We start from the raw sequence: 54432 nt of genomic DNA on the forward strand, positions 1-54432 counted from the left end.
GGCGAGGGTTCATCGACCACGACGGTCTGGAAGCGCCGGGTCAGGGCGGGGTCTTTTTCGATGTGCTTCTTGTATTCGGCCCAGGTCGTAGCCCCGATGGTGCGCAAGGTGCCACGCGCCAGCGCCGGTTTCAGCAGGTTCGCCGCATCGCCGGTGCCCGCAGCCCCGCCGGCACCGACCAGCGTATGGGTCTCGTCGATGAACATGATGATCGGTGTGGTGGAGGCCTGAACCTCTTCGATCACCGATTTCAGCCGGTTCTCGAACTCACCCTTCATCGAGGCCCCGGCCTGCAACAGGCCGACGTCCAGCGCCAAAATCCGCGCCTCCTTCAAGGCCGGGGGCACATCGCCGCGCGCGATGCGCAGGGCAAAACCTTCGACGACGGCGGTCTTGCCCACGCCCGCCTCGCCGGTCAGGATCGGGTTGTTCTGGCGGCGGCGCATCAGGATATCCACCACCTGGCGGATTTCTTCGTCGCGGCCGACAATCGGATCCATCTTGCCGTCGCGGGCCTGCTGGGTCAGGTCGGTGCAGAACTTCTTCAGCGCCTCCTCTTTCCCCATCGCCGCCGGCGCCATGGCACCCGACTCCTCGCCCGGAGCACCCGTGCCGACATGGCTGCCATCGGTGGCGGTCTGGCCCTCTTCCGGGCTGCCGTTCACGATGGTGGCGAAATTTTCGGCCAGATCGTCGGCCTTGACCTTCTTGAACTCCGGCGAGATCGCATAAAGGATGTTGCGCAGCGCCGGCGTCTTGACCATGCCGAGGATCAGATAGCCGGTCCGCACCTGGCTGGAATTATAGAGAAGCGAGCCCCAGACCCAGGCGCGTTCGGTCGCATCCTCCAGATGTTCCGACAGGTCGGAAATCGAAGAGGCGCCGCGCGGCAGGGCGTCCAAGGCGCGCTGCATGTCGGCCACCAGTCGGGCGGGATCGACCTTGTAATGTTCGACGATGTGGTGAATGTCGCTGTCCTGATTTTGCAGGATCTGGTGCAGCCAGTGGATCAGCTCGACGTAGGGGTTGCCGCGCAATTTGCAAAAGACGGTGGCGCCTTCCACGGCCTGATAGGCCAGACGGTTCAACTTGCCGAACAGGGCGACGCGGCTGATTTCGCTCATTTAATGGCTCCGGGAATGGGGGCGCTGACGCAGCAGCACATGCGGCGGGGAAAGGTAAAGATCGTCGGCGTCACGCCCGCTGTCGCGGCGCACGCCGACCCAGGTCGTATGGCCGAGGGCGGCATTCGCGCCTCCGAGGGCCATGCGCGGCACGTCCGCCGCGCGCAGGATCACATTGACATCCCAGTCAAGCGCATCGCCGACAAAGTTGCGCACGATGGCCTCAAGCCGCTCGATGGCGCCCTGACCGGGCAGGAAACGCCGGTAATCGGGCAAGGACAGGGGACCGACCAGAATGCGGAACTTGGCCGCCCGCGACCAGACGCGGGTGCCGATCGAAGTGCCCTGCCCCAAGCCTGCCGCCTTGCCCAGTTGCCAGCGGTCGTCCGGCTCCAGATCCAGCCAGGAGCCTATGAATTGCTGCAGATGGACCGGGGCCTCGAAGAAGCTTTGGAGGAGCGAGACCAGCCCCTCCGCCGTCTTGGTGCCCGAGGCGAGGTGGCCGGCGAAATAGCGCTTGGCCATGTCCGGCATCAGGTCGCGCTGCGCCAGTCCCCGGCCGTAAAAGCCTGAAATCGCCGCCACCTTGCGCTCGAACGGGTCCTGTTCGGGGCGGTCGAACGACGGCGCCGGCTGCCCTGCCGCCCAGGCGCGGTAGAACAGGCTCATCAGGCGGTGGGTGAAGGTGTTGGCGAAGGCGATGAAGGTCGTGTCACGATGGTTGCGCCGCCGCTCGCGGGCAAACTCGGTCAGGTGCAGCGGCAAGGGCCCCATCGGACCAAACAGGCCAAAGGCGCGGTTGGTCAGGGTCGCGGGCTTGCCCGCCTCCACCGTGAAATCGGCGATGGTCGAGGTCGGAAAGGCCAGCTCCGCCTCTTGCCCCAGCCGCACCGGGTCTTGCGCAGCCCGGCGCGAGGTGCCGAGGCGCGGCATGTCAACATGCTCCGCCTCGATCACCCGCAGGGCCTGGAAGAGGTGATATTTGGTGGGGTCCGACCGAAGCTGCGCGTAATGCGTCAGATCATCCGGCCGAGCCCGCTTTCCGGTCGCCATCGGGTGATCTCTCCACGTTGTTGGGTGGTCAGCACGGTTTCGGTGAAGGAATTGATCGTCACGTATTTGCGGAAAAAGCGTTCCAGAACCGAGGCCAGCACATAGACGCCGGAGCCGTCAAAGAAGCTTTCGTCGAAGTCGAGCTTGATCTCCAGCCCGCGCACGGCGGTGGAAATCACCTCGTCGGTCATCCGCCGCACGATGGGCCGGGTCGAGACGCCGCGCATCCCCTCCATCTGTTTGGAGATCACGCGGTCGCCAGTGGGGGCGTAAAGACCCACCAGTTCGCGCAAAGCCTCGGCCCCGCCCTGCCCGCCTTCACGGTCGGTGATCGACAGGTAATTGAGGCTGAGGTGGCTGATCAGGCGCCAGGCGGTTTCGCCCTGCGCGATGGTCGGGCGCGGACGGGTCGGCGAGACGATGGAGGCGACCGACAGGACCGGGCCGCCGTCGGGCAGGTGGAAGGCGTCCTTGCCTGCGGTGGACAGAAGCAAGGGCAGATCGCGGTTGGTGCAGAGCCCGGTCACCGAAAGCTGGCTCAAATCCGCCGCATAGGGGGCCTGGGCCGAGTCCACCAAGCTCAGGTAGACCTCCGATCCGAGGTAAGAGGTGCGGACCCCGCGCAAACGTTCCTTCTCGTTCCGCTGCCGCATCCGGCGGTGGATCGTGTAGTAGGCCGGGTGGCTCTCCCCCGCCGAGGTGATGTCGGAGGCGGAGTAGAAGGCGCGGAACTCGGTCTCTTCATTGGTCTTGGCCGAGATCCCCGTCACCTTGGTGATGGCGAAGACCTCGTAATCCAAAGGCGCCGTGCGGTTGGCCGTCACATATTGCTCGGTGTCGGCGGTGGTGATGTGGATGCGGTCGAAGGCGCGTTCGAAGAGGTTGACGGCAGGCACCGCGTTCAGCACGAAATTCTCGCGCCGCACGCAGGCGCCGTTGTCAGACAGCGTGTCGGCCAGCAGAAGGTAAAGATCGACCTCCGTCCCCGTCGACCGGGCCAGGGCCGGACGCATGCCGGAAAGCTCGACGAAGTGAAAGCGCTGCGGCATGGCGAAGTATTCCTGCAGCAGGCGGTAGCCGTCGAAAGAGCGGCGCGGGGTCGGCAGCAGGGCCTCTTCGCGGCTGAAGCCTTTCGGGCGGCTGGCAGCACCCTGCAAGGGCTGGGTCCAGTCCGCACGGCGATCGGTGGAACGGCCGACCATGCCGGTGACCTTGGTGCAGAGCGCCTCGTGCAAGACCCAGGGCTCGCTGGCCTGCCCGGTCAGGTGCAGGGTCAGGGCGTTCATCGGCAGGTCTTTCATCGCCCCGCCATCGCGACGGCGCAGGCGCAGACGGATGCCGGCCCGGGCCGGCGTGTCGCGGCTGACGCCAGCCGCTACAAGGCCACCCCGGCTGTCGATATATTCGGCCTCGGCAATCTCGATCGGCCACAGCGTCAGGTCGGCGGCGGTGCGGAAGATGCAGGCGGTCTGCTCGCCGTCGATCTGGCGCGAGCGCAGCCTCGTGCCGCGCCCCATCACATAGCCGTCCTTGACCCCGGCATTGCCGAGATCAGGCTCGAACCCCACGATCATCATCGAGGGCACAGGGGCCAGAAAATGCGGATAGACGATTTCCAGAAGGTTCGACGTGAAGGCCGGGAACTGCATCTCCAGCGCCAGTTGCACCCGGGCCGACAGAAAGGCCGTGCCCTCCAGCAGACGCTCGACATAGGGGTCAAGCACCTCCATGCCCTCCATGCCCAGCCGGGTGGCGATCTTGGGATAGGCGGCAGCGAACTCCGCCCCCATGTCGCGCAGGAAGGCCAGTTCGCTTTCGTAATGCGCCAGAAGCCTTGTGTCCATCAGCCGGACCTTTCCAAGGAAACCTGCCCGGTCGTCACATCGACCGAGGAGCGCAGGTACAATTCGATCGGTATCGGCTCGGCCCACATGTCGGCGCGGATATCGAAGGAAATCACCGTGTTGCGGGCAATGTTCTCGGTCCGGATCTCGACATGGGTGGAGCCTTTGCGGATGCGCGGCTCGTAATTCTCGATCGCGGCGGCGATGGATTTGCGGATCACGGCCGCCCGGTCCTTGGAGGCGAAATCGCCCGCGACTTCGCGCACGCCGTAGTTCAGCACCGATTTGGCCGCCAAGGGGTGGCGTTCGGCGTCAATCCAGGTCGCCGCGTCATTGGTATTCAACAGCCAGGACAGGTCGCGCTGCACGATATCGCGCAGGCGGCGGATGTCGATCACCCGCGCCTCGCGGCTTTCGCTCAAGGTGGTCGGGTCGTCGTCGGTCAGCCGGTCGAGCAGCGAGGGTTGCAACCGCTCGGACATCATCTTGTCCGCCATGGCGCACCTATTCCGGTCTATCGAACGAGATCAGCCTTGCATCCAGCAAGGCGACATCGCCCTGATCGGTCGACAGCAGACGCTGACCCAGCCCGGTGAAGGTCTCGGCCCCGGCGTCGGTCCAGCTCGTGGCGCGCGACAGCTTTTCAGCCGGCTCGCCCTTCTGGCCGGAGAAGGGATAGCGCGACGGGATCAACGCCACGACCTTGCCCTCGTTGGCAAGCGTCAGATGCGCCGCCGTCCAGACCGCATCGCGCAGGTCGGTCGGCGGGTCGAAGGTGATGGCAGAGATCTGGGCGAAGGGAATCCAGAAATAGCGGCCGTTCACGATGGCCTCCAGCACCGGACCAAAGCGCATGTCGGCATCGGCGATCCATTCGAACCGCGTGCCATCCATGTCGCCCGCCGAAGCCGGGGCCGCGTCAAAAGCCTTGGCGCGCAAATCACTTGCGGCCTGAACCTCACCCTTGGCCAGAAGCTTTTGCGCCTCCATCAGCCAGGCCAGCCATTCCTGCGGCTCGCCAAAGACCAGGGGGGCCTTGGCGCCGGTGAAGACCTTCTCGCGGTAGACCTCGCAGATGATCGCCTCGCGGTAGGCCTGCGCCATCTGCAACGCGCCTGGGTCCAGCTCGCCACAGACTTTCAGCTGGCGGATCGCGCGGTCCCACTGGCCCAGAACGCACAGCAGCTGGAACAGGAAAATCCGCAGTTTGGCATCGGCGGGCTTGGCCTTGACCAAGTTCTGCAGCGCCACAAGGGCGCCGGCCGGATCGCCGGATTTCAAGAGGTCTTCGGGCGTCATGGCCTGCGCGCTCCAGTTTAAGGGTCCTTCCGGCGCCGGGGGACATCCCGGCGCCGGAAAGCATGTCAGACGAAGGATCAGCCCATCTCGCCGGCGCCGACATCCCACTTGAAGTTCTTGTGGGTCTGCAGCTTGCCGCCCTTGGGATATTTGTACTCGATCTCCAGCTTGGCGGCGCGGATCGCCCAGTCTTCCTTCGGAATGTCATCCGAGGAGGCGTTCACGCCATAGGTGTTGATCTGGGCATCTTCGAGGGTCCAGATGATATAGGGCTCGAGCGCCACAGCGGCATCCTCGTCAGCCTTGCACTGGTGAATGATGACTTTCTTCAGGCGCTTGCCGCCAGCGACGTGGAACATCAGGTCGATGGTGTGGCGACCGAATTCCGACGAGAAGGTGACGTCCTTGAAAACGGCCTTGCCGAAACCACGGGTGACAACGCCACCTTCCTGTTCGGAGTGCCGCTCCAGCCCGAACCCGATCGTTTCAACGACGATCCAGTCCTTGTGGTTCTTTTCGATGGCGTCGCCGATGATCTCCGGCTTTTTCACTTCGCCGATGCAAACGAATAATGTAGCAGCCATTTTCCTGTATCCTCTCTACTGATGTCACCTTGCCCTGACGGGCGGTTCGGGGCGACGGGGTTAAATTCTGGTAGGGGCTGATCCCGAAGGATCAGCCTTTCTCGGACGGCAGCTTGGAGACGAGGCGCAGCGAGATGCTGAGGCCTTCCAGCTGGTAGTGCGGCCGAAGGAAGAATTTCGAGGTGTAATAACCCGGGTTCCCCTCGACCTCCTCGACCACGACTTCGGCGGCGGCCAGCGGCTTGCGCGCCTTTTCGGACTCGGACGAGATTTCGGCGTTGAAGTCGACGTATTTGTTGATCCAGTCCTGCAACCAGGACTGCATCGCCGTCCGGCTCTTGAAGGAGCCGACCTTGTCGCGAACCATGCATTTGAGATAATGCGCAAAGCGGCAGGTCGCGAAAAGATAGGGCAGACGGGCGGCCAGGTTGGCGTTGGCCGTCGCATCCGGGTCGTCATATTCGGCCGGTTTGTGCAACGACTGCGCGCCGATGAAGGCGGCCACGTCGGTATTCTTGCGGTGGATCAGGGGCATCATGCCGTTCTTGGCCAGTTCGGCCTCGCGACGGTCAGAGATGGCGATCTCGGTCGGGCATTTCTGGTCAACGCCACCATCATCGGACGGGAAGGTATGCGAGGGCAGGTTCTGCACCGCACCACCCGATTCCACGCCGCGAATGCGCGAGCACCAGCCATATTCCTTGAAGCTGCGGTTGATGTTGACCGCCATGCCGTAGGCCGCGTTCACCCAGCCATAGGCCTCGTGATCGGTGCCGTCGGTTTCTTCTTCAAAGGCAAAGGCCTCGACCGGGTCGGTCTTGGAGCCATAGGGCAGACGGCCGAGGAAGCGCGGCATCGCGAGGCCGATGTATTTGGAATCTTCCGACTCGCGCAGAGAGGTCCAGGCCGCATATTCCGGCGTCTGGAAGATCTTGGTCAGGTCGCGCGGATTGGCGAGTTCCGTCCAGCTGTCCATCTGGAACAGCGTCGGGTTGGCGCCGGTGATCAGCGGCGCATGGGCTGCGGCGGCGATCTTGGCCATCTCGCCCAGAAGCTCCACGTCGGGCGGCGAGTGGTCGAAGTAATAGTCGGCGATCAGCGTGCCATAGGGCTGGCCGCCCAGCTGGCCGAACTCTTCTTCATAGAGCTTCTTGAAGATCGGCGACTGGTCCCAGGCGGTGCCCTTGAACTTGCGCAGCGTCTTGGACATGTCCTTCTTGGAGATGTTCATGACGCGGATCTTCAAGTTCTCGTCCGTCTCGGTGTTGTTGATCAGATAGTGCAAGCCCCGCCAGGCGCTTTCCAGAGCCTGGAAATCCGGGTGATGCAGGATCTGGTTGACCTGTTCGGTCAGCTTCTTGTCGATCTCGGCGATCATGCCCTGGATCGACTTCAGCGCGTCGTCCGAGATCAGCGCGGTATTGGCAAGCGCCTGTTCGGCCAGCGTCTTGACGGCGCTTTCGACGGCGGATTTCGCCTGGTCCGACTTCGGGCGAAACTCCTTGTTCAGGAGCGAGGAGAAATCGGACAGTTCGGTGGTCTGTACGCCGGCTGCGGCGCCGGTTTGCGAGGTCTCAGCCATGGATCATTCCTCTCCTTCGGCCTTGGGCGTGGCCGCCAGCGATTTGAGCAGGGACGGGTCCTGCATCACCTTGGCGATCAGCTCTTCGGCGCCGGTCTTGCCGTCCATATAGGTCATCAGGTTGGACAGCTGGGTGCGCGCCTCCAAGAGCTTGCGCAGCGGTTCGACTTTCTTGGCGATGGCCGCGGGCGAGAAGTCGTCCATCGATTCAAAGGTGATGTCGACGGCCAGATTGCCCTTGCCGGTCAGCGTGTTGGGCACCGAGAAGGCCGCGCGCGGCTTCATCGACTTCATCCGGTCGTCGAAATTGTCGATGTCGATTTCCAGGAATTTGCGGTCGGCCACGGCCGGCAGCGGTTCCTCGGACTTGCCGGACAGATCGGACATGACGCCCATGACGAAGGGCAGCTGGACCTTCTTTTCCGCGCCATACAGTTCCACGTCATATTCGATCTGGACCCGGGGCGCCCGGTTCCGCGCGATAAACTTCTGCGAACTGGTGCTCATGAAACGCTCCTTGACCTGAGTTTCTGGTTGATCTGGTGTATCTTGGATCGGGACTTATCTAAGGTGGGCCGGCCCATCGCAGGCCGGTTCAGTCATCATCATCGTCGCTGGGTTTGATCCCGCCGATATTCATCACCGACCCCAGACCATCGGGGGCCAGATCCTTCATGATCGTCAGGAAATCCGCCCCGACCAGACGCTTGGCCCGTTCGAGGATGATCGGCACCGGGCTGGAGGGTTCGTTGCGCTTGAAATAGTCGATCACCCGGTCGAGCGCCGCCCGGGCGTCCTGCGCCGTGTCGACCGAGCCGGGTGGGCCGCCGCCCATGCGCCGGGGTGCTGCGGGCGCGCTGGCGGCATAGGTATCCTCGGCCTCCTCGGCGTCGTCGGTGCTGCCCTCGGGCGCCTCTTCGGCCGACACATGTTCGGAGAGGTGGCGGACCAGCTGATGCACGGTCTTGCGCAGGTCATCGAGGCCCGGCCCCTGCCCCGGCGTCTGGTCCGAGAAGATGCCGTCGATCGCCTTCAGGTCGGCCTGGATCTGGCGGGCGGCATCAAGATTGGCGCTGACCACTTCTGCCGCGGTGTCGCTGAAGGCGGCGGCGATGGCGCTGCGGTCCATGGCATCCGTGCCGTCCGGCGCCGGCAGTTCACCGGTCGAAACCAGAATGTCGCGCAGCGAGACGCGCCCGAAGGTCCGGCTTTGCGTCAGGGGAACCCGGCGCAGATAGCGCAGCGTCAGCGCGCTGGCGAGGCCCGCGACCGCATTGATCCGCATCGTCGGGTCGTTGTCGTCATCGGCGTCAAGTTCGGGATGGCAGGTGTCCCAGTGCTGCTCCAGCACGCCGCGCACATAGGCCACGGCATCGGCGAAACCGGACAGGCCCTTGGTGTTCAGCCGCGCGTCGGCGAGGATGACGGCGGCGCGCAGATCATGGGCGCGTTCCAGAATGGCAAGCGCCCGCGCTTCGACATCCTTGAAATCTGGTTCTTCGGCGGCGAGGATCTCATTTCCCGCCTGACGCTCTTCACCGGGCGCAGACAGCCGCTGCAACTCCATGAAATCGAAGTCGTATTCCAGATTTTCTCCGCTCGCGCCATCGCTTTCACGGGCGGCAAGCAGCGCATCCAAATCCATCTAACCCCCCCGACCCGGTTCAGCCCGGGCCTCGTATCATTTTTCCGGCGCCACCACGCGGACCCTACAAAGGGGCGCAGGATCCTTCGCAGGGCAACTGGTATCAAAAGACGTATTCAAAGCCTGGCAGGCAGTCGCAATAACTGCGCCCACTATGACGTCAGGTTATCCCCTTCTGTCAATCGACTCGTGGAGGGTAGAGGCTTTTCCGTTGCGATTGGCAGGCTTAGCCGCGCTATTTAACGGGACCGCAGAAAAATTTTACAGAATTTTCACGCAGAAGGCGTGTCCTGTTCTGCGGCATTGCCCAAAATCCCGGCGCTGCATTCTGCCGTTGACGGAATCGGGGCATCGGGCGTTCACTCGCCGCGCAAGACGGCGTGTTGCCGCACCGCGACCATGGGGGATCAGGAATGCTGAAAAGGATGCTGGGGCAGGCCGTGGCGGCGGTCTTTGCCGGGGCAATGACGCTGCCGGCCGCCCTCTTGCCCGCGCAGGCCGAGACGCCGGTGCCGGGCGGCAAGCTTTCGGTCGAGCTCAACAAGTTCGAGGAAATCTCGGGCGGCGGCTGCCGCGCCTATTTCCTGTTCCGCAACGACACCGGCACCTCCTTCGAGGGCTTCCAGATGTCCCTGGCGATCTTCAACAAGGAGGGCGTGATCGACCGGCTCCTGTCGATCGACGCCGCCCCCCTGCCCGTCGCCCGCACCACGCTGAAACTGTTCGAGATCCCGCAGATCGCTTGCGTCGACATCAGCCAAGTGCTGCTCCATGACATCCCGGTCTGCAAGCCGCAGAATGGCGAGGCGACCGACTGCTTCCCGCTCATCGACCTGAAAAGCCGCACCCCTGCTGCCCTGGTGGAATGATGGGAGCGGTTCTCGCCAATATCCCCGCCGCCAGCTGGCCGGTGATCGTGATCCTGATCTTCCTGTCGCTGCTGAGCCTGATGCTGATCGTGGCCAAGGTGATCCAGCTTCTGCCCGCTACCCGAGGGTCAAAGGCGCGTGACGCCGCGATCGACCGCTTCCTTTCGGGTGACCGCGATGCCGCCATGGCTGAAACCGCCAGAGGAAACGCCGCCGCCGACCGCGTGCTGTTGACCGCGATGCAGGGCCTCTCCGCCGGCCTGCCCCTGCCCGCCGTCGAGGCCGAAACCACCCGGCGCGGCAATGAGGAGGTGGCGGTGATGTCCTCTTGGCTTCGTCTGCTGGACCTCATTTCGATGATCGCGCCGCTGCTCGGGCTTTTGGGCACCGTGCTGGGGATGATCAAAAGCTTTCAGGACCTGTCGGCCGCGCAGGGCTCCGCCAATGCCTCGGTCCTGGCCGGTGGCATATGGGAGGCCCTGATCACCACCGCCGGCGGTCTGATCGTGGCGATCCCCGCCGCCGTGGCCGCCAACCTTCTGGCCGGACGGGTCGAGACGGCGGCACTGAGGATCGAAAGCGCCGTGGGCCGGCTTCTCGCCCTCAGCCACCGCTGAAGGGGGCGAAGATGGCCCTCACCCTGCGCCGCCCTCCGCCCCGTCGCAGCGCGCTGTCGGTCGTCTCGATGATCGACGTCATGATGATCCTTTTGTTCTTCTTCATGATCACCTCAAGCTACCTCAACCTCGACATGGTCCCCGCCCTGCAGAAGTCGGAGGCCGTGCCGGAGGCTGCCACCACCAGCGCCGCCACCCCCGCCACGATCCTGATCCGGATTGACGCCCAGGGTCAGGTGCGGGTGGCCGGTCAGGCGCTGACCCTGCCCGAACTTTCCGGCCATATGCGGCAGATCCTGGCGAAGGAGCCTCTGACCCCGGTCCTCCTTTTCCCCTCCGGTGCGGCCGATCTGCAAAGCCTGATCCGGGTGATGGATCTGGTGACCCAGGCCGGGGCGACGCGGGTGAAAGTCGTCCGGATCGAGGCGCAGAAATGAAGCTCCGCCGCCCTCCGCCCCGGACCGAGCGTGAATCCGTCGTGGCGCTGATCGACGTGACCTTCTTTCTTCTGGTCTTTTTCATGATGGTCGGGCGGCTGGATGCCACCGCCCCCTTCAGCGTGCTGCCCCCCAATGGCCAGACCGGCACCGACCTGCCCGGCGGCGGCATGACGCTGTCGGTCGGGACCGAAGGCGCCCTGGCGCTGGACGGCGCGCCCCTGGAGAATGCCGCCCTTGAGCCCGCCATCAAGGGCCGCCTCGCCACCACCCCCGACGCCCTGCTGCGCATCAACGCCGACCGCGCCACGCCGCTGCGCATCATCCTCGGCCTCGTGAACCGGCTGGAGGATGCCGGGGCCAAGGATGTCGCCATCATCGTCTCGCCGGAGGTGCAATGACGGTGGTGCTCAAAGCGGGGCAGGCAGCGCCCCCCGGCCCGGCGATCGGCGGCTATGGTGCGGGCCTTGCCCTGTCGCTCGCGGCCCATGCCGGGGCCGTGGCGCTGCTGCTCGCGGTGATGCACCCCCATGCCGTGCCCGACCAGCCCTTGCCGAAATCCGCACTTCGCATCGAGACCCAGGCGGTCGAACAATCGCAGGCCAAGGCGCAGGATAGCGCGGGAGAGAAGGCGGCGAGCGCCAAGGCTGAAGGTCAGACCGCCGCGCAAGGCGTGGTGAAAACCAGCACCGCCAGGCCCGCCACCCTGCCGCAAACCACGGCCAAGGCCGAGGCACCGCCTGCCACGGACCTGCCCCAGGTCGCGCCGCCTGCCGTGCCCCTCGCGCAGGCCGCACCCCCCGCCGTGACCAAGGCCAGCACCGCCCCCGCCCAAAGCCTGACCGCCGCAGCCCCGCCCCCGGTGACAGTGGCCAGCGCCCCCGCGGCCCCCCTCACCGAAGCCGCACCGGCCGAAGGGGCGCCCGTGCCAAGCGCCCCCCCTGACGCCGAAACCCTGCCCCCCGCCGCCGCCACCGGGCAGGCCATGACCGCCACCCTCGCCTGGAGCGGGGCGGGCGGCGCCATCGACCCGGTCTCGCTCAAGGCCATCGCCTCCTTCATGCGGCCCGGCGATGCGGCAGCGCAGGCGGATGAGGTGCATGACGGGCTGCAATCCCTGCTGAGTTCCGCCCCCTGCTCGCGCCTGCAGGCCGAGTTCAACCCCGCGACCGGCAGCCTGGAACTGCGCGGCCATGTGCCGGATCCGGCGATGAAGGCGCCGCTGCTGGCCGCCCTGCAGGCCCAGCTCGGACAGGGCATCAAGGTCGAGGATGCGATGATGATCCTGCCGCGCCCGCAATGCGGCGCCTTGTCGGGCATCGCCGATGTCGGCCTGCCGCAAAGCCAGGACCAGCTCACCAACCCCCGCCTGATCGGCGCCGATGCCCAGGCGCGGACCTTTTCCTATACCGAAGGCCAGACCATGGTCCTCGACCTCGCCGCCCCCGATTACGACGCCTATGTCTATGTCGATTTCTTCGATGCTGGCGGCAATGTCATCCACCTGGTGCCGAACCAGACCGTGCCTTTGAAGCTGCGCCCGGCCAAATCGGCGCTGCATGTCGGCGCCCCGGATGCGGGCGAACCCTTCCTCAACATCACCATCGGCCCGCCTTATGGCCAGGAGATTGCCGCCGCCTTCGCAGCCTCCGCCCCGCTTTACGAGGGCGAAAGGCCCCTGTCCGAACCCGCCGAGCCTTACCTGACATGGCTCAAGGCCCGCGTCGCCGAGGCCCGCGCCAAGGACCCCGGCTTCAAGGGGGAATGGGTCTATTTCATGGTGGCGACCAAGGCGAAGTAGGCCCCGGCTGTCCCGGCTCAGGCGCTGCGGGCGATCTCGGCTGCCGCCGCGTTCAGCGCACCGGGCCCATGCGCGATGCCAAGCGCGGTCATCCCGGCCTCCATCGCGGCCAGAACCCCCAAAGTCATATGGGCGTTGACATGGCCCATATGGGCGACACGCAGGGCGCCGGTCGCCTCGGGGTCCTCCGCCGTGGCCATGCCGAGGCCGATGCCGAGCGTGACGCCGGTCTTGGCTTCAGTCCATTGCCGCAGGCGGGTGGCATCGGGGGCGGCAAAGCGGGCCGCGGTGACCGAATGGCCGCGTGCGACGGGGTCGGCGACGTTCAGCCGGATCGCCGGATTGCCCTCGCCCCAGGCATCAAAGGCGGCCCAGACGGTGCGGGCAAGGCTGGCATGGCGGGCCCAGACCCGATCAAGCCCCTCTTCATGCAGGATCATCGTCAGGCTTTCGCGCAGCGCATAAAGATGCGCGGTGGGGGCCGTGCCGAACCAGTATTGCCAAAATTCCTGAGGATTGGCGCGCATGGTCCAGTCCCAATAGGGCGTGCGCGCGTTCGAGGCGAGGCAAGCCGCCCGCGCCTTTTCGTTGAACCAGACAAAGCCCATGCCGGGCGGGCACATCAGCCCCTTCTGGCTGGCGCCGATCATCACATCGACGCCCCAGTCGTCCATCCGGAATTCGTCGCAGCCGAGCGAGGCCACGCAATCCACCGCCAGAAGCGCCTCATGCCCCGCCGCATCCAGCGCGGCGCGCACCGCCCGCACGTCGGATTTCACCGACGAGGCGGTGTCGACATGGGTCATCATCACGACCTTGATCGCGGGATCGGCCCGCAGCGCGGCTTCGACCCTCGCCGGATCAATCGCCACGTTCGAGCCGAAATCCAGCGTCTCCACCTCGGCACCCAGGCCCCGCGCCGCACTGGCCCAGCCATGGCCAAAAACCCCGGTCGACAGAAGCAAGGCCTTGTCGCCGCGCGAGAAAAGGTTGGAGTTGGCCGCCTCCCAGGTGCCATGGCCATTGGCGATATAGGCCGCGACATGGCCCGATGTGCCGGCCAGCGCCTTCAGGTCGGGCCAGATGCCCTGCACCATCTCGACCAGGGCACCGGCATAGATGTTGGGCGAGGGGCGCTGCATCGCGGCCAGGATCCGGTCGGGCAGGACCGAAGGGCCGGGAATGGCAAGATAGGCGCGACCATTGGCAAGGGACATGGGTTTTTCTCCGTTTGTTTAAGGGCTAGCCGCAGCAGGCAGCAGGGTCAACGTCCGCTATGTATCCCGACAATCCGGCCCCGGCATCGCACCTGTGGCCCTTCTGCGCCTCCGGTCTTGCCCCCGTCCCCGCCCCGCTTGATAGACGTGGGCAAAGCGACTAGATGGGCAGCACCTTTGGCAGCATTCAGGATCCCATGGCTGGCGCATTGAAGAAGCGGATGCTGGCCTTGCAGGACCGGCTGACCACGGCCTTTGGCACCGATATCTCCACCCCCGAGGCGCGCCGCGCCGCCTGGTGGCATTTCATGCTGATCGACCACGCCTTCCTGCGCGGCATCTGGACCAATCTGGGCCAGATCGCCCCCGGCGTGTTCCGCGCCAACCAGCCCTCGCCCGAGCGTCTGCGCATCTATGCCCGCGAACTGGGCCTGAAATCGGTCCTGAACCTGCGCGGCAAGGTGCAGCAGGGGTTTTACCTGTTCGAGGAGGAGATCTGCCGCGAGCTGGGCCTGACCCTCGTCGATGTCACCCTCTCCGCCCGCAACGCCCCGCCGCGCGAGGCGCTTCTGGCCATCCTCGACCATTTCCAGACCATCGAGAAGCCCTTCCTGATGCATTGCAAGTCCGGCGCCGACCGCACCGGTCTGGTCGCGGCGATGTATCTGCTGGAGGTCGAAAAGCGCCCCCTGGCCGAGGCCCGCAAACAGCTGAGTTTCCGCTATCTGCATCTGAAATCCACCGCGACCGGGATCCTCGACTATATCCTCGATGTCTACGAGGCAGAGGCCAAGGGCCGCAGCTTCCGCGACTGGCTGGAGCAGGATTACGAGCGGCACCGGATCAAGGCCGCCTATGAGGCGATGCGCAAGGGGGCCAAGGCGTGACGGTGATCCCGGCCCGACGTCTTCTGGCCTGGCTCTGGCGCGACCATCTCAGCCAGCGCAAAGGCTGGATGCTTCTGGCGCTGGGGCTGATGGCGCTGGAGGGGGCGGCGACCGGGGGGCTCTCCTACCTCGTCCGCCCGATGTTTGACGAGGTCCATGCCGGGGCTGCGTTTAGCGTGGTGGCACAGGTTGCGGCCTCGGTCGGCGGGGTCTTTGTGCTTCGCGCCATCGCGGGCTATGCGCAAAAGGTCATCCTCGCCCGCCAGTCGGAACGGATCGGGGCCGAGATGCAGGCCGCGATGCTGGCCCGGGCCTTGCAGCTGGACCTCGGGTTTTACCTGCGCCATTCGCCGGGCATCCTGATGGAACGCCTGCGCGGCGACACCGCATCCTTGCGCAGCCTCTGGACGCCGATCCTGCAGGCGCTCGGGCGGGATGTGATCTCGCTGGTCTCGCTCGCCTCGGTGGCGGTGCTGATCGACTGGCGGTGGGCGCTGATTGCGGTGGCGGGCGTGCCTTTGCTCGCCTGGCCGATCACCCGGCTGCAAGCCCGGGTGCGCGGCACGGCGCGGGCGGCGCGCGGGGCGGCGGGGGTTCTGTCCAACCAGCTGGACGAGGCCTTCCACGGCATCCGCACTTTGCAGCTGTCGGGCGCCGAGCCGCAGGAGGCAAGGCGCTACAGGAAGGCGCTGGACGCCTACCTTGCCGCCCAGTTCCGCTCGGACCGCTCCTCGGCCGCGATCCCGGCGCTGATCGACGTGGTGGCGGCCTTGGGCTTTGCCGGGGTGATGCTCTACGGCGGGATGGAGATCATCGCCGGCACCAAGACCATCGGCGCCTTCATGAGCTTTTTCACCGCGATGGGTCTTGTTTTCGAACCGCTGCGCCGTCTGGGCGCCGTGTCCGGCCAATGGGCCGCCGCCCGCGCCTCGCTGGAGCGGATCCGGAGCCTGCTGGATGAGGTGCCGAAGATCACCACGCCCGCAGTGCCGCAGCCCTTGCCCGCCTCCGGCCCCTTGGTGCTGGAGGTGAAGAACCTCTCCTTCGGCTATGATCAGGTGAAGGTGCTGGACGACATCTCTTTCGTGGCCGAGCCGGGCAAGGTCACGGCGCTGGTCGGGCCCTCGGGCGCGGGCAAGACCACGGTGTTTCACCTGCTGACAAGGCTGGCCGACCCTGACGCGGGACAAGTCATGATCAACGGGATTGATCTGCGCCAGCTTGACCTTGCCGGCCTGCGCAGCCTTTTCGCGGTGGTGAGCCAGGATTCGGCCCTCTTTGACGAGCCCATCGCGACCAACGTCCGCCTCGGCGCGCAAGACCAGTCCGAGGCCGGGCTGGAACGCGCGCTGAGCCTTGCCCATGCCGATTTTGTCGACGCCATGCCGCTGGGCACCGCCTCGCCCGCCGGGCCGCGCGGCACGGCGCTGTCCGGCGGCCAGCGCCAGCGCATCGCCATCGCCCGGGCCGTCCTGCGGGACGCGCCGATCCTTCTGCTGGATGAGGCGACCTCGGCGCTCGACAGCCAGACCGAGCTTCTGGTCACCGATGCCCTCGACCGCCTGCGCGCGGGCCGCACCACGCTGGTCATCGCGCACAGGCTTTCGACCATCCAGACCGCCGACACGATCCTCGTGATGAACCACGGCAAGATCGTCGACCGCGGCAGCCATGCCGAGCTTCTGGCGCGCGGCGGGCTTTATGCCGACCTCTACCGGTTGCAGTTCAAGGAATAGGGCTTTCGCCTGCGGCGCCTTGGCCTATATCTGTGCCACAGGAGACCGCGCATGACCGACACCACCCGCAGGATCGTGACCCTAGGCGGCAAGGAGGCATTGAGCTTCCTGCAAGGCCTTGTCAGCAATGATGTCTTGCCCCTGGCCAAAGGCCCGGGACTGGTCTGGACCGCCCTGTTGACCCCGCAGGGCAAATACCTCGCCGATTTCTTCGTGGGCCGGATCGGGGAGGAGCTGTTCCTCGACCTGCCCGAGGCCTTGGCCGATGCCACGCTGCGCCGCCTGACGCTTTACCGGCTGCGCGCCGATGTCAGCTTTGCGCCCTCGGATCGCGTCATCAGCCGGGGTCTGGGCGCGGCCCCTCCGGGTGCACTGCCCGACCCCCGCCATTCAGCACTGGGGTGGCGCCATTATGGTGCACCGATGGGCGAAGACGCCGTGGATTGGGACGCGATCCGCGTGGCGCATCTGATCCCCGAAACCGGGATCGAGCTTCTCCCCGACGACAGCTATCTGCTGGAGGCGGGCTTTGAGCGCCTGCACGGCGTGGATTTCCGCAAGGGCTGCTATGTGGGCCAGGAAGTCACCGCGCGGATGAAGCACAAGACCGAACTGCGCAAGGGTCTGGCACTGGTCGCAGTTGAGGGCGCGGCCCCGGTCGGCACGCCCATTCTGGCGGAAGGGCGCGAGGTCGGGCGTCTTTTCACCCAAAGCGGCGGACACGCCATCGCCCATCTGCGGCTCGACAAGGCCGAGGGCGAGATGTGGGCGGGTGAGGCGCGCGTGACGCGGCTCTGAACGCGCGGCGACCCGATTTTTCGCCGAAAAATCGTGGCCTGCGGCCGCCGGGAATCGCGATTTTTCTGCGAAAAATCATCTGCTCCTGCGGCCTGGTGTATCGATTTTTCGCCGAAAAATCGTGGGTGGCTGCAGCCGCGCCCCCTGTCTGGACCGCATTCTCGGGCGACCGTCAGGCCAGCGCTGCGAAATCCCGGGCGACTTGCTGCCAGACCGCCTCGCAACTGGCCGCGAGAAGCGTGCCATGGACCCGTGCGGTGTCATAGGCGCCGCCGTCAAGAAAGCGCACCACGCCGCCCGCGCCCTGCACCGCCAGCACACCCGCCGCATGGTCCCAAGGGTGCGGCAAGGGGCTCGACAGCAGGAAATCGACATGGCCCTGCGCCAGGGTGCGGTATTCATGCGCCGTACAGCGCAGGCTGGTCACCCTGGCATAGGCCAGGCCTGCCAGCGCCCCGGCGCGCTTGACCTCTGCCGGGTAAAGGCCCAGCGGCAAGTAGCCGCTCAACGCCTCGGGCGGCTTGGCCGCAGCGGTGCGCAGCGTCACCTCGCCGTGCTGCGAGATCATCCGGGTCGGCTGGCCAGGCGCCGCCTCGATCCAGTCGTCGCAGATCGGGTCGTAGAGCATGCCCCAGACCGGCCGGCCCCGTTCCACCACGGCGAGCAGGACGCCGAAGATCGCGAGGCCCCGGGCGAAGTTCCAGGTGCCGTCGACCGGATCGACGATCACAACCAGGTTATCCTGCCCCATCGCCGCGCGGAGCCTTGCGTCCAGCGCAACCCCCTCTTCGCCCAGAACCCGGGCTTCGGGCCAATCGCGCGCCAGAGCCTGGGTGATATGGGCCTCGGCCTCGGTATCGGCCACGGTGACCAAATCGTTCGGACCGCTCTTTTCTGCGACGTCACCAAGGCTTAACGCCCGAAACCTGGGCAGAATGCAAAGACGGGCGGCACTGCGGACCGCGTCGCGCAGGGCCTGGACGGGGAGGACGGGTTGGATCTGCTGCACTGCTGAAAACCTTGTCTTGTCCCTGTTCAAACCTTGATCGAGGCGCAGGGCCCCCTATATATCGCGGGAAGCCCCCTTGGGCGTCAACAAGATACGGGATGCTTGACAGGAGCCATGCATGAAGCGCATGGCAGACATGTCGTGACGAGGATGACGAATCGTCTTCAAATCGTTACAAGCGCGGAACGTCAGAAAAGACAAGAGCAAGAAGTAGGACGCAAGATGGCCGATTTCATAGACAGCACTGCCTTCAACTTTGAACAAGGACAACGTGCCCGCAAGCTGTTTGCGGCCGTGGTTCTGGCTGCGCTGGACGATGCAATTGCCGACGACAAGAAATACGGCAATGGCCCCGATCAGATCGCCCGCTGGGCGCGGTCGCGTGACGGGCGTGAGGTTTTGTCCTGCGCCGGGATCGACCCGAACGAGCGTGTGGTCAAGGGCCTGATGGATTTCGTTGGCAAAGGGGTTCGCACCTCGGTGGCACTGTCGCGTGAAGAAAGCGAACGTCGCCATGCATTGGAACTGGACCAGGCAGAAGCCGCCTGATCCTTTCCGGGTTCAGCCAAGACAAGTTACGGCAAAACAAAAGCGCGTCCCTCGGGGCGCGCTTTTGTTTTGCGTGGCACTCAGGACCGCCCTCGGGGCCGCATCCAAGCGAAGATGAGGTCAGCTCAGGTCCTGCAGCGCCAGCGAGCGGGCGATCTCGGCCCGGACCATCTTGCGGATGTTGCGGGTGATCCTTTCGCCCAGGCCGCCCTGCAGTTCCTCGCGGATCAGATCGCGCACCAGTTCGCGCAGCACCTGTTCGGAGAAGATATCGTCTTCCTGCTGCGCCACGCCCGGCAGGACCTCGGCCGTAGCGGCCGCCGCTGCGGGCGCGGACTCCGGGGCCGCGGCATCGGTCAGACCCTGGCCACGCAGATCGGCCAGGACCTCGGCCTCGGCAGCATCGGCCCAGTCTGCGGTGACGGCGCTCACCAGACGGTCAAGACCGCGCGCGGCGGGCTGTGATGCGGGCTCTGCTGCGGCCTGCGCAACAGGCGCGGGCTCTGCCGGAGCGGTCGGCGCGGACGCCGTCGGCATGGACTCAGTCAGCGCGGGCGCCTCGGCCTTGGCGCTTTCGCGCGCGGCCCAGAGGTCCTGCATCGAGCGGCGGACGAAAACGAAATTGTCCCAGTTCAGCGCCTCGGTATCGGCACCCGGCTCGCCAGCCTCGGATTCCCAGTCGAGCGCGGCGCGTTGGTCGACCGCCTGGCTCAGCGTGGCGACCAGTTCAGGCGCCGAGGGTTGCGCCGCCGGACGGGGCGCGGGCGGCACGGAGTGCGCCGCCTCCAGATGCAGGCGCGGCAGCGAGGTCGAAGGCGGGGGAGAGGTGGGCTGCTCCGCCACGCCCTGTGGCGCGGCCTTGGCGGCGCTCTCGGCCCCAGGCGGCGTCTGGGCCGGTTTGGCCGGGCGGTTCGAGACGACGCGCAGCGCCGGCGTCAGGATCAGCTTGTCCGAGACGACGATGCGCGAGACGATCTGTGCGGCGGGCGCCGCCTCCCCCGGGTTGCGCTGTGGCGCCGGCCGCAGGTCTTCCGAAACCAGACGCCGGATCGACGTCAGAACATCTTCGATGGTGCCGGAAGTCATTGGCTCTGACATGTTCACTCTGGTCCCGCTGCCGTCACTCATGATCACACCCGCTTCTGCCCGAACGGATTTGACACAAGTCTAGGGTAATCAAGGCCATCGCACAAGGAAGTGACTCGGCCCGTCGTGATGATCGGCCAGAGTGTGACGTTTATTTACCCAAAGTCTTCAGGATCCGGTCCAGCTTGGCGCCCTGCGGCGAGGTGGCGGGCGCATGTTTGACCACGTTGTAATAGGCCTCGGGGTCGAAGGTCGGGATGCCGAGGTGCAGCTTGTCGGCGGTCAGAAGACCCATGGCCGACAGCAGCGAATACTGGCTGATGTAAAGGTCGGCCCCGGCCTGCAGCCGCTTGGTCTTGGCGTTGAGCAGGGTCTGCTCGGCGCTGAGCACGTCCAGCGTGGTGCGGCTGCCCAGGGCGGCCTCCTGCTTCACCCCATCGTAGGCGGCCTGTGCGGCGCGGATCTGCTCGTCATTGGCGCTGATCGAGGCGCGCGAGACCAGGATGTTCGCCCAGGCCTTGCCCACCGCCTCGTCGACATTGACGCCGGTCTGCATCAGTGCGGCATGCGACGCCTGCTGGTTGGCGATCGCCTGTCGGAAGGCCGAGGACAGACGGCCGCCCGCGTAAAGCGTCTGGTTGAAGTCCAGCTCGACCGACTGGGTCGGCGACTTGCCCGAATCCGCGGTGAAGGAGTTCGAGATCGAAGCCTTGCCGGTGATGGTCGGGCTCATCTGCGCCTTGGCCAGCTGCACGCCCAGATCGGCCGCCTTGGACTGATGCTGCGATTGCACGATGGCCGGGTGGCCGCGCAAGGCGACGGTGCGCGCCTCGGCCACGGTCTTGACCGGGGCGGGCGTGCGCGGCAAGGGCGACAGGCTGGAGGGGTAATGGCCGATGGCCGCATTGTAGCGTTCGCGCGCGACGTTCAGGTCGCCCTGCGCTGCCGCCAGTGCCGCATTGGCCGAAGCCAGCTGCGCCTGGGCCAGGGCCACGTCGGTCTTGGTGACCTCGCCCACGTCGAACTTGTCCTGCGTGGCCTGCAAATCCTGGCTGACCAGATGGACGTTGGATTGTTGCGCCGCGACCAGCTGCAGCTGCAGGGTCATGTTCACATAGGCCGAGACCGCATCGAGCAGCACCTGCTGTTCGACATTGACCAGCGAGGACCGCGAGGCCAGCACCAGTTCATCCTTCAGCGCGATGGTGGTGCGGTTGCGCCCGAAATCAAACAGCGTCAGCGAGGCGGACAGGCTCATCACCCCGCTGGACGCGGTCGTGCGCTCGGCGTTCCCAAAAATCGAGCTCGGCTCACCCCGGCTGTCGGCGATCTGGGTGGCAAAGCTGACAACCGGCAACAGGGTGCCGACCGCTGTCGCCAGATCCTCGTCCGCCGCGCGCAGAACCGCCTGGTTCTGCTCCAGCAGATGCGAGTTGCGATAGGCCGAGATCAGGGCATCGGTCAGGGTTTCAGCCCAAAGCGCCCCGGGCGCAAAAGACACCGCACCAAGAAGCAGGGCACTCAGGACTTTCCGCATCATCCACCTCATCGGACCGCGCCCTCTGCGGGGCGCATTGCGCCGGGCCCTGTGGCCCTGGCATTGAAGACCCGCGCCTTGAGGGGCTTGGGCCCTAGAGAACGAAGCCGTGCCGCGCCTCGAAGCCCGGAAGCACCGGGGCGGTCGCATTGAAACTGAACCGCCAGCTCACCTTGCCGTCCAACTTGTGGCCGATCCGGGCAATTCCAAGGGCGGCTTCCATGAATATCGCGCCGATCCGACCGCCTTCCTTGACCTGATGCTCCAGGGCCTGCGGGAAAGTCTCGACCGCGCCCTCGACGAGGATCACATCGAACGGGCCATCGCCGGCGGCACCTGCGGCCAGCGGCCCGGTGACGACCTTGGCCACGCCCTCCAGCTTTTGCGTGGCAAGAGCGGCCATCGCGGCATCTTCCTCGACCGCCACGACATCGCAGCCCATCTCGGCCAGAACCGCGGCGGAGTAGCCAAGGCCCGCGCCCAGAACCAGAACCTTTTCGCCCGGCACGACATCCAGCGCGTCCAGAAGCTTGGCAAGGCTGCGCGCCTCCAGCACCACGCGGCGCGGGGCAAGGGCGATGTTGTTGCCGACATAGGCGGCTTCGCGGGCGGCCTCGGGCACGAAATGCTCACGCGGCACGGCAAGCATGGCCGCGATGATCGGGAATTTGGTCACGTCCTGCGGGCGCACCTGGGTATCGACCATCATCACGCGGCGGGCGGAAAAATCACTCATCTGGCTCGCTTCCGGCAAAGGCTGGGTTATCCTGATGTCACGCAGCGCCATCACGCCCTGCATGTTTCGGCCTGTCTTGCCACAGTTGGACTGAAGGAGCAACCGGTCAGCACCGCTAAGGGCTTCGGATCGTGGCAAAACATCCTCAATCGGCAAGACTGCCGAAAAGACGCTCACGGTGTTCGGACAGATAGATCCGCAGCCAAGGGGTAAAACGGGCCGGATCCTCGGCAATCGCGGCATCAAGTTCGGGCAGCGTCATCCAGGCGGTGTCGGCGACCTCGTCCGGATCGGGCCACAGCACCGGGCGCAGCGGCGCCTTGGCCATGAAGACGGTGACCACCTCATGCTCGATCAGATCATTGCCCACATCGGCACGGTATTCGACCATCCCTGCCGGGCGCACCGCGAGGCCGGAGATGCCAAGCTCCTCCGACAGCCGCCTGCGCGCGCAGGCATTGTCGGCCTCGCCCCAGCGCGGATGGGTGCAGCAGGTGTTGGCCCAAAGCCCGCCGGAGTGGTATTTGCCAAAGGCGCGCTGCTGCAAGAGGATGTGGTCGCCCTCCATCACAAAGACCGAAACCGCCTTGTGGCGCAGGCCCTGGCGATGGACGCTCAGCTTTTCGACCGGGGTCAGACGGCCGGCCACCCAGGCCGGGATCATCTCTTCTGTATCATCAGAACTCATCATGGGCCTTTGGTTAGCCCGCCCCGGTTTCTGCCGCAACCCCCGCGGCCACGCTGACGTTTCGTTAACCGCTTGGGTGCAGGATGGCCGGGTCACCAGAACGGAGGACCCGATGATCGAACCCAGCCCGCATGGCCTGACCCGCCATCAGATCGAAACCGCCCTGTCCGATATCCGCCGCGAAATGGCCCGGCTGAAGCGGCGCGAGGCGCAGCTGATCGGTGATGCCGCCGAGGCTGACCTCGCTCGCCCCCGCCCCGGCTGGCCGATGCGGCGCAGCCCGATGCCGGATCAGAGCATCGGCGCCATGATCTCGACCTCGGACCCGTCGCGGATCGCGGTGTAAAAGCAGCTGCGCCGGTTGGTATGGCAGGCGGGCCCGGTCTGGCGCACCACGGCCAGAAGGCAATCGCGGTCACAGTCGAGGCGCAGCTCCACCAGTTCCTGCACATGGCCCGAGCTTTCGCCCTTGGCCCAGAAGCTTTGCCGCGAGCGCGACCAATAGGTGACGTGGCCGGTTTCCAGCGTCTTGGCGACCGAGGCTGCATTCATCCAGGCGAACATCAGGATCTCGCCATTGCCCTCGTCCTGCGCGATGCAGGGGATCAGACCTTGCGCGTCGAATTTCAGCGTGGCGGGATCAAAGACCATCGGGATCTCCTTGGCGGGCGGGCTTCTGGCGCTTATCTAGGCGAGGATGCCCCGCCGGACCAGAGCGAAAGACCCGCCATGAGCGACACCGACCTTGTGAAACTGTACTCCGGCCGGATTCTGGCGCTCGCCGCCGATATCCCGCATCTCGGCCATCTGGAGGCGCCCTCGGGCTCCGCCCGCAAACGCTCGCCTCTGTGTGGGTCGACCATCGCGGTGGATGTGGCGATGAAAGACGGCAAGGTCGCCGATTTCGCCCAGGATGTCCGGGCCTGCGCCCTGGGTCAGGCCTCGGCCGCCGTTCTGGGTGAGGTCGTCATCGGCCGCACCAAGGCCGAGCTGGAGGCCGCGCGCGACGCCCTCGCCGCCATGCTGAAAACGGGTGGCCCCGTCCCCGCCGCGCCGTTTGACGGCTACGAGGTGCTGATCCCGGCCCGCGATTACAAGAATCGCCACGCCTCGATCCTGCTGGCGCTGGAGGCCACCGTCGAGGCCATCGCCGCCGCCGAAGCCCAGGTCTGACGACCTCCGCCCAAAAAAAACCGCCGCGCATCCTTGGGGGATGGCGGCGGAAGTGGCGTTTCATTCATGCGGGCGGGACAGGCGTTGGACCAACGCGGCCGGCAGAAACGCGGGCAGAGAAATCGGCAGGTCAGGCGATGCCCGACAGGGTCAGGCCCAGAAACAACACGGCAAACAGCGTGACCACGCCGGCCACATCTTCAACATCAGCCCCAAGGGCGGCGAACTGGCGGGTCATGCGAGCGAACATCGGCGTCTCCGTTAAGGGTCGGTTTCCGTTTATGTTGCTCGATTGTTCTCATATCATTAACCACGTGTAAAGAACTTTTTGAGAACTTAAACAGAACAAACCCTAGCCAACCGTCAGCAGCCGGATCGCCCGATCCTGATCCAAGAGCCAGAGCAGCAGCCGTGCCGCCCTGCCCCTCGGGCTCTCCAAGGCCGGATCCTCCGCCAACAGCCGCCGCGCATCGCTTTGCGCCACGGCCATCAAACCCGCCTGCCGTTCCAGATCCGCGATGCGGAAACGCGGCAGGCCGGATTGCGCGGTGCCGATCAGATCGCCGGCGCCGCGCATCAAAAGATCCTCCTCCGCGATGCGAAAGCCGTCCTCGGTGTCGCGGATCACCTTCAGCCGCCGCTCCCCCGAAGCCCCGAGCGGCGCCTGATAAAGCAGAAGGCAGGTCGATTCGGTGCTGCCCCGCCCGACCCGCCCGCGCAATTGGTGCAGCTGGGCCAGGCCGAAAACCTCGGCCCGCTCGATCACCATGATCGAGGCGTTGGGCACGTTGACACCGACCTCGATCACCGTGGTCGCGACCAGAACCTTGGTCTCCCCCGCCACAAACCGCGCCATCGCGGCATCCTTTTCGGCGGGCGGCATCTGGCCATGCACCAGCCCCACCACATCGCCCAAGGCCGCGCGCAGCGTCGCAAAGCGCGCCTCGGCGCTGGCGTAATCCATCACCTCCGAATCCTCGACCAGCGGGCAGACCCAATAGGCCTGCCGCCCCTCGGCCACGGCCTTGGCGAGGTGGCCCACCACCTCCTCCATCCGCGTGTCCGAGATCAGCGCGGTGCGGATCGGCTTCCGCCCCGCCGGCTTTTCATCCAGCACCGAGACGTCCATATCGCCGTAAGAGGCCAGCGCCAGGCTGCGCGGGATCGGCGTCGCCGTCATCACCAGCACATCCGCCGCCTGGCCCTTGGCGCCCAGCTCCATCCGCTGCGCCACGCCAAAGCGATGCTGCTCGTCCACCACCGCAAGCCTAAGATCATGAAACTGCACGTCTTTCTGAAAGACGGCATGGGTGCCCACCAGAATGTCGATGGCGCCCGAGGCGAGGTCGGCAAGTTTCGCCGCCCGCTCGCCCCCCTTGTCGCGCCCCGACAGCATCACCAGCCTGACCCCGGCACTCTCGGCCAAAGGCGCCAGCCCGTCGAAATGCTGCCGGGCGAGGATCTCGGTCGGGGCCATCATCACACCCTGCCCGCCCGCCTCCACCGCGATAAGCAGCGCCTGAAATGCCACCAAAGTCTTGCCCGAGCCCACATCGCCCTGCAAAAGCCGGTTCATCCGCAGCGGCGATTCCAGGTCGCGCGCAATCTCCGCCACCGCCCGGACTTGTGCGCCGGTCGGCTGATAAGGCAAGGATTGCAAGACCTTGCGCTGCAATCTTCCATCGCCTACGCTCGACCGCCCCTTGCCCCGCCGCAGGGAAGCGCGGGCCAGAGACAGGGTCAGTTGATGGGCAAAAAGCTCGTCATAGGCCAGACGCGCCCGTGCCGGAGCTTCCGGCATCAGGTCGGCCAGACTGTCGGGCGCATGGGCCGCTGCCAAGGCCGCCCGCCAATCCGGCCAGTTTTCCCGTGCCTTCAAGGGTCCGTCGATCCATTCCGCCAAATCCGGCGTGCGCATCAAAGACCCCGCAACCCCCTTGGCGATCTGCTTTTGCGTGATCCCGGCAGTCAGCGGATAGACCGGCTCGAAGGCGGGCAGCGTGCCGGCCTCCTCGGGGCGCAGCACATGGTCGGGGTGGACCATCTGGCCAACCCCATCAAAAATCTCGATTTTCCCGGAGACGACCCGCCTTTGCCCGGTGGGCAGCAGCTCGCGCAGATACTCGGCGCGGGCGTGAAAGAAGACGAGTTGAAACTCCGTCTCGGCGTCCTGCACGTTCACCCGGTAAGGCCGCCCCTTCTGACGCGGCGGAAAGTGCAGACCGACCTCGACCTCCACCGTCACGGTCGCCGGGGCCACCACCGCCCGGATCGAGGGTTTGCGGCTGCGGTCCACCCCGGAATGCGGCAGAAGAAACAGGAAATCCTTTGGTTTTTCAACGCCCAAGGGCTCCAGGGCCTTGGCGGTTTTCGGCCCGATCCCCTCCAGCGTGTCGAGGCCCGCGAAAAGCGGGAAGAGAATTTCCGGACGGCTCATGAAAGACCCGCGAGGGCGATCCAGGCGTCCTCGTCGATCATCTTGATGCCGAGCCGCTCGGCGTCCTTGGCCTTGGAGCCGGCGCCCGGCCCGGCGATCACCAGATCCGTCCGCGCCGAGACCGAGCCTGCGACCTTGGCGCCCATCGCCTCGGCCCTTGCCTTGGCCTCGGCCCGGCTCATCTTTTCCAGCGTGCCGGTGAAAACCAAAGTTTTCCCTGCAATATCAGAGGCAACCACCGCGCGTGCCGCCACAGGCTGCACCTCCAGCTGGGCCACGACCGCATCGATCGCGGCACGCTCGGCCTGGTTGCGGAAGGCATCGGTCAGGCTTTGCGCCATGACCTCACCGATGCCATCCACCGAAAGAAGATCGGCCCAATCCGGCGAATCAGGCGTCGCCACCGTCACGGCGGTCTCGAAGGCGGGCCAGGTGCCGTAGTGGCGTGCGATCAGACCTGAGGCGACCTCACCGACATGGCGGATGCCAAGGGCAAAGATCAGCCGGTCGAGCGGGATGCGGCGCCGGGCCTCGATGGCGGCAAAGAGATTGTTCACGGATTTCTCACCAAATCCCTCACGATTTTTCAGCTTTTTCAAAGGGCTGGCGGCGTCTCTTGCGGCGAGGGTGAAGATGTCGGCAGGCTGTTTGATCGGCAGGTCGGGGTCGGCGTAGAACATCTCGATCTGCTTGGCGCCCAGACCTTCGATGTCAAAGGCGCCGCGGCTGACAAAATGCTTCAACCTTTCAACACCTTGTGCCGGACAGATCAGGCCGCCGGTGCAGCGGCGCACGGAATCGCCCGGCTCGCGGTGGGCGACACTGCCGCATTCCGGGCAAACCTGCGGAAAAACATAGGGTTGCGCGCCGTCCTTGCGTTGGCTGAGGTCGGTGTCGGCGATCTTGGGGATAACGTCACCGGCGCGGTAGACCTGCACCCAGTCGCCCTCGCGGATATCCTTGCCCTCGCGGATCGGGTTGCCCTTGGAATCGCGGCCGGCGATGTAATCCTCGTTGTGCAGCGTGGCGTTGGAGACGACGACGCCGCCCACCGTCACCGGCTGCAGCCGCGCGACGGGCGACAGGGCCCCGGTTCGGCCCACCTGAATTTCGATCGCCAAGAGCCGGGTCCAGGCCAACTCGGCCGGAAATTTATGCGCAATCGCCCACCGCGGGGTGGAGGAACGAAAGCCGAGCCGCCCCTGCAGGCCAAGGTCGTTGACCTTGTAGACCACGCCGTCGATGTCGTAGCCCAAAGTCGCGCGCTGCGCCTCGATCTTGCGATACTGGGCGATCAGCTCGGCCGGAGTCTCGCACAGGGTGGTCAGCGGATTTACCTGGAATCCCAATTCTTTGAAGCGCACAATTGATGTGATTTGTGTCGACCCGAGCGGTCCCGAGATCTCGCCCCAGGCATAGGCAAAAAAGCGCAAAGGTCGTGCCGCGGTGATCGTCGCATCCAACTGCCGCAGCGAGCCCGCGGCGGCATTGCGCGGGTTTGCGAAGGGTTTTTCGCCGCGCTCGCCCTGGCGCAGGTTCAGGGCGGCGAAATCGGCATGCGACATGTACACTTCGCCCCGCACCTCCAGCACCTCGGGCGCGCCGGTCAGAACCTGCGGGATGTCGGCGATGGTGCGGGCATTGGCGGTCACATCCTCGCCCGTCTCGCCATCGCCGCGCGTCGCGGCCTGCATAAAGCGGCCGCCCTCATAGCGCAGGCTCAAGGAGAGGCCGTCAATCTTCGGTTCGGCCGTGTAGGTCACCTGCCCCAGGCCGAGGAATTTCTTCACCCTTTCGTCGAAATCCACCACGTCGCTTTCGGCGAAGGCATTCTCCAGGCTCAGCATCCGCACCCGATGCGCCACCTTGCCAAAGCCGGAGGCCGGTGCGGCCCCAACCTGGTCCGAAGGGCTGTCGGCCCGTTTCAGGGCAGGAAACCGCGCCTCGATCGCGGCGTTGCGGCGTTTCAGGACATCATAATCGGCATCCGAAATCTCGGGTGCATCCAGCGTGTGATAGGCCGTGTTCGCTTCCGCCAAAGCCTGGGCTAGGCGGCCAAGTTCGGCACGCGCCTCGGCCTCGGTCAGATCTTCCACCCGCTTGTCCATCATCCGCCCCCTTGCTCGCCCGTCAGGTTTACGGGTGGACGGCGCGGATTTCCAGCCTCAGGCGCTGGCGGCCAGACGCGGCACTTCCCCGATGCTGGGTTCGCGCAGCACATAGCCGCGACCCCAAACGGTTTCGATGTAATTGTGGCCACCAGTCGCCTCGGCCAGCTTCTTGCGCAATTTGCAGATGAAGACGTCGATGATCTTCAGCTCCGGCTCGTCCATGCCGCCGTAAAGATGGTTAAGAAACATCTCCTTGGTCAGCGTGGTTCCCTTGCGCAGGCTGAGGAGTTCCAGCATCTGGTATTCCTTGCCGGTCAGATGCACCGAGGCGCCCTCGACATCGACGGTCTTGGCATCCAGGTTGACCTGAACCTTGCCGGTCCGGATCACCGATTGCGAATGGCCCTTGGACCGGCGGATGATCGCATGGATGCGGGCCACCAATTCCTCGCGGTGGAAGGGCTTGGTCAGGTAATCATCGGCGCCAAAGCCGAAGCCCTTGATTTTGTTCTCTGTATCGTCGGACCCCGACAGGATCAGGATCGGCGTTTCGATCCGGGCAAGGCGCAATTGGCGCAAAACCTCATGGCCCGACATATCGGGCAAGTTCAAATCCAGCAAAATCAGATCGTAATCATAAAGCTTGGCCAGATCTATGCCGTCCTCGCCGAGATCTGTACAATAGACGTTAAGGTTCGCATGTGTCAGCATCAATTCAATGCTGCGCGAGGTCGTAGGGTCGTCTTCCACCAGAAGGATACGCATCTTTCAGAACTCCGTCTCGACTGTCCATTAACGACTTTGGCGGGCAATGGTTAATCAAGCGTTACTCTGCCAGAACGAATACAGAAAACAACTTAAAGTTGTCGATACTTCTGGATAGTCGTGACACGCAGGGCCTTGTCCCCGTGTTTTTCCACCGCGTCGCGCCAGAGCGCAAACTCCTCCTCCGACAGGGCGTAGCGTTCCAGCGCCTCGGCCTCGGGAATCAGCCCGTAAAGCACGGCCTTGACCACCACGGCCTTGCGACTGGCGACCCAGCGACGGGTATCGGCCGGCGGCAGATCGGCCCGGCTGAGGATGCTGCCATCGGGCAATGTGACCTGGCGCGGGCCATCGACTTTCTTGAGATACATGGGGCTATCCTCGTCCAACGGGGTCAAAATGACCCAGCGTCCTTAAGCAAGGGTGAAGCGAGGGGTTGAGACTGCGTGGCATTTTCCTATATTGCAGGCCTAAATCCTCAACTTGGCCGCAATCATGCTGGACGTTAAACTGAATTCTCTTGGGCTTCCCAAGGCCCCGGCTGATACCCGCGTGGTCGTGGCCATGTCGGGCGGCGTTGATTCGTCGGTCGTCGCCGCCATGCTGAAGGAGGAGGGCTATGACGTCGTGGGCGTCACCCTGCAACTTTACGACCATGGCGCGGCTCTCGCCAAGAAGGGTGCCTGCTGTGCCGGCCGCGACATCCATGATGCGCGCCGCGTGGCCGAACAGATGGGCTTTCCGCATTACGTCCTCGACTACGAGAACACCTTCCGCGAGGCGGTGATGGAGGAGTTTGCCGACGCCTATCTCTCCGGCGCCACCCCCGTGCCCTGCATCCGCTGCAACGAGCGCGTCAAGTTCAAGGATCTTCTCGCCACCGCCAAGGACCTGAACGCCGATTGCATGGCCACCGGCCATTACATCCAGCGCAAGATGGGTGTCGGGCCCGAGCTGCACCGCGCCGCCGATGCCAACCGCGACCAGAGCTATTTCCTGTTCTCGACCACGCCCGACCAGCTGGATTACCTGCGCTTCCCCTTGGGCCATCTCGGCTCCAAGGCCGAGACCCGGGCGCTGGCGGCGAAATACGGGCTCTCGGTGGCCGACAAGCCCGACAGCCAGGACATCTGCTTTGTGCCCAACGGCAATTATGCCGCGGTGATCGAAAAGCTGCGCCCCGGCGCCGCCGATCCGGGCGAGATCGTTGATCTGGCAGGAAATGTCCTTGGCCAGCACAATGGCGTCATCCATTACACCGTCGGTCAGCGCAAGGGCCTCGGCGTCGGCGGGCTCGAAGAGCCGATCTACGTCCTGCGCCTCGATCCCGAAACCCGCCGCGTCGTGGTCGGCCCGAAATCGGCGCTGGCCACCCGCATCATCCCGGTGCGCGAGATCAACTGGCTCGGCGACGCCCCCTTCGACGGCCCCGAAATCGGACGTGAGCACCATATCGAGGTCAAGGTCCGCTCGACCCGCCCGCCGCGCGCCGCGATCATCCGCCCGCTGTCGCCCACCACGGCCGAGGTCGAACTCCTCGACCCCGAGGATGGCGTCTCGGCCGGCCAGGCCTGCGTTTTCTACGCCCCGAACTCGACCCGCGTCCTCGGCGGCGGTTGGGTCTGGCGCGGGAAATAACCCCCCGCACCCCCCATTTCATTGGTCCATAAATATCCCACGGGGAGGTCCGGAGGGGTGTGAAACCCCTCCGGCCGCCTGCCACATGGACCCCGGCCTGAAATTAGGCTACAGCCCCTCCATGCTCGACAACCGCCCCCAACTCCCGCCCGAAATCTCCCGCCGCCGGACCTTTGCGATCATCTCGCACCCCGACGCCGGCAAGACCACGCTCACCGAAAAGTTCCTGCTGTTCGGCGGCGCCATCCAGATGGCGGGTCAGGTGCGCGCCAAGGGCGAGGCGCGGCGCACGCGTTCGGACTTCATGAAGCTGGAGCAGGAGCGCGGCATCTCGGTCTCGGCCTCGGCCATGTCCTATGACTACCGGCAGTGGCGCTTCAACCTCGTCGACACCCCCGGCCACAGCGATTTTTCCGAGGACACCTACCGCACCCTGACCGCGGTCGATGCCGCCATCATGGTGATCGACGGCGCCAAGGGTGTCGAGAGCCAGACCCGCAAGCTCTTCGAGGTCTGCCGCCTGCGCGACCTGCCGATCCTGACCTTCTGCAACAAGATGGACCGCGAAAGCCGCGATGTCTTCGAGATCATCGACGAGATCCAGGAAAACCTCGCGATCGACGTGACCCCCGCCTCCTGGCCGATCGGCGTGGGGCGCGAGTTCATCGGGGCCTATGACCTTCTGCATGACCGGCTGGAGATCATGGACCGCGCCGACCGCAACAAGGTCGCCGAAAGCCTGCAGATCTCCGGCATGGATGACCCGAAACTGGCCAAACACGTCCCCGCCGACCTTCTGAAGAAGTTCCGCGAAGAGATTGAAATGGCGCGCGAATTGCTGCCCGCCTTCGACCGCGCCTCGTTCCTCAACGGCTCGATGACGCCGATCTGGTTCGGCTCGGCGATCAACTCTTTCGGCGTCAAGGAGCTGATGGATGGCATGGGTGAATATGGCCCCGAGCCGCAGCCGCAGAAGGCCTCGGAACGTCTGATCGACGCCTCCGAACCCACCGTGGCAGGCTTTGTCTTCAAGGTTCAGGCCAATATGGACCCGAAACACCGCGACCGCGTGGCCTTTGTCCGCCTCGCCTCGGGGCATTTCGAACGCGGCATGAAGCTTCTGCATGTGCGGACCAAAAAGCCGATGGCCGTGGCCAACCCGGTGATGTTCCTCGCCGCCGACCGCGAGCTGACCGAAGAGGCCTGGGCCGGCGACATCATCGGCATCCCGAACCACGGGCAACTCCGCATCGGTGACGCCCTGACCGAGGGTGAGGCCCTGCGCTTCACCGGCATCCCCTCCTTCGCGCCCGAGCTTCTGTCCGGCGTGCGCGCGCTTGACCCGATGAAAGCCAAGCATCTGGAAAAGGCCCTGACCCAGTTCGCCGAAGAGGGTGCGGCCAAGGTCTTCAAACCGATGATCGGTTCCGGCTTCATCGTCGGCGTCGTGGGCCAACTGCAGTTCGAAGTTCTGGCCTCCCGCATCGAGGAGGAATATTCCCTCCCCGTCCGCTTTGAACCCAGCCAGTTCACCTCGGCCCGCTGGGTCTCCGGCCCCAAGCCCGAGATGGAAAAGTTCATCAACGTCAACAAGGGCCATATCGCAATCGACAGCGATGGCGCGACGGTCTTCCTGACCCGCCTGAAATGGGACATCGACCGGATCGAGCGCGACTATCCCGAGCTGAAGCTGACTGCGACCAAGGAAATGATGGTCTGAGATGGCGCGCGGCACCGTGGTCGCGCCGGCGAGCGAAAAAGCGCTGGCGCCCTCGCGGCCCCTCCAAGGGCGGCGGAAGCGGTCTGCGCGCCCTCAGGGCCTGAAAGGTCGGTGCGGGTCGGTCCCTGCCCCATTCACCTTGACCCTGTGGACAATTTCCGCTATCCGCGAGCCGTGGGCATCTTGCCCGACGCCGGGGCGCCCGGAAGATGCGTCCCTTGACCCTTGGCGGGCCGATCCCGCCCTTTCAGGACGCTGATGACAAAATTCTCTGATCTGGCACTGGACCCCCGCGTGCTGCAAGCCGTGGTTGAATCCGGATACGAAATCCCCACCCCCATTCAGGCGCAGGCGATCCCGCCCGCCCTTCTGGGCCAGGACGTTCTGGGCATCGCCCAGACCGGCACCGGCAAGACCGCAGGCTTCACCCTGCCGATGATCACGCTGCTCGGCCAGGGCCGGGCACGCGCGCGGATGCCGCGCTCGCTGGTCCTTGCCCCGACACGCGAACTTGCGGCCCAAGTGGCCGAAAGCTTCGACAAATACGCCAAATACACCAAGCTGACCAAGGCCCTGCTGATCGGCGGCGTCTCTTTCGGCGATCAGGACAAGCTGATCGACCGTGGCGTTGACGTGCTGATTGCGACGCCGGGCCGTCTGCTCGACCATTTCGAGCGTGGCAAACTACTCTTGACCGGCGTGCAGATCATGGTGGTCGACGAGGCCGACCGCATGCTCGACATGGGTTTCATCCCCGATATCGAGCGCATCTTCCAGATGACGCCGAAAACCCGGCAGACCCTGTTCTTCTCGGCCACCATGGCGCCCGAGATCGAGCGCATCACCAACGCCTTCCTGAACAACCCCGCCAAGATCGAGGTCGCCCGCCAGGCCACCACCAACACTTCGATCGAGCAGAAGCTCTTCGCCTTCACGCCCACCCGCAAGGACCGCAGCTTCACCGAAAAGCGCGCCGTCCTGCGCGCGCTGATCAATGGCGAGGGCGAGAGCCTGACCAACGCCATCGTGTTCTGCAACCGCAAGATGGATGTGGATGTCGTGGCGAAGTCTCTGAAAGCCCACGGTTTTCATGCAGCCCCGATCCATGGCGACCTCGATCAGTCGGTGCGCACCAAAACGCTGGACGAGTTCCGCGACGGCTCCTTGCGGCTTCTGATCGCGTCGGATGTGGCTGCCCGTGGTCTGGATATCCCGGCGGTGAGCCATGTCTTCAACTTCGACGTACCCTCGCATCCGGAAGATTACGTCCACCGCATCGGCCGCACCGGCCGCGCCGGGCGTCTGGGCAAGGCCTTCACCATCTCGGTGCCTTCGGATGACAAATACCTCGGAAATATCGAAAGCCTGGTGAAACAGCCGATCCCGCGCGCCGCCCTGCCCGAAGGGGCACTGGATGGCGCTTCCGAGAATTCCGACCGCGCCCGCAGCAGCGCCGGCCGCTCCGGTGCGGCCCCCTCGGGTCGTTCGGGCCGTGGCCCGCGCGGCGGCGCCTCCTCTGCTGCGCGCAACGAGGTCAAGCCGCGTGACGTCATGCCGGTGATCGAAAGCGTGGCCGCCGAAGACACCCTCGTCGCAGCCCCTGCCGCCGCCCCGACCCGCGCCCCGCAAGAGCGCAGCGACGAGCGCCGCCGCGATCAACGCCCGAGCGGCGAGCGCAACACGGAACGCACTGGCGAGCGTTCCGGCGAGCGCAACCACTCCGGCGAACGCCGCAGCGAGACCCGCGATGCCCGCCCCGAACAGCGCGCCGACCAGCGCCCTGAGCAACGTCATGAGGCCCGCAGCGAAACCACCCGCAGCGAACCGCGCGGCGAGCGTCCGAACTACCGCTCCTCCTATCCCGGCCAGCACGAGCGCATCGTCGGCATGGGCGATCATGTGCCCGACTTCATCCTGCGCAGCTTCCGCATCGCGGCCGCGACCCCGGATGATGAGGAAAGCGAATCCAGCGCCGCCTGATCCGGCGCATTTCCCGGTCCAAGACAAAAACGCCCCGCTCCATCCAGAGCGGGGCGTTTTTCTGTCAGTGGAAGGCTTCTCCCAACCGGGGCCCCACATCCTGCCGCGCGGGGGGTGCGGGGGGCGGCGAGCCCCCCGCTCCGGGTCCGCCGAGCGCCCCCCGGGCCGGGATCACTCTGCCGAAAGCCGGCTGATCACCACGGTGACCTCGGGCTTCTTGCCGATCTCTTCCATCGTCACTTGCCGCACCACGCGCTTCAGCGCCTCTTCCAGCTTGTCGTCATCGGCCATGACCTTGCGGCCCGCCCCTTCGACAAACTCGCTCAGATCGCCTTCCAGCGTCTCGGCCAGATCCCGCCCGCCGCGCCCGACCGGCGACAGGCCGAGGATATCGACCCAGGGCTCGCCCAAAGCCTCGCCATCCTCATCCACGATCAGCGTCACCGTGACATGGCCGTTCAAGGCGAGGCGGATCCGGTTGCGGATCACCCCGTCCATCGCCCCAACCAAGGCCGTGCCGTCCAGATAGACGCGGCCCGTCTCGACCCGTTCCGCCACCACCGGCACTTCGCCGGTCAGGTTCAGCATCGTGCCATTGGTCGCGATGATCGAGGCGATCCCGGCATCGGTGGCAATCTTCACATGTTCGCGCAGATGCCGGTGTTCGCCGTGCATCGGGATCACCATGTCGGGCAAAAGAAGCCGGTGGACATGTTCCAGATCGGGCCGGTTGGCGTGGCCCGAGACGTGGTAAAGCCCGCCATTGTCATCGACGATGTTCACACCCTTTTCGGACAGGGCATTGACCACCTTCAGCACGTCACGCTCGTTGCCCGGGATGGTCTTGGAGGAGAACAGGAACGTATCCCCCTCGCGCAGCTCCAGCCCAAGGTATTTGCCACGCGCCAGCTGTGCCGAGGCCGCCCGACGTTCGCCCTGGCTCCCGGTCACGATCAGCATCAGGCTGCGGCGCGGCACTTCCAGCGCATCTTCCGGTCCGACATGACGCGGAAAGCCCAGAAGCACGCCGGATTGCTCCGCCGCCGAGACCATCCGCTTCATCGCCCGACCGAGCAGGCAGACGGTGCGCCCGGCCGCGCGCCCCGCCTCGGCCAGGGTCTTCAGACGTGCGACGTTCGAAGCAAAAGTCGTCGCCACCACCATCCCGGCCTGGGCCGAGATCAGCTCGGCCAAAGGCACCGCCAGAGTGGATTCCGACCGCCCCGGCAAAGGCGAAAACACGTTGGTGCTGTCGCACATCAGCGCCTTGACCGGGCGCTCGGCTGCGATTTCGGAGAACATCGCATCGTCCCAGGCCTCGCCCACGATCGGGTTGCGGTCGAGCTTGAAGTCGCCGGAGTGGACGATGCGACCGATCGGCGTGTCGATCAAAAGCGCCGCACTTTCCGGGATCGAGTGGCTGACCGGCAGGAATTGCACCTTGAAGGGGCCAGCCTCCACCGTCTCGGGCCGCGGTTTCACGGTGCGGATCGCGTCACGCGCCAGCCCCGCCTCTTCCATCTTCAAACGCCCCAAAGTCGCGGTGAAGGCGCGGGCATAGACCGGCTTCTTCATCTGCGACCAGAGATGCGGCAACCCGCCGAGGTGGTCTTCGTGGCCGTGGGTGATGAAGATCGCCTCCAGCCGGTCCAGCCTTGCGGTCAGCCAGGAAATATCGGCCATGATCAGGTCAACCCCGGGCGAACCATCCATATCCGGGAAGGCCACGCCGATATCGACGAGGATCAGCCGTTCCTTGCCGGGCGGGCCGTAGCCGTAAACATAGGCGTTCATGCCGATTTCCCCGGCACCGCCGAGGGGAAGATAGATCAGCCTGTCGCCATTGCGCACCTGCGAGGTGAGGATCAGCTTGTCAGGACTAGTGTTCGCGGCCATCGGCACTCTCTTTGTTAAAGGCGTGGATGAGGACGAGGCCATGCATGGTCAGATCATCCTCGATCGCATCGAAAAGTTCGGTTCCTTGCGCGAAGAGCGGGGCCAGCCCGCCGGTCGCAATGACTTTCATCGGGGCGGCGCGTTCCTTGCGCACTTCGCGCACAATGCCCTCGACGAGTCCGATATAGCCCCAATACACGCCCGATTGCATGCAGGCTATCGTATTCGTGCCGATGGCCTTGGCCGGGCGCGCCACATCTACGTGGGGCAAAGCCGCCGCCGCCATGTGGAGCGCCTCAAGGCTGAGGTTGGCACCGGGGGCGATCACCCCGCCGACATAGGCGCCATCGTCATCGACCACGTCGAAGGTGGTGGCCGTGCCGAAATCCACCACGATCAGGTTGCCGCCGTGGCGGTTGAACCCCGCCGCCGTGTTGACCAGCCGGTCGGGGCCGACCGTGACCCCCTGATCGACCCGCGGCGGATGCGGCAGGCGACATTCCGGCTTGCCCACCACCAGCGGGCGGCAGTCGAAGTAGCGGTTGCAGAGGACGCGCAGGTTGAAGACCACCCGTGGCACGGTGGAGGAGATGATTGCCTCGGTCACATGGGCCTCGACCTTGGTCAGCGCCATCAGCGAGGAGAGCCAGACGAAATACTCATCCGCCGTCCGCTTGTGGTCGGTCGAGATCCGCCAGGTGGCGCGGAACTTCGCGCCATCCCAGATCGAAAACACGGTGTTGGTATTGCCGCAGTCTATCGCGAGCAGCATGGGGACCTCGGGTCTGACAGGGGTCTGGAACAGGTCGCAGACCCTGACCAGACGGAGATAGCGCGCCAAGGCATCAGAAAAAGACCTCGGCGGCGGGAATGGCCTCACGGCCCTCGGCGGTGATCAGGATCAGGTTGCCGGCGGCGTCGATGGTCTCGAAGGTGCCGATGCGGGTGGTGGCGCCGGTGCGGGCCTGGATCACCTCGCCCAGACGCGCGGCGGATGACAGCCAGGCGGCGCGCAGGGGGGCGAAACCTTCGGACGTAAAGCGCGCCTCCCAACCCGCCAAGGCAGCGGCGAGATGGGTCAGGAAGGTCTCGGGCGTGATGCGCAAGCCGGTTTCCTGCAGAAGCGAGACGGGGCGCACGGCGTTGGGTTCCACCATCGAAGGGTCCGGCGCGCCGATCAGGTTGACGCCGATGCCGATGGCCAGATGCGCCACCCCCGGCCCCTGCGAGGTGCTTTCGAGCAGGATCCCCGCCAGCTTGCCACCGTTGAACAACACGTCATTGGGCCATTTCAGGCTGATCGCCTGCCCGAGCCCGGTCAGCCCCACCAGCGCATCGCGCAGCGCAAGGCTCGCCGCAAAGGAGCGGAGCGCCACCTCGGCGGCGGGCTCGGTCGGGTGGAGCAGCAGCGTGCCGTAGAAATTACCCCTCGGGCTGGCCCAGGGCCGCGCCCGGCGGCCTTTGCCGGCGGTCTGCTCATGCGCCAGAAACCACGCAGGCCCCGGCGTCTGCGGGGCCTGCCTCAGGGCATGGGCGTTCGTGCTGTCGAGGCTTTCGAAGATGTGGCGTGCCACACCTTCGGGCCAGACCGCCTCAGCCGACAAGCGAAGCTGCGGCAGCGACGGCTGCGGGTTCGATGCCGAAGAAGTTGATCACACCGATCAGCATGATCGCGGCCACCGCCATGAGCGCCAGCCACTGGACCGGCGCCATCCGGCTGGAGGCACCCTCCTGCTCGGCGCCAAAGTACATGTAGAAGACGATGCGCAGGTAGTAGAAGGCGCCGATCACCGAGGCGATCACGCCGACCACGGCCAGCCAGCCCATCCCGGCATCGACGGCGGCCTTCAGCACATAGAACTTCCCGAAGAAGCCCAGCATCGGCGGCACACCGGCCAGCGAGAACATCAGGACCAGCACAGCGAGGGCCTTCAAAGGTTCGCGCTTGGAGAACTGGTTCAAGAGGTTGATGTCGGTGACCGGCTTGCCACCCATCTCCAGCGACATGATGAAGGCGAAGGTGCCGACGTTCATGGTGACATAGATCGCCATGTACATCAGCATCGCCTGCACGCCGTAGGCGGTACCCGCCGCCAGACCCATCAACGCAAAGCCCATATGGGCGATCGAGGAATAGGCCATCAGGCGCTTGATGTCCTTCTGCCCGATGGCGGCAATGGCGCCGACGAACATCGAGACGACCGAGAGCGCCGCCAGAACCTGGCTCCACTGCGCGGTGATGCCACCGAAGGCGTCAAACACCAGCCGCGCGATCAGCGCCATGGCCGCGACCTTGGGGGCCGTAGCGAAAAAGGCGGTGACCGGGGTCGGCGCCCCTTCATAGACGTCCGGCGTCCACATGTGGAAGGGCGCGGCAGAGACCTTGAAGGCAAGGCCGGAGATCATGAAGACCAGACCGAACAACAGCCCGACCGGGACGCCATGCTGGACCGTGGTCAGGATGCCGGCAAAGCCCGTGGTGCCGGCAAAGCCGTAGACCAACGAAGCGCCGTAGAGCAGCAGGCCCGAGGACAGAGCGCCAAGGACGAAATACTTGAGGCCCGCTTCCGTCGACCGCGCGCTGTCGCGCTGGATCGAGGCCACGACGTAAAGCGCCAGCGATTGCAGCTCCAGCCCCATGTAAAGCGACATGAGGTCGCCCGCCGAAACCATCGCCATCATGCCGATCACCGACAGGACCACGAGGATAGGGTATTCAAACCGCCCCAGCCCGCGGCGCGACATGTAATCCTGGCTGATCACCAGAACCGCCGCTGCCGACAGAAGGATCGTCACCTTGGCAAAGCGCGCGAAGGCGTCGTCAACGAACAGGCCGCCGAAGGCCACGTTATTGCCGCTCTCGCCCACGCCGATCCACAGGGCCAGCGCCACCATGACGCCTCCCGTGGCCCAGGTCAGGGCGTTGGTCACCCCGTCCTTGCCGGTGTAGACCGCGAAAATCAGGGCCGCGAGCGCATAGACCGCGAGGATCAGCTCGGGAAGGACCGTGTGGATATCTTGGGTCAACATCTCTGGCCCCTCTCAGTTCGAAACGGGCGTCGCGGCGACCACGGCAGCAGCCGGGGCCGGCACATCGGCGCGGAATTGTGTGATCATCGCACCGACCGAAGGGCCGATGATATCGGTGACCGCCTTGGGATAGACCCCCAGAAGCAGCGTCATCACGATCAGCGGGGCGAAGATCGCCCGCTCGCGCCGGGTCATGTCGGTGATGGTTTTCAGGCTCTCCTTGACCAGCGCGCCAAAGACGACGCGACGGTAGAGCCAGAGGCCATAGGCCGCCGACAGGATCACGCCGGAGGTGGCGACGGCGGCCACCCAGGTGTTGACCTGGAAGATCCCCATCAGGGTCAGGAACTCGCCCACGAAGCCCGAAGTGCCCGGCAGGCCGACGTTGGCCATGGTGAAGAACATGAAGACCAGGGCATAGGCCGGCATCCGGTTGATCAAACCGCCATAGGCGTCGATCTCACGCGTGTGCATCCGGTCGTAGATGACGCCGACGCAAAGGAACATCGCACCCGAGATGAAGCCGTGGCTCAGCATCTGGAAGATCGCGCCATCGACGCCCTGCTGGTTCATCGTGAAGATGCCCATGGTGACATAGCCCATGTGCGCGACCGAGGAATAGGCCACCAGCTTCTTCATGTCCGACTGCACCAGCGCCACGAGCGAGGTGTAGACGATCGCAATGGCGGACAGCCAGAACACCACCGGGCTCCACAGATCGGCGGCCACCGGGAACATCGGCATCGAGAAACGCAGGAAACCGTAGCCGCCCATCTTCAGAAGGATCGCCGCCAGCACGACCGAACCAGCCGTGGGGGCCTGAACGTGGGCATCGGGCAACCAGGTATGGACCGGCCACATCGGCATCTTGACCGCGAAGCTGGCGAAGAAGGCGAGGAACAGCAGGGTCTGCAAGCCGCCGGTGACATTCATCCCCAGCACGACCATTGGGTCATGGGCGAATTTGAAGGTCATCAGCGTCGGGATATCCGTCGTGCCTGCCGCCTTGTACATGGCCACCATGGCAACCAGCATCAGGACCGAGCCGAGGAAGGTATAAAGGAAGAACTTGAACGAGGCATAGATCCGGTTCACCCCGCCCCAGATCCCGATGATCAGGAACATCGGGATCAGCCCGGCTTCGAAGAACAGGTAGAACAGAACGAGGTCCAGCGCGGTGAAGACGCCGAGCATCAGCGTCTCAAGCAGCAGGAAGGCGATCATGTAGTCCTTCACACGGTCGGTCACGTTCCAGCACGAGGCAATCGTGATCGGCATCAGGAAGGTGGTCAGCATCACGAACAGGATCGAGATCCCGTCCACGCCCATCTTGTAGCGCAGGCCCATCACCCAGGGATGATCCTCGACCATCTGGAAGCCGGTGTTGGACGGGTCGAATTTCTTCAGGACCAGCAGCGAGACGAGGAAGCTCAGCGAGGTGGCGAAGAACGCCAGCCATTTAGCATTGCGCTGTGCCGCAGGGTCATTGCCGCGCAGGAACAGCGCGAGGATCACCGCAGCCACCGCCGGGATGAAGGTGACGATAGAGAGAAGATTGGACATCAGTGCGTCCCTCCGGCGATGGTCATCCAGGTGATCAGAAGCGCAATCCCCAGAACCATCGCGAAGGCGTAGGTGAAGATATAGCCAGATTGCGCCCGGCCCGCGAGCCGGGTGAAGAAGGGAACAATCCCCATGGCCACGCCGTTCAGCGTGCCGTCGATGATCTGCTGGTCGCCACGCTTCCACAGGAAGCGGCCAAGACCCTTGGCGGCGCGCACGAAGATCACCTCGTAAAGTTCGTCAAAATACCACTTGTTCAAGAGGAAGCGGTAGAGCGGTGCCTGCTGCGCGGCCAACTGGCCCGGCAGCTTGGGGTTGCGGATGTAGAACTGGAACGCCACGAGGAAGCCGATCAGCATGGCCACGAAGGGCGAGACCTGAACCCAGACCGGGCTTTCATGCGCCTTTTCCAGCACATGGTTGTCCGGGCCGATGGCGATCGCACCGAAAGCATGCGCCTCGGTCGCACCGGCGGCCGCATCATGGGCCGCAGCGGGCGCCTCTGCCGTAGCCGCAGTTGCGGTCTCGGTCGTTGCAGCTTCGGTGCCGGTGGCATGTGCGGGCGCACTGGCCTCGCCGGTGGTTGCCGCGGCCTCTGCCGCAGCTTCGTGCGGCAGCGAGAAGAAGGCCGACATCTTCTCGTGATTGCCGAAGAAGTCGTTGTACCACAGCATCCCGGCAAAGACCGCGCCAAGCGCCAGAACGCCAAGCGGAATGGTCATGACCAGCGGGCTTTCCTTGGCATGCGCGTGGGCATGGTGATCGCCCTTTTCCGGACCATAGAAGGTCAGGAAGATCAGGCGCCACGAGTAGAAAGAGGTGAAGCAGGCCGCAATGACCAGCAGCCAGAAGCCATACATCGACCCGCCGGCATAGGCGCTTTCGATGATCGCGTCTTTCGACAGGAAGCCCGCAAAGCCGATATGGGTCAGGGGAATGCCGACACCGGTGATGGCCAGGGTGCCGATCATCATCATGGCGAAGGTGAAGGGGATCTTCTTGCGCAGACCGCCGTAGTTCCGCATGTCCTGTTCGTGGTGCATCGCGGTGATGACCGAACCCGCGCCGAGGAACAGCATGGCCTTGAAGAAGGCATGCGTGAAGAGGTGGAACATGGCCGCGCCATAGACGCCCGAGCCCGCGGCCACGAACATGTAGCCCAGCTGCGAACAGGTCGAATAGGCGATGACGCGCTTGATGTCGTTCTGCACCAGACCGACGGTCGCGGCAAAGAAGGCGGTCGAGGCGCCGACCACGACGATCAGCTCTTTCGCCTGCGGGGCGTATTCATAAAGCGGCGACATCCGGCAGACCAGGAAGACCCCGGCGGTCACCATGGTCGCCGCGTGGATCAGGGCCGACACCGGCGTCGGGCCCTCCATCGCGTCGGGCAGCCAGGTGTGCAGGAAGAGCTGCGCCGACTTGCCGCAAGCGCCGATGAACAGCAGGACGCCGATCACATTGGCCGCCGACCAGCTGCCCCAGAGGAAATGCAGGTTGGTGGTGCCGAGCGTCGGGGTCGCGGCAAACACGTCGTCGAACTTGATCGAATCCGTCAGGTAGAACAGCGCGAAAATGCCAAGCGCAAAGCCGAAGTCGCCAACCCGGTTGACCACGAAAGCCTTGATCGCCGCCGCCGCAGCCGAGGGTTTGCGGTAGTAAAAGCCGATCAGCAGATACGAGGCGACGCCCACGCCCTCCCAGCCGAAGAACATCTGCACCAGGTTGTCCGAGGTGATCAGCGCCAGCATCGAGAAGGTGAAGAACGAGAGATAGGCGAAGAAGCGCGCCCGGTAAGGCTCGCTGTGGCCCCAGTTCTCGTCATGCGCCATGTAGCCAAAGCTGTAGAGGTGGACCAAAGCCGAGACCGTGTTGACCACGACCAGCATGATCGCGGTCAGCCGGTCCAGCCGGATCGCCCAGTCGGTCGACAGCGTGCCGCTTTCAACCCAGCGCATCAGTTCGATATGCTGCGTGGTGCCGTCGAAACCCAGGAACACGACCCAGGACAGCACGGCCGCCAGAAACAGCAGGCCGGTCGCCACGATCTGCCCGGTCTTCTCGCCGATCAGGCGCCAGAAGAACCCGCAGATCAGCGAGCCCACCAAGGGTGCCAGCAAGATCACTGGCGCAAGCGTATTGAGACTTGCCATATCCTCAGCCCTTCATCACGTTCGCGTCTTCAACTTCAATCGTGCCGCGGTTGCGGAAGAACACGACCAGGATGGCAAGGCCGATGGCGGCCTCGGCAGCGGCGACCGTCAGGATGAACAGGGTGAACACCTGCCCGACCAGATCGCCCGATTTCGAGGAAAAGGCCACGAAGTTGATGTTCACGGCCAGAAGCATCAGTTCGATCGACATCAGGATGACGATCACGTTCTTCCGGTTGAGGAAGATGCCAAAAATGCCGATGACGAACAAAGCCGCCGCCACGACAAGATAATGTTCCAGTCCGATTTGCATCCGTAGTCCCTCCGGGTCTTGGCCCGTTTCTCATTTTGGCGGCGTAGCCACCCATCAGTCATTCGTCCAGCCGTCACTTCGCCCTTGGCAGTTTAAGTTGAACACTAAGGGCAAAGTATCTATCACCGCATGCGTCCAATCTTGGAATCCGGGTAGTATGCCGCGCAGGCGCAATCGCTAAAGTCCGAAGGGTCTGACACCGGTCCGGCAAAAGCGCCATTTGCCACGCTTGCCGACACAAGCCGTTCCCACGCAGTACCCTGTGCCGTACCATCAACACCGCGAATGGTGCGCCGCATTGCCAGGTAATCTGGATGGGACGAAAGAACAGCCGTTTGTCCGGTCGCGCAGTTGGTCACGACCGAGGATCTGGACCTATCTTGCGCCACGATTTCGCTTCCCAGATTGGCGGGAAAACCCGCGCCAACGTCCACATTCGTGAATTTGCACAATGCAGGCTTACCTGCGACTTTCGACAGATCCGACTCGGGCCAGTACGGGAGAAGCGCACAGCAGCTCAAGCCAAAGAGCATCATGGCCGCAACGACCACTCTGCCCTTCGTCACCTGCTTGACTTCCAACATCTAGTTCCCTCCGGGTCTTGGCCCGTTTGTCTTTCCTTGCGTCCGCCCCTTGTGGCGCAGACGGCTTTGTCATTTCACCCAGAGGCTTACGGTCTCAGGGTAATAAAGTTGGCACCCGCACTCCGGACGCTGGGCGTCGGCGGTGAAGGGTTTGGGCAGCTTGCCCTGTACCACGTCATAGCCGGCGCGCTTGGCCGTGCTGGCGAAAAGCGCCTCATTGGCGATCTTGCGGGCCTTGTGCAGCTTGTCGACCATGCCAAGCAGGTCGGCTCCGGACGAGGCCTCGGTGATCGGATATTCCGCCTTGACCTGAACGATGGTGCGGGTGGCGCAGTTGACCAGCGAATAGCGTTCTTTCAACCCGGCGGCGTCGATGTCCTCGGTCTTGAAGCCGACATAGCCGTTGCCCTCGTCGATGGCGGGATAGGCTTTGTGGGCGCCGAAGGCGTTCTTGGATTCCAGCCCGCAGGCGGGCAACTTGGTCGAAGTCTGCGTCGTCGTATCCGACAGCGCGGCCGTCGCCGAAAGGGCAACGATCAAAGTCGCAAGAACCGTCCTCATCATCTGCATCCACCTTTCCAAAACACCGCCCCGCGGGGCATTCCACTCAAAATTCGGCTACAGGCCCTGCCCCGGCTTCACGTCGATCATCTCCAGCGCCTTGGCCGGGTCGCGCCACATCTGGTGCAGCACGTTCTGGCGCTTGATGTCCTTGCGGTGGCGCAGGGTCAGCACGATGGCGCCGATCATGGCGACCAGCAGGATCAGACCGGCCAGCTGGAACAGGTAGAGGTATTTGTCATAGATCAGCAGACCCAAAGCGCGGGTGTTTTCGACCTGCGCCGCATCGGGCGTCGGCGCCTGATGCAGGCTCAAAGCACCATCGGCGAAGATCCAGGCGCCGATCCCGAAGGCCAGCTGCATCAGGATCACCACACCGACGAGCAGGCCAAGCGGCATGTATTTCGCCATCTGGCCCTTCAGCTCTTCGAAGTCGACGTCGAGCATCATGACGACAAACAGGAACAGCACCGCCACCGCGCCGACATAGACGATGATCAGAAGCATCGCCACGAACTCGGCCCCGAGCAGAACGAAAAGCCCCGCGCCGGACAGGAAGGTCAGGATCAGCCACAGCACCGAATGCACCGGGTTGCGGCTGAGCGTCACCATCAGGGCCGCAGCCACCGTGACGATTGCAAAGGCGTAAAAGGCCAGAACTGCCACGGTCATGCGGGCTTCTCCTCGGTGTCAGTGAAGACGGCTTGCGCGATCTCAAGCGCCTTCTGGGTGGCGGGCAAGCCGCCGAACATGGACATTTGCCAGATCACTTCCGCGATCTCGCGCTTGGTGGCGCCGGCGGCAAGGGCATTCTTGACGGTCGGGCGCAACTGCGGCTCGCCCAGGGGGCCAAGCACGGTTTGCGCCGCGATCGTCACCAGAAAGCGGGTGCGGGCATCCAGACCTTCGGGGTTGAAGGTCTTGCCGAAGAAGAACTCCAGCATTTCCCTGGGCATCGCCGGGAACATCTTCTCAAACGCCGAAGGATCGACACCGCCGAACCCGCTGGAGCCGGGCGTGAAAGCCTTGGCCATCTGCTGGCCCTGCTCCATCATCGTCTGGAAGAACTTGGCGAAATCCTGGGTCATGTGCTCACCGGTAAGGGGCGTCAAGTTCAAGGTTGCGGGCAATCTCGGCTTCCCAGCGGTCGCCGTTGTCCAGCAGTTTGGCCTTGTCGTAGAACAGCTCCTCGCGGGTTTCGGAGGCGAATTCGAAGTTCGGACCCTCGACGATGGCATCGACCGGGCAGGCCTCCTGGCAGAAGCCGCAGTAGATGCATTTCGTCATGTCGATGTCGTAGCGCGTGGTGCGGCGCGAGCCGTCGTCGCGCGGTTCGGCGTCGATGGTGATGGCTTGCGCCGGGCAGACTGCCTCGCAGAGTTTGCACGCAATGCAACGCTCTTCGCCCGAAGGATAGCGGCGCAGCGCGTGTTCACCGCGGAAGCGCGGGCTCAGCGGGCCTTTTTCGTGCGGATAGTTCAGCGTGGCCTTCGGCGCGAAGAAATACTTCATGCCAAGGCCGAAGCCTTTGATGAAGTCGAACAGCAGGAAATATTTGGTGGCGCGGCCCCAATCGACGTCAGCCATCATTTGTCCTCCGCAGTGTTGGGCGAGGCTTCGGGCATCTCGTGCGAAGCCCAGTGCTCTGCATGCGACAGTTCGGCGGCCTGATGGGCGTTCACTGTGCCATGGGCGACCAGAAGCTTGGCAACCTCGGCCAGATCCAGCGTGTCGCGCTTGGCGATCTGGATCTCGTCCACCAGGATTTCCCAGTGATGTTCATAGGGTTCCAGAACGATCGTATGGCCGTTGCGGTCAGCGTTCAGGCGGTGGTGCATGTCAGCCATGGTTCAGCCTCCCATCGAGAAACGGGCCCAGAAATGGCCGAGGATTTCATATTTAGCGAGGAACGAGATCAGCACGACCCAGCCGAGCGACAGGGGCAGGAAGACCTTCCAGCCAATCCGCATCAGCTGGTCATAGCGGTAGCGCGGCACGATGGCCTTCACCATGGCGAACATGAAGAACCAGATCACCATCTTGGCGAACATCCACAGGAAGCCGTCCGGCAGCCCCGGAATGGGCGAGAGCCAGCCGCCGAAGAACAGGATCGACAGAAGCGCGCACATCAGCCAGATCGCGATATATTCGCCGGCCATGAACAGAAGGTAGGGGGTCGAGGAATATTCGACCATGAAGCCGGCCACCAGTTCCGATTCCGCTTCCGGAAGGTCGAAGGGCGGGCGGTTGGTTTCAGCCAGCGCCGAGATGAAGAACAGCACGACCATCGGCAGGTGCGGCAGCCAGTACCAGCCCAGGAGGCCCCAGCCGGTGTTCTGCGCCGCCACGATATGACCAAAGCTCATCGACCCGGTCGAGATGATGATGCCGATGATGATCAACCCCAGCGAGACTTCGTAAGAGATCATCTGTGCGGCAGAGCGCAACGAGCCGAGGAAAGGGTATTTCGAGTTCGAGGCCCAGCCGCCCATGATCACGCCGTAAACCTCAAGCGAGGAGGCGGCGAAGACGAAAAGCACGGCCACGTTGATATCGGCCAAGACCCAGCCCTGGGCGAAGGGCACCACGGCCCAGGCCAGAACGGCGAGCACGAAGCTGACCATCGGGGCGAGGAAGAAGACCGCGCGGTCAGCCCCTGCCGGAACGATGATTTCCTTGAGGATGAACTTCAGCGCATCGGCCACCGATTGCAGCGCGCCAAAGGGCCCCACCACGTTCGGTCCGCGCCGCATCTGGACGGCGGCCCAGATCTTGCGGTCGCCATAGACGAGGAACAGAAGGCTGATCATCACGAAAGCGATGATGAGCACGCTTTGGGCGATCAGCAGCACTGCCGTGCCAAGCCCCGTCTGGAAAAAAGCAGTCATACTTTCCGTCCCTTTACTCACGGCCTCAAACCGTTGGTATTCCCTGGTCACCGCAGTCCCGCACCGTTACTTCGGCGTCAATCGTGCGCAGCCCCAAAGGCAATGATGCCGAGATGGTGTAAATCGCATCTCCGCGCCAAGTTCCACCGGTTTCCGCGATATTCGTGCGCAGATGACGCGCAAAACCGTAGCCCCGGATCAGTGCATACTGCGCCGCAGCACAACGCGCGTAATTCGATACGTCGTCGCGGTTGCGGGCGCCCTTCATGGCCACCCGGAAATCGACCAGATCACCCTCCAGAAGGACGGTCTCGATTCCCAGATAGGCCGGCTTGAAATCGGCCTTCGTCGTCGTCTCGCCCTGCCCCGTCCCCTCGGCGCAGGCCGCCAGCACCGCGAAAGCGGTGCAGGACAACCCGGCCAGAAGGAAGGACAGATGCATCATTCCGCTGCCAGTTTCGGCGCGGCGCGTTCGGCTTCCATGGCTGCCAGTTCGCCCATCGTGGCCGAGGCCCGGGCGATCGGATTGGTCAGGTAGAAGCTCTTGAAGGCATTGCGGAAGGTCGCGGCGCCCATGTCGCGCAGCGCCACCGGGGTCCAGCCGTTGTCGGCCACGGTGTCGATGGCGCCCAGATGCGGGTGCTTCAGCACGATGGCGGCGCGCAGTTGCGCCAGGCTGTCCCAGGGTAGGGTCTTGCCCAGTTCCGCCGAAAGCGCGCGCAGGATGGCCCAGTTTTCCTTGGCCTCGCCCGGCGCGAACCCAGCGCGCAGCGCTAGTTGCGGGCGGCCTTCGGTGTTCACGAACAGACCGTTTTCTTCCGTATAGGCCGCACCCGGCAGGATCACATCGGCGCGGTTTGCTCCGCGGTCGCCATGGCTGCCCTGATAGATCACAAACGGGCCCGGCGCGATATCGACCTCGTCCGCGCCCATGTTGTAGATGACCTCGGCGCCCTCGATGGCGGCCAGCAGGCCACCCTCGGTGACCGCACCCACGTCCATCGCGCCCACACGAGAAGCAGCGGTGTGCAGGACCAGAAGCTTGGCATCCTGCGAGGCCGCAATCGCCATGGCATGGGCCAGAACCGCCTCGCCATCAGCCTCGGAAATCGCACCCTGGCCGACGATGACGATGCCCGGACCCGCACCCTTGTTGTTTTGCGCAAAGGTCAGATGATCGGCCAGCGCCTGACGGTCGGTGCCGAAGTGATGGACATCATAGGTCAGATCCGCCGCCTGCCCCACCAGCCCGACCTGCGCGCCCTTGAGCCAGGCCTTGCGGATGCGTGCATTCAGCACCGGAGCCTCAAGCCGCGGATTGGTCCCGATCAGCAGGATGCCCTTGGCGCTGTCGATATCCTCGATCGTGGCGTTGCCGACATAGGCCGAGCGGTTGCCGATCGGCAACCGCGCGCCATCGGTGCGCGATTCGACATGGCCGCCGAGCGATTCGATCAGCGCCTTGAGGCTGAAAGCCGCCTCGACCGGGGCCAGATCGCCGACGAGGCCGACAACCTTCTTGCCCGCCATCGCAGCCGCCACCTTGACCAGAGCTTCGCCCCAGCCGGCTTTGCGCAACTTGCCGTTTTCACGGATGTAAGGCGTATCAAGCCGCTGGCGGCGCAGACCGTCCCAGATGAAGCGCGACTTGTCCGAGATCCACTCTTCGTTCACGCCGTCATGGTTGCGCGGCAGGATGCGCATCACTTCGCGGCCCTTGGTGTCGATCCGGATGTTCGATCCCAAAGCGTCCATCACGTCGATGGATTCGGTCTTGGTCAGCTCCCACGGACGGGCGGTGAAGGCATAGGGCTTGGAGGTCAGGGCGCCGACCGGGCAAAGGTCGATGATATTGCCCTGCAGGTTCGAATCGAGCGTCATGTTGAGGTAGGAGGTGATCTCGGCATCCTCACCCCGGCCGGTCTGGCCCATCTGGGTGATGCCGGCCACTTCGGTGGTGAAGCGGACGCAGCGCGTGCAGGAGATGCAGCGCGTCATCTTGGTTTCAACCAGCGGGCCGAGGTCCAGATCTTCCGAGGCGCGCTTCGGTTCGCGGTACCGCGAGAAGTCGACGCCGTAAGCCATGGCTTGATCCTGGAGGTCACACTCCCCACCTTGGTCACAGATCGGGCAATCCAAGGGGTGGTTGATGAGCAGGAATTCCATCACGCCCTCGCGGGCCTTCTTGACCATAGGCGTGTTGGTCTTGACCACGGCCGGTTCGCCATTGGGGCCGGGGCGGAGGTCGCGGACCTGCATCGCGCAAGAGGCCGCCGGCTTGGGCGGGCCGCCCACCACCTCGACCAGACACATCCGGCAGTTGCCGGCGATGGTCAGGCGCTCGTGATAGCAAAAGCGCGGAATCTCCACACCGGCCACTTCCGCGGCCTGAATGATGGTCATCGCCGGATCAACCTCGACCTCGATACCGTCGATGATCAGCTTTTTCAGGTTAGACATGGTGTCCCCTACTTCTTTGGTGCGACCGTCCGACGCTTCGCACGCCCTGTAAACGTCTTATGGTCGCCTCTTCAATGGGCAACCAGATATTTCCCGATGGCCGTGTGACCGGCAACCTCTGCATCGCCCGCGGCACAGAAAGAGGCACTGTCGCCAATGAGGATATTGCGTTTCGCGATGTAGCCCAAGATTGTGTCCTGCAAAACCCTCTGACCGCCAATTGACGCGATAAGCGTATCGTGCGTCACAGACCGATAGCCCTGTGCACCGGCAACCGTCTGCAATTCATGCTCGACCGCAGCCTTTTCCGATGGATTGATCGTGTAATGCTGCGGGCACTCCCGCGTAATTTCTTCGGCCAAGCCCCCGTCCAGCAACCGCCGCTTCTGATCCGCCGTGAAGGTGAGAGGTCCTTTCGGTCCACCGGCCGTGACAGGCGCTGTCACCTGAATGGAGTCATCGCAGGCTGACACGAACAGGCACAAAATGATCGCGACTGCGCTTCGAAGTCCCAAACCCGTCATGCGGTTTCCTTTCCGGGGCCGATCCGGCCTGAACGGTCTTCACGTTTTACCAAACCGAACTGCCCCGGTTCCGGGGCAATCTTGCGCGGTTCATCCGCTTTTAGCCGCCCGAAGGCAACGGTTTTTCGCCAAGCCGCACCGCCTGCCGCGATAAATTTTGCATGGCGTGTGGCGCTGCCCATCTTCTACTCCGCCGCTGCACGCGCGCAGGCGCGGCTCTGCCAGAGTTTCGCTTCCTGCAACCAGGCCCAGCCAAAGGCCTGATCGCTCGGGCCGTGGTCCTGCATGTGACGGTGGCGCGCCAACCCTTCGGCGACGCTGGGACGGTGGCCCACCGGCACCCACCACATTACGAGGTTGGAATTGCCGACCGCATCATACCATTCGGCACGGCGCGCATAGAATTGCCGGTGCACGGTGTTCCAGACAAAATGCTCCAGACTGGCCACGTCCTGCCAGACCGAGAGGGTCGAGGCCATGCGGGGGTTGCCGCCGAAAGCCTCCTCCGGGTCGGTCTGTGCCACCTCCATCTCGTCATCCGACAGGCGCCAGACGAAGCCGGGGCTTTGGGCTGCCAGACCGTTGACCAGGTCCAGACCCTGAACGAAATCCTGCACGCGGGGGTCATCCCAGTCGTGCTTCAGCTCGCCAAAGTTCAGCTCTGCCAGATGGTGCAGGGCGGGTTGCATGACCTACTCCGCCGCCGGGCGGGCGCAGGCCCGCTCTTGCCAAAGCTTGGCCTCTTTGAGCCAGGCCCAGCCAAAGGCTTGATCACTGGGACCATGGGCGCGCAGGTGGTCGAGCCGGGCAAGGGCCTCGTCCAGCGTCGGGCGGTGGCCTTCGGGCACGAACCACATGACGAAATGCATCTGGCCCAGCACCTCGAACCACTCCGCCCGGCGTTCATAGAACTGGCGGTGGACGGTGTTCCAGACGAAGGCCTCCAACGTCTCGACACTTTCCCAGACGGTCAGGTTCGAGACATATTGCGGGTCGCCGCCGATCTTGGCCTCGGTGTTCCCGGTGCCCGGCTCGCCCGAGCCTTCCATCATCCAGACAAAGCCCGGCATCCGTTTGCCCAGACCGTTGATGCGGTCCAGAGCGGCCATGAACTCGGCCACGCGCGGGTCGTCGGTGGGGGCCAACAGGCGCCCCACGTTCAACTCGGCCAGATGGAAGCCGGGTGGGATCATTTGGACGACCGGATCAGCTGACCGAGGGGCGTGTTCTTGGCGATCTCGTCACGGCCGACCTGGCAATAGCTTTCGACATCGCCGGGCTTGGCGCCCGCCTTGGCCAGATAGGCCGCGGCTTCGGCCTTCAGACGGGCCTTCTCGACCGGGTCCTTGCGGAATTTGTCATAATCGTCCGCGGTGTAGCCATGGCTTTGCGCATAGGACTTCAGGTCATAAAGCCGTCCCACCACGACCAGCATCCGGGCCGAGATCGAGGGGCAGGTCTTGCGCAGGATGTCGCCCGCAAAACCGGCGCGCAGTTCGTCATTGATGTGCTTGTCCTGCGCCATCGGGGTGGCGGCTGCCGAGGCGGCAAAGCCGGAAACGGCGAGCAGGCCGGCAAGAGCGAGGTTGCGGAGTGTCATTGTCAGGTATCCCATAAGCCCCGGGGCCGCGCGGCGGGCATCAGAAAGGCGCGGCAGCGCCTTCTGTGCGCCAAACCCGGCTGACATGCCATAACAGGGAGTCGTCATCGGATATTGCGGCGGATTCATACGCAATCTCCGTCGAAAACCCAGGCATTGGGCAGCGAAAACCGGCCCATGGCACGCGGATCAAGCTGGCGGTGGTAGGTGGCGCAATAGGCTTGCGCGACGGCCTTGGCACGCGCCCCTTCGGAATAGTCGAAGTCGGGGCCGTCCTTGCGGGTGATGCGGATCGTTATGCCCGAGGTCGAAATGCTTTTGGCCTGCCGGTTCACCACATAGGTCGAGGGCGCGAGCGGTACGACCTCAACCCGGCCATCCGGTAGCGGCATGGTCAGCGGCGACACGGGCGCGCCGGCGGCACAGGCCGACAGACCCAAGACCAGCGCCCCGTTCAGACCGTAAGCGCGGAGGAATTGCCCTGCCTGAAAAGGTGAAAGGCGCATCCCGTCCCCCTATCTTGCCGCCAAGGGCCACGCAGGATGCGTAGCCCCTTCTGCCGCAGGTTCGGGGATCCGGGTTTTCATGGTCACTCCGCCGCGATGGCGCTGACCCGGCCGGTTTTCTTGTACTTGATGCGGTCCTCGATCTCGCCCCGGAAGGCGCGGACGAGGCCCTGGATCGGCCAGGCCGCCGCATCGCCAAGGGCGCAGATCGTGTGACCCTCGACCTGCTTGGTGACCGACAGCAGCATGTCGATTTCCTCGACCTCGGCATCACCACGCACCAGACGGTCCATGACGCGCATCATCCAGCCGGTGCCTTCGCGGCAGGGCGTGCACTGGCCGCAGCTTTCGTGCTTGTAGAACTTCGACAGGCGCCAGATCGCCTTGATGACGTCGGTCGATTGATCCATCACGATCACCGCCGCCGTCCCCAGACCCGAACGCTGCTCGCGCAGCCAGTCGAAATCCATGATGGCGTTTTCGCACTGGGCCGCGGTCAGCAAAGGCACCGAGGAACCGCCCGGGATCACCGCTTTGATATTGCCCCAGCCGCCGCGCACGCCGCCGCAATGCTCGTCGAGCAGTTCACGCAGCGAGATCGACATGGCCTCTTCGACCACGCAAGGGTTGTTCACATGGCCCGAAACGCCGAACAGTTTGGTCCCGGCGTTGTTCGGGCGGCCAAAGCCCGCAAACCACTCCGCCCCACGGCGCAGGATGGTGGGCACAACGGCGATGGATTCCACGTTGTTCACCGTGGTCGGGCAGCCGTAAAGGCCAGCACCGGCCGGGAACGGCGGCTTCATGCGCGGCATGCCCTTCTTGCCCTCAAGGCTTTCCAGAAGGGCCGTTTCCTCGCCGCAGATATAGGCCCCGGCGCCGTGGTGCAGGTAGAGGTCGAACGGGTAGCCCGAGCCGGCGGCGTTCTTGCCCAGAAGCCCCGCGTCATAGGCCTCGTCAATCGCGGCCTGCAGGGCCTCGCGCTCGCGGATATATTCGCCGCGGATGTAGATGTAGCAGTTGTTGGCGCCCATCGCGAAGGAGGCGATCAGCGCGCCCTCGATCAGCGTATGGGGGTCGTGCCGCATGATCTCGCGGTCCTTGCAGGTGCCCGGCTCGGATTCGTCGGCGTTGATCACCAGATAGCAGGGGCGGCCATCCGACTGCTTCGGCATGAAGGACCATTTGAGGCCGGTCGGAAAACCCGCACCGCCCCGCCCGCGCAGGCCCGAGGCCTTGATGATCTCGATGATCTTGTCGCGGCCAAGCGCCAGAAGACCGGCCGTGCCATCCCAATGCCCGCGCTTTTTGGCGCCGGCCAGGCTGCGGTCATGCATGCCGTAGAGGTTGGTAAAGATGCGGTCCTGATCCTTGAGCATCTGCCCGTTCCTTCAATCCCGGCCCGAGGGCCCGTTACGCCTGACGCTTGCGC

Annotated in this window: 58 protein-coding genes (2 of these 58 only partly in view); 14 read left to right on the top strand and 44 right to left on the bottom strand. The window is 64.6% G+C overall.

What is annotated here, in order from left to right; translation table 11 throughout:
• The 9 genes from tssH to tssA all read right to left on the bottom strand — a co-directional run.
• Positions 1 to 1124: the 5' end (the start) of a type VI secretion system ATPase TssH gene (gene tssH, locus AC1DVR_RS04760; protein WP_477999387.1), read on the bottom strand. Its footprint begins 1600 nt before the window's first position; only the first 1124 of its 2724 coding nucleotides appear in the window; it begins with the start codon at positions 1122 to 1124; the stop codon falls past the left edge of the window.
• Entirely contained in the window at positions 1125 to 2177 is a 1053-nt protein-coding gene (tssG, locus tag AC1DVR_RS04765) for a type VI secretion system baseplate subunit TssG (protein ID WP_477999388.1), read from the bottom strand.
• Positions 2141 to 4021 carry a type VI secretion system baseplate subunit TssF gene (gene tssF, locus AC1DVR_RS04770; RefSeq protein ID WP_477999389.1) on the bottom strand — a complete coding sequence of 627 codons (1881 nt, stop codon included), beginning with the start codon at positions 4019 to 4021 and terminating at the stop codon, positions 2141 to 2143. The genes tssG and tssF overlap by 37 nt, the downstream gene beginning before the upstream one ends.
• The gene (gene tssE / locus AC1DVR_RS04775; protein WP_477999390.1) at positions 4021 to 4518 is read right to left on the bottom strand and encodes a type VI secretion system baseplate subunit TssE; all 498 of its coding nucleotides are present in this window, start codon (positions 4516 to 4518) and stop codon (positions 4021 to 4023) included. The genes tssF and tssE overlap by 1 nt, the downstream gene beginning before the upstream one ends.
• Before the next feature lie 7 nt (positions 4519 to 4525).
• Positions 4526 to 5320, bottom strand: a complete 795-nt coding sequence (locus tag AC1DVR_RS04780; protein ID WP_477999391.1) for a type VI secretion system accessory protein TagJ — start codon at positions 5318 to 5320, stop codon at positions 4526 to 4528.
• Between the two features lie 77 nt (positions 5321 to 5397).
• Positions 5398 to 5904 (bottom strand): Hcp family type VI secretion system effector, encoded by a 507-nt coding sequence (locus AC1DVR_RS04785; RefSeq protein ID WP_477999392.1) that lies wholly within the window; start codon positions 5902 to 5904, stop codon positions 5398 to 5400.
• Between the two features lie 91 nt (positions 5905 to 5995).
• Positions 5996 to 7486 carry a type VI secretion system contractile sheath large subunit gene (gene tssC, locus AC1DVR_RS04790; protein WP_477999393.1) on the bottom strand — a complete coding sequence of 497 codons (1491 nt, stop codon included), beginning with the start codon at positions 7484 to 7486 and terminating at the stop codon, positions 5996 to 5998.
• Positions 7487 to 7489: 3 nt separating this feature from the next.
• On the bottom strand, positions 7490 to 7993 hold the full coding sequence (tssB, locus tag AC1DVR_RS04795) for a type VI secretion system contractile sheath small subunit (protein WP_477999394.1): 504 nt from the start codon (positions 7991 to 7993) through the stop codon (positions 7490 to 7492).
• A gap of 88 nt (positions 7994 to 8081) precedes the next feature.
• Positions 8082 to 9131 carry a type VI secretion system protein TssA gene (tssA, locus tag AC1DVR_RS04800; RefSeq protein WP_477999395.1) on the bottom strand — a complete coding sequence of 350 codons (1050 nt, stop codon included), beginning with the start codon at positions 9129 to 9131 and terminating at the stop codon, positions 8082 to 8084.
• Between the two features lie 413 nt (positions 9132 to 9544).
• Here tssA and AC1DVR_RS04805 point away from each other — a divergent pair, with 413 nt between their 5' ends.
• The 5 genes from AC1DVR_RS04805 to AC1DVR_RS04825 are packed head-to-tail and all read left to right on the top strand — an operon-like array spanning position 9545 to position 12855.
• Entirely contained in the window at positions 9545 to 10000 is a 456-nt protein-coding gene (locus tag AC1DVR_RS04805; RefSeq protein ID WP_477999396.1) for a hypothetical protein, read from the top strand.
• Positions 10000 to 10617, top strand: coding sequence for a MotA/TolQ/ExbB proton channel family protein (locus AC1DVR_RS04810; RefSeq protein WP_477999397.1), 618 nt, complete (start codon positions 10000 to 10002; stop codon positions 10615 to 10617). Before AC1DVR_RS04805 ends, AC1DVR_RS04810 begins: the two co-directional genes overlap by 1 nt.
• 11 nt (positions 10618 to 10628) lie before the next feature.
• Positions 10629 to 11054: an ExbD/TolR family protein gene (locus AC1DVR_RS04815; RefSeq protein WP_477999398.1), complete on the top strand. Its 426-nt coding sequence runs from the start codon at positions 10629 to 10631 to the stop codon at positions 11052 to 11054.
• On the top strand, positions 11051 to 11455 hold the full coding sequence (locus AC1DVR_RS04820; protein WP_477999399.1) for an ExbD/TolR family protein: 405 nt from the start codon (positions 11051 to 11053) through the stop codon (positions 11453 to 11455). The genes AC1DVR_RS04815 and AC1DVR_RS04820 overlap by 4 nt, the downstream gene beginning before the upstream one ends.
• Positions 11452 to 12855, top strand: a complete 1404-nt coding sequence (locus AC1DVR_RS04825; protein WP_477999400.1) for a hypothetical protein — start codon at positions 11452 to 11454, stop codon at positions 12853 to 12855. The genes AC1DVR_RS04820 and AC1DVR_RS04825 overlap by 4 nt, the downstream gene beginning before the upstream one ends.
• A gap of 17 nt (positions 12856 to 12872) precedes the next feature.
• On the opposite strand, the gene AC1DVR_RS04830 is transcribed toward AC1DVR_RS04825, so the two are convergent.
• The gene (locus AC1DVR_RS04830; protein ID WP_477999401.1) at positions 12873 to 14072 is read right to left on the bottom strand and encodes a pyridoxal-phosphate-dependent aminotransferase family protein; all 1200 of its coding nucleotides are present in this window, start codon (positions 14070 to 14072) and stop codon (positions 12873 to 12875) included.
• Between the two features lie 197 nt (positions 14073 to 14269).
• Here AC1DVR_RS04830 and AC1DVR_RS04835 point away from each other — a divergent pair, with 197 nt between their 5' ends.
• The 3 genes from AC1DVR_RS04835 to ygfZ are packed head-to-tail and all read left to right on the top strand — an operon-like array spanning position 14270 to position 17493.
• Complete coding sequence (locus tag AC1DVR_RS04835) at positions 14270 to 14959, top strand: phosphatase domain-containing putative toxin (protein WP_477999402.1); 690 nt, start codon at positions 14270 to 14272, stop codon at positions 14957 to 14959.
• Positions 14956 to 16695, top strand: a complete 1740-nt coding sequence (locus tag AC1DVR_RS04840; RefSeq protein ID WP_477999403.1) for an ABC transporter ATP-binding protein — start codon at positions 14956 to 14958, stop codon at positions 16693 to 16695. The genes AC1DVR_RS04835 and AC1DVR_RS04840 overlap by 4 nt, the downstream gene beginning before the upstream one ends.
• A gap of 51 nt (positions 16696 to 16746) precedes the next feature.
• Complete coding sequence (ygfZ, locus tag AC1DVR_RS04845; RefSeq protein WP_477999404.1) at positions 16747 to 17493, top strand: CAF17-like 4Fe-4S cluster assembly/insertion protein YgfZ; 747 nt, start codon at positions 16747 to 16749, stop codon at positions 17491 to 17493.
• A 172-nt stretch (positions 17494 to 17665) separates the two neighbouring features.
• On the opposite strand, the gene AC1DVR_RS04850 is transcribed toward ygfZ, so the two are convergent.
• On the bottom strand, positions 17666 to 18502 hold the full coding sequence (locus AC1DVR_RS04850; RefSeq protein WP_477999405.1) for an inositol monophosphatase family protein: 837 nt from the start codon (positions 18500 to 18502) through the stop codon (positions 17666 to 17668).
• A 222-nt stretch (positions 18503 to 18724) separates the two neighbouring features.
• On the opposite strand from AC1DVR_RS04850, the gene AC1DVR_RS04855 reads away from it, so the two are divergent.
• Positions 18725 to 19051 (top strand): DUF6280 family protein, encoded by a 327-nt coding sequence (locus AC1DVR_RS04855; RefSeq protein WP_477999622.1) that lies wholly within the window; start codon positions 18725 to 18727, stop codon positions 19049 to 19051.
• A gap of 120 nt (positions 19052 to 19171) precedes the next feature.
• Here AC1DVR_RS04855 and AC1DVR_RS04860 read toward each other — a convergent pair whose 3' ends face one another.
• From AC1DVR_RS04860 to AC1DVR_RS04875, 4 genes are all read right to left on the bottom strand, one after another.
• The gene (locus tag AC1DVR_RS04860; protein ID WP_477999406.1) at positions 19172 to 20149 is read right to left on the bottom strand and encodes a hypothetical protein; all 978 of its coding nucleotides are present in this window, start codon (positions 20147 to 20149) and stop codon (positions 19172 to 19174) included.
• A gap of 139 nt (positions 20150 to 20288) precedes the next feature.
• Positions 20289 to 21674, bottom strand: a complete 1386-nt coding sequence (locus tag AC1DVR_RS04865) for a TolC family outer membrane protein (RefSeq protein WP_477999407.1) — start codon at positions 21672 to 21674, stop codon at positions 20289 to 20291.
• Positions 21675 to 21768: 94 nt separating this feature from the next.
• A complete protein-coding gene (locus AC1DVR_RS04870; RefSeq protein WP_477999408.1) occupies positions 21769 to 22410 on the bottom strand; it encodes a protein-L-isoaspartate O-methyltransferase family protein in 642 nt (213 codons plus the stop codon).
• 145 nt (positions 22411 to 22555) lie between these two features.
• Positions 22556 to 23098: an isopentenyl-diphosphate Delta-isomerase gene (locus tag AC1DVR_RS04875; protein ID WP_477999409.1), complete on the bottom strand. Its 543-nt coding sequence runs from the start codon at positions 23096 to 23098 to the stop codon at positions 22556 to 22558.
• Positions 23099 to 23210: 112 nt separating this feature from the next.
• Between AC1DVR_RS04875 and AC1DVR_RS04880 the strand changes: the two genes are divergently transcribed.
• Positions 23211 to 23444 carry a hypothetical protein gene (locus tag AC1DVR_RS04880; RefSeq protein WP_477999410.1) on the top strand — a complete coding sequence of 78 codons (234 nt, stop codon included), beginning with the start codon at positions 23211 to 23213 and terminating at the stop codon, positions 23442 to 23444.
• On the opposite strand, the gene hisI is transcribed toward AC1DVR_RS04880, so the two are convergent.
• Positions 23390 to 23749, bottom strand: coding sequence for a phosphoribosyl-AMP cyclohydrolase (hisI, locus tag AC1DVR_RS04885; RefSeq protein ID WP_477999411.1), 360 nt, complete (start codon positions 23747 to 23749; stop codon positions 23390 to 23392). The two genes, AC1DVR_RS04880 and hisI, sit on opposite strands and share 55 nt — an antisense overlap.
• A gap of 78 nt (positions 23750 to 23827) precedes the next feature.
• Between hisI and AC1DVR_RS04890 the strand changes: the two genes are divergently transcribed.
• Entirely contained in the window at positions 23828 to 24271 is a 444-nt protein-coding gene (locus AC1DVR_RS04890; RefSeq protein ID WP_477999412.1) for an iron-sulfur cluster assembly scaffold protein, read from the top strand.
• Between the two features lie 352 nt (positions 24272 to 24623).
• Here the strand turns inward: AC1DVR_RS04890 and recG are convergent, their stop codons facing one another.
• The 4 genes from recG to sciP form a co-directional block, all read right to left on the bottom strand.
• Complete coding sequence (recG, locus tag AC1DVR_RS04895) at positions 24624 to 26708, bottom strand: ATP-dependent DNA helicase RecG (RefSeq protein WP_477999413.1); 2085 nt, start codon at positions 26706 to 26708, stop codon at positions 24624 to 24626.
• On the bottom strand, positions 26705 to 28819 hold the full coding sequence (gene ligA / locus AC1DVR_RS04900; protein ID WP_477999414.1) for an NAD-dependent DNA ligase LigA: 2115 nt from the start codon (positions 28817 to 28819) through the stop codon (positions 26705 to 26707). The genes recG and ligA overlap by 4 nt, the downstream gene beginning before the upstream one ends.
• Before the next feature lie 54 nt (positions 28820 to 28873).
• Complete coding sequence (gene ctrA / locus AC1DVR_RS04905) at positions 28874 to 29584, bottom strand: response regulator transcription factor CtrA (protein ID WP_477999415.1); 711 nt, start codon at positions 29582 to 29584, stop codon at positions 28874 to 28876.
• A 92-nt stretch (positions 29585 to 29676) separates the two neighbouring features.
• Positions 29677 to 29955 (bottom strand): CtrA inhibitor SciP, encoded by a 279-nt coding sequence (gene sciP, locus AC1DVR_RS04910; protein ID WP_477999416.1) that lies wholly within the window; start codon positions 29953 to 29955, stop codon positions 29677 to 29679.
• Between the two features lie 124 nt (positions 29956 to 30079).
• On the opposite strand from sciP, the gene mnmA reads away from it, so the two are divergent.
• From mnmA to AC1DVR_RS04925, 3 genes are all read left to right on the top strand, one after another.
• On the top strand, positions 30080 to 31222 hold the full coding sequence (mnmA, locus tag AC1DVR_RS04915) for a tRNA 2-thiouridine(34) synthase MnmA (RefSeq protein ID WP_477999417.1): 1143 nt from the start codon (positions 30080 to 30082) through the stop codon (positions 31220 to 31222).
• A 121-nt stretch (positions 31223 to 31343) separates the two neighbouring features.
• Entirely contained in the window at positions 31344 to 32942 is a 1599-nt protein-coding gene (locus tag AC1DVR_RS04920) for a peptide chain release factor 3 (RefSeq protein ID WP_477999418.1), read from the top strand.
• 258 nt (positions 32943 to 33200) lie between these two features.
• The gene (locus AC1DVR_RS04925; RefSeq protein ID WP_477999419.1) at positions 33201 to 34922 is read left to right on the top strand and encodes a DEAD/DEAH box helicase; all 1722 of its coding nucleotides are present in this window, start codon (positions 33201 to 33203) and stop codon (positions 34920 to 34922) included.
• 171 nt (positions 34923 to 35093) lie between these two features.
• On the opposite strand, the gene AC1DVR_RS04930 is transcribed toward AC1DVR_RS04925, so the two are convergent.
• The 24 genes from AC1DVR_RS04930 to AC1DVR_RS05045 all read right to left on the bottom strand — a co-directional run.
• Entirely contained in the window at positions 35094 to 36818 is a 1725-nt protein-coding gene (locus AC1DVR_RS04930) for a ribonuclease J (protein ID WP_477999420.1), read from the bottom strand.
• Positions 36802 to 37590 carry a type III pantothenate kinase gene (locus tag AC1DVR_RS04935; RefSeq protein ID WP_477999421.1) on the bottom strand — a complete coding sequence of 263 codons (789 nt, stop codon included), beginning with the start codon at positions 37588 to 37590 and terminating at the stop codon, positions 36802 to 36804. Before AC1DVR_RS04935 ends, AC1DVR_RS04930 begins: the two co-directional genes overlap by 17 nt.
• A 73-nt stretch (positions 37591 to 37663) precedes the next feature.
• Positions 37664 to 38422, bottom strand: a complete 759-nt coding sequence (locus tag AC1DVR_RS04940; protein WP_477999422.1) for a biotin--[acetyl-CoA-carboxylase] ligase — start codon at positions 38420 to 38422, stop codon at positions 37664 to 37666.
• Positions 38412 to 39848 carry an NADH-quinone oxidoreductase subunit NuoN gene (gene nuoN / locus AC1DVR_RS04945; RefSeq protein WP_477999423.1) on the bottom strand — a complete coding sequence of 479 codons (1437 nt, stop codon included), beginning with the start codon at positions 39846 to 39848 and terminating at the stop codon, positions 38412 to 38414. Before nuoN ends, AC1DVR_RS04940 begins: the two co-directional genes overlap by 11 nt.
• Positions 39849 to 39860: 12 nt before the next feature.
• Positions 39861 to 41411, bottom strand: coding sequence for an NADH-quinone oxidoreductase subunit M (locus AC1DVR_RS04950; protein ID WP_477999424.1), 1551 nt, complete (start codon positions 41409 to 41411; stop codon positions 39861 to 39863).
• Complete coding sequence (gene nuoL / locus AC1DVR_RS04955; protein WP_477999425.1) at positions 41411 to 43564, bottom strand: NADH-quinone oxidoreductase subunit L; 2154 nt, start codon at positions 43562 to 43564, stop codon at positions 41411 to 41413. The genes AC1DVR_RS04950 and nuoL overlap by 1 nt, the downstream gene beginning before the upstream one ends.
• A gap of 4 nt (positions 43565 to 43568) precedes the next feature.
• Positions 43569 to 43877: an NADH-quinone oxidoreductase subunit NuoK gene (nuoK, locus tag AC1DVR_RS04960; RefSeq protein WP_477999426.1), complete on the bottom strand. Its 309-nt coding sequence runs from the start codon at positions 43875 to 43877 to the stop codon at positions 43569 to 43571.
• A gap of 122 nt (positions 43878 to 43999) precedes the next feature.
• Positions 44000 to 44461 carry a hypothetical protein gene (locus AC1DVR_RS04965; RefSeq protein WP_477999427.1) on the bottom strand — a complete coding sequence of 154 codons (462 nt, stop codon included), beginning with the start codon at positions 44459 to 44461 and terminating at the stop codon, positions 44000 to 44002.
• Between the two features lie 69 nt (positions 44462 to 44530).
• Positions 44531 to 45031, bottom strand: coding sequence for a hypothetical protein (locus AC1DVR_RS04970; protein ID WP_477999428.1), 501 nt, complete (start codon positions 45029 to 45031; stop codon positions 44531 to 44533).
• A gap of 48 nt (positions 45032 to 45079) precedes the next feature.
• Positions 45080 to 45694, bottom strand: a complete 615-nt coding sequence (locus AC1DVR_RS04975) for an NADH-quinone oxidoreductase subunit J (RefSeq protein WP_477999429.1) — start codon at positions 45692 to 45694, stop codon at positions 45080 to 45082.
• Positions 45691 to 46110, bottom strand: coding sequence for a carboxymuconolactone decarboxylase family protein (locus AC1DVR_RS04980; RefSeq protein WP_477999430.1), 420 nt, complete (start codon positions 46108 to 46110; stop codon positions 45691 to 45693). The genes AC1DVR_RS04975 and AC1DVR_RS04980 overlap by 4 nt, the downstream gene beginning before the upstream one ends.
• A gap of 4 nt (positions 46111 to 46114) precedes the next feature.
• A complete protein-coding gene (gene nuoI / locus AC1DVR_RS04985) occupies positions 46115 to 46609 on the bottom strand; it encodes an NADH-quinone oxidoreductase subunit NuoI (RefSeq protein WP_477999431.1) in 495 nt (164 codons plus the stop codon).
• Complete coding sequence (locus AC1DVR_RS04990; RefSeq protein WP_477999432.1) at positions 46609 to 46869, bottom strand: hypothetical protein; 261 nt, start codon at positions 46867 to 46869, stop codon at positions 46609 to 46611. The genes nuoI and AC1DVR_RS04990 overlap by 1 nt, the downstream gene beginning before the upstream one ends.
• A 3-nt stretch (positions 46870 to 46872) precedes the next feature.
• Entirely contained in the window at positions 46873 to 47910 is a 1038-nt protein-coding gene (gene nuoH, locus AC1DVR_RS04995) for an NADH-quinone oxidoreductase subunit NuoH (RefSeq protein ID WP_477999433.1), read from the bottom strand.
• A gap of 25 nt (positions 47911 to 47935) precedes the next feature.
• A complete protein-coding gene (locus AC1DVR_RS05000; RefSeq protein WP_477999434.1) occupies positions 47936 to 48352 on the bottom strand; it encodes a hypothetical protein in 417 nt (138 codons plus the stop codon).
• Positions 48352 to 50370, bottom strand: coding sequence for an NADH-quinone oxidoreductase subunit NuoG (gene nuoG, locus AC1DVR_RS05005; RefSeq protein ID WP_477999435.1), 2019 nt, complete (start codon positions 50368 to 50370; stop codon positions 48352 to 48354). The genes AC1DVR_RS05000 and nuoG overlap by 1 nt, the downstream gene beginning before the upstream one ends.
• A 71-nt stretch (positions 50371 to 50441) precedes the next feature.
• Complete coding sequence (locus AC1DVR_RS05010) at positions 50442 to 50894, bottom strand: DUF5333 family protein (RefSeq protein ID WP_477999436.1); 453 nt, start codon at positions 50892 to 50894, stop codon at positions 50442 to 50444.
• Positions 50891 to 51076 (bottom strand): hypothetical protein, encoded by a 186-nt coding sequence (locus tag AC1DVR_RS05015; protein ID WP_477999437.1) that lies wholly within the window; start codon positions 51074 to 51076, stop codon positions 50891 to 50893. Before AC1DVR_RS05015 ends, AC1DVR_RS05010 begins: the two co-directional genes overlap by 4 nt.
• A 3-nt stretch (positions 51077 to 51079) precedes the next feature.
• Positions 51080 to 51583, bottom strand: coding sequence for a DUF3291 domain-containing protein (locus AC1DVR_RS05020; RefSeq protein WP_477999438.1), 504 nt, complete (start codon positions 51581 to 51583; stop codon positions 51080 to 51082).
• Positions 51584 to 51586: 3 nt separating this feature from the next.
• On the bottom strand, positions 51587 to 52087 hold the full coding sequence (locus AC1DVR_RS05025) for a DUF3291 domain-containing protein (protein WP_477999439.1): 501 nt from the start codon (positions 52085 to 52087) through the stop codon (positions 51587 to 51589).
• Positions 52084 to 52494 carry a DUF5333 domain-containing protein gene (locus tag AC1DVR_RS05030; protein WP_477999440.1) on the bottom strand — a complete coding sequence of 137 codons (411 nt, stop codon included), beginning with the start codon at positions 52492 to 52494 and terminating at the stop codon, positions 52084 to 52086. Before AC1DVR_RS05030 ends, AC1DVR_RS05025 begins: the two co-directional genes overlap by 4 nt.
• A gap of 125 nt (positions 52495 to 52619) precedes the next feature.
• Positions 52620 to 53000 carry a hypothetical protein gene (locus AC1DVR_RS05035; RefSeq protein ID WP_477999441.1) on the bottom strand — a complete coding sequence of 127 codons (381 nt, stop codon included), beginning with the start codon at positions 52998 to 53000 and terminating at the stop codon, positions 52620 to 52622.
• An 83-nt stretch (positions 53001 to 53083) separates the two neighbouring features.
• A complete protein-coding gene (gene nuoF / locus AC1DVR_RS05040; RefSeq protein WP_477999442.1) occupies positions 53084 to 54379 on the bottom strand; it encodes an NADH-quinone oxidoreductase subunit NuoF in 1296 nt (431 codons plus the stop codon).
• A gap of 34 nt (positions 54380 to 54413) precedes the next feature.
• Positions 54414 to 54432 carry the 3' end of a DUF5337 domain-containing protein gene (locus tag AC1DVR_RS05045; RefSeq protein ID WP_477999443.1) on the bottom strand. 194 nt of this gene lie beyond the right edge of the window, so only the last 19 of its 213 coding nucleotides appear in the window; its start codon lies off the right edge, out of view; the stop codon is at positions 54414 to 54416.

The sequence above is a fragment of the Rhodobacter sp. P2_H5 genome, from assembly GCF_056403335.1.

Excerpts from the sequence above, each read along its gene's own strand:
- AC1DVR_RS04825 (WP_477999400.1), top strand. The coding sequence starts at position 11,452 with ATGACGGTGGTGCTCAAAGCGGGGCAGGCAGCGCCCCCCGGCCCGGCG.
- AC1DVR_RS04860 (WP_477999406.1), bottom strand. The coding sequence starts at position 20,149 with ATGTCAGAGCCAATGACTTCCGGCACCATCGAAGATGTTCTGACGTCG.
- AC1DVR_RS05025 (WP_477999439.1), bottom strand. The coding sequence starts at position 52,087 with ATGATCCCACCCGGCTTCCATCTGGCCGAGTTGAACGTGGGGCGCCTG.
- tssE (WP_477999390.1), bottom strand. The coding sequence starts at position 4,518 with ATGGCGGACAAGATGATGTCCGAGCGGTTGCAACCCTCGCTGCTCGAC.
- nuoL (WP_477999425.1), bottom strand. The coding sequence starts at position 43,564 with ATGGCAAGTCTCAATACGCTTGCGCCAGTGATCTTGCTGGCACCCTTG.
- tssF (WP_477999389.1), bottom strand. The coding sequence starts at position 4,021 with ATGGACACAAGGCTTCTGGCGCATTACGAAAGCGAACTGGCCTTCCTG.
- AC1DVR_RS05015 (WP_477999437.1), bottom strand. The coding sequence starts at position 51,076 with ATGGGCAGCGCCACACGCCATGCAAAATTTATCGCGGCAGGCGGTGCG.
- nuoF (WP_477999442.1), bottom strand. The coding sequence starts at position 54,379 with ATGCTCAAGGATCAGGACCGCATCTTTACCAACCTCTACGGCATGCAT.
- AC1DVR_RS04875 (WP_477999409.1), bottom strand. The coding sequence starts at position 23,098 with ATGAGTTCTGATGATACAGAAGAGATGATCCCGGCCTGGGTGGCCGGC.
- AC1DVR_RS04870 (WP_477999408.1), bottom strand. The coding sequence starts at position 22,410 with ATGAGTGATTTTTCCGCCCGCCGCGTGATGATGGTCGATACCCAGGTG.
- AC1DVR_RS04890 (WP_477999412.1), top strand. The coding sequence starts at position 23,828 with ATGAGCGACACCGACCTTGTGAAACTGTACTCCGGCCGGATTCTGGCG.
- AC1DVR_RS04810 (WP_477999397.1), top strand. The coding sequence starts at position 10,000 with ATGGGAGCGGTTCTCGCCAATATCCCCGCCGCCAGCTGGCCGGTGATC.
- hisI (WP_477999411.1), bottom strand. The coding sequence starts at position 23,749 with ATGGTCTTTGATCCCGCCACGCTGAAATTCGACGCGCAAGGTCTGATC.
- AC1DVR_RS04930 (WP_477999420.1), bottom strand. The coding sequence starts at position 36,818 with ATGGCCGCGAACACTAGTCCTGACAAGCTGATCCTCACCTCGCAGGTG.
- AC1DVR_RS04865 (WP_477999407.1), bottom strand. The coding sequence starts at position 21,674 with ATGCGGAAAGTCCTGAGTGCCCTGCTTCTTGGTGCGGTGTCTTTTGCG.
- mnmA (WP_477999417.1), top strand. The coding sequence starts at position 30,080 with ATGCTGGACGTTAAACTGAATTCTCTTGGGCTTCCCAAGGCCCCGGCT.
- AC1DVR_RS05020 (WP_477999438.1), bottom strand. The coding sequence starts at position 51,583 with ATGCAACCCGCCCTGCACCATCTGGCAGAGCTGAACTTTGGCGAGCTG.
- AC1DVR_RS04855 (WP_477999622.1), top strand. The coding sequence starts at position 18,725 with ATGGCCGATTTCATAGACAGCACTGCCTTCAACTTTGAACAAGGACAA.
- nuoH (WP_477999433.1), bottom strand. The coding sequence starts at position 47,910 with ATGACTGCTTTTTTCCAGACGGGGCTTGGCACGGCAGTGCTGCTGATC.
- recG (WP_477999413.1), bottom strand. The coding sequence starts at position 26,708 with ATGAGCCGTCCGGAAATTCTCTTCCCGCTTTTCGCGGGCCTCGACACG.
- AC1DVR_RS04925 (WP_477999419.1), top strand. The coding sequence starts at position 33,201 with ATGACAAAATTCTCTGATCTGGCACTGGACCCCCGCGTGCTGCAAGCC.
- AC1DVR_RS04785 (WP_477999392.1), bottom strand. The coding sequence starts at position 5,904 with ATGGCTGCTACATTATTCGTTTGCATCGGCGAAGTGAAAAAGCCGGAG.
- AC1DVR_RS05000 (WP_477999434.1), bottom strand. The coding sequence starts at position 48,352 with ATGCATCTGTCCTTCCTTCTGGCCGGGTTGTCCTGCACCGCTTTCGCG.
- AC1DVR_RS04880 (WP_477999410.1), top strand. The coding sequence starts at position 23,211 with ATGATCGAACCCAGCCCGCATGGCCTGACCCGCCATCAGATCGAAACC.
- nuoG (WP_477999435.1), bottom strand. The coding sequence starts at position 50,370 with ATGTCTAACCTGAAAAAGCTGATCATCGACGGTATCGAGGTCGAGGTT.
- AC1DVR_RS04920 (WP_477999418.1), top strand. The coding sequence starts at position 31,344 with ATGCTCGACAACCGCCCCCAACTCCCGCCCGAAATCTCCCGCCGCCGG.
- ygfZ (WP_477999404.1), top strand. The coding sequence starts at position 16,747 with ATGACCGACACCACCCGCAGGATCGTGACCCTAGGCGGCAAGGAGGCA.
- AC1DVR_RS04990 (WP_477999432.1), bottom strand. The coding sequence starts at position 46,869 with ATGGCTGACATGCACCACCGCCTGAACGCTGACCGCAACGGCCATACG.
- nuoI (WP_477999431.1), bottom strand. The coding sequence starts at position 46,609 with ATGGCTGACGTCGATTGGGGCCGCGCCACCAAATATTTCCTGCTGTTC.
- tssG (WP_477999388.1), bottom strand. The coding sequence starts at position 2,177 with ATGGCGACCGGAAAGCGGGCTCGGCCGGATGATCTGACGCATTACGCG.
- AC1DVR_RS04965 (WP_477999427.1), bottom strand. The coding sequence starts at position 44,461 with ATGTTGGAAGTCAAGCAGGTGACGAAGGGCAGAGTGGTCGTTGCGGCC.
- AC1DVR_RS04975 (WP_477999429.1), bottom strand. The coding sequence starts at position 45,694 with ATGACCGTGGCAGTTCTGGCCTTTTACGCCTTTGCAATCGTCACGGTG.
- AC1DVR_RS04835 (WP_477999402.1), top strand. The coding sequence starts at position 14,270 with ATGGCTGGCGCATTGAAGAAGCGGATGCTGGCCTTGCAGGACCGGCTG.
- AC1DVR_RS04780 (WP_477999391.1), bottom strand. The coding sequence starts at position 5,320 with ATGACGCCCGAAGACCTCTTGAAATCCGGCGATCCGGCCGGCGCCCTT.
- AC1DVR_RS05030 (WP_477999440.1), bottom strand. The coding sequence starts at position 52,494 with ATGACACTCCGCAACCTCGCTCTTGCCGGCCTGCTCGCCGTTTCCGGC.
- AC1DVR_RS05010 (WP_477999436.1), bottom strand. The coding sequence starts at position 50,894 with ATGACGGGTTTGGGACTTCGAAGCGCAGTCGCGATCATTTTGTGCCTG.
- AC1DVR_RS04830 (WP_477999401.1), bottom strand. The coding sequence starts at position 14,072 with ATGTCCCTTGCCAATGGTCGCGCCTATCTTGCCATTCCCGGCCCTTCG.
- AC1DVR_RS04805 (WP_477999396.1), top strand. The coding sequence starts at position 9,545 with ATGCTGAAAAGGATGCTGGGGCAGGCCGTGGCGGCGGTCTTTGCCGGG.
- AC1DVR_RS04950 (WP_477999424.1), bottom strand. The coding sequence starts at position 41,411 with ATGTCCAATCTTCTCTCTATCGTCACCTTCATCCCGGCGGTGGCTGCG.
- tssA (WP_477999395.1), bottom strand. The coding sequence starts at position 9,131 with ATGGATTTGGATGCGCTGCTTGCCGCCCGTGAAAGCGATGGCGCGAGC.
- AC1DVR_RS04935 (WP_477999421.1), bottom strand. The coding sequence starts at position 37,590 with ATGCTGCTCGCGATAGACTGCGGCAATACCAACACCGTGTTTTCGATC.
- AC1DVR_RS04980 (WP_477999430.1), bottom strand. The coding sequence starts at position 46,110 with ATGACCCAGGATTTCGCCAAGTTCTTCCAGACGATGATGGAGCAGGGC.
- AC1DVR_RS04815 (WP_477999398.1), top strand. The coding sequence starts at position 10,629 with ATGGCCCTCACCCTGCGCCGCCCTCCGCCCCGTCGCAGCGCGCTGTCG.
- sciP (WP_477999416.1), bottom strand. The coding sequence starts at position 29,955 with ATGTATCTCAAGAAAGTCGATGGCCCGCGCCAGGTCACATTGCCCGAT.
- ctrA (WP_477999415.1), bottom strand. The coding sequence starts at position 29,584 with ATGCGTATCCTTCTGGTGGAAGACGACCCTACGACCTCGCGCAGCATT.
- nuoK (WP_477999426.1), bottom strand. The coding sequence starts at position 43,877 with ATGCAAATCGGACTGGAACATTATCTTGTCGTGGCGGCGGCTTTGTTC.
- tssB (WP_477999394.1), bottom strand. The coding sequence starts at position 7,993 with ATGAGCACCAGTTCGCAGAAGTTTATCGCGCGGAACCGGGCGCCCCGG.
- AC1DVR_RS04970 (WP_477999428.1), bottom strand. The coding sequence starts at position 45,031 with ATGCAGATGATGAGGACGGTTCTTGCGACTTTGATCGTTGCCCTTTCG.
- AC1DVR_RS04820 (WP_477999399.1), top strand. The coding sequence starts at position 11,051 with ATGAAGCTCCGCCGCCCTCCGCCCCGGACCGAGCGTGAATCCGTCGTG.
- nuoN (WP_477999423.1), bottom strand. The coding sequence starts at position 39,848 with ATGTTGACCCAAGATATCCACACGGTCCTTCCCGAGCTGATCCTCGCG.
- AC1DVR_RS05035 (WP_477999441.1), bottom strand. The coding sequence starts at position 53,000 with ATGCGCCTTTCACCTTTTCAGGCAGGGCAATTCCTCCGCGCTTACGGT.
- ligA (WP_477999414.1), bottom strand. The coding sequence starts at position 28,819 with ATGATGGACAAGCGGGTGGAAGATCTGACCGAGGCCGAGGCGCGTGCC.
- tssC (WP_477999393.1), bottom strand. The coding sequence starts at position 7,486 with ATGGCTGAGACCTCGCAAACCGGCGCCGCAGCCGGCGTACAGACCACC.